43 protein-coding genes are annotated in these 57,671 nt (G+C 41.9%); 26 read left to right on the top strand and 17 right to left on the bottom strand.

All coding sequences use genetic code 11. From position 1 onward, the window contains the following. The first annotated feature begins 85 nt into the window (after positions 1–85). Positions 86–607 carry an SCP2 sterol-binding domain-containing protein gene (locus BCU91_RS17705; RefSeq protein ID WP_102532042.1) on the top strand — a complete coding sequence of 174 codons (522 nt, stop codon included), beginning with the start codon at positions 86–88 and terminating at the stop codon, positions 605–607. Positions 608–709: 102 nt separating this feature from the next. Here the strand turns inward: BCU91_RS17705 and BCU91_RS17700 are convergent, their stop codons facing one another. Beyond that, positions 710–961, bottom strand: coding sequence for a YfhL family 4Fe-4S dicluster ferredoxin (locus BCU91_RS17700; protein ID WP_055023738.1), 252 nt, complete (start codon positions 959–961; stop codon positions 710–712). Between the two features lie 468 nt (positions 962–1,429). Between BCU91_RS17700 and BCU91_RS17695 the strand changes: the two genes are divergently transcribed. Further along, positions 1,430–2,608 (top strand): threonine/serine exporter family protein, encoded by a 1,179-nt coding sequence (locus BCU91_RS17695; protein WP_102532041.1) that lies wholly within the window; start codon positions 1,430–1,432, stop codon positions 2,606–2,608. Between the two features lie 92 nt (positions 2,609–2,700). Here BCU91_RS17695 and BCU91_RS17690 read toward each other — a convergent pair whose 3' ends face one another. The 4 genes from BCU91_RS17690 to yegQ form a co-directional block, all read right to left on the bottom strand. Beyond that, positions 2,701–4,362 (bottom strand): amidohydrolase family protein, encoded by a 1,662-nt coding sequence (locus BCU91_RS17690; protein ID WP_198590497.1) that lies wholly within the window; start codon positions 4,360–4,362, stop codon positions 2,701–2,703. A gap of 113 nt (positions 4,363–4,475) precedes the next feature. Then, positions 4,476–5,459, bottom strand: coding sequence for a GTP-binding protein (locus tag BCU91_RS17685; protein ID WP_102436176.1), 984 nt, complete (start codon positions 5,457–5,459; stop codon positions 4,476–4,478). Between the two features lie 77 nt (positions 5,460–5,536). After that, on the bottom strand, positions 5,537–7,210 hold the full coding sequence (locus BCU91_RS17680) for an amidohydrolase family protein (protein WP_055023742.1): 1,674 nt from the start codon (positions 7,208–7,210) through the stop codon (positions 5,537–5,539). Positions 7,211–7,881: 671 nt separating this feature from the next. Next, positions 7,882–9,282 carry a tRNA 5-hydroxyuridine modification protein YegQ gene (gene yegQ / locus BCU91_RS17675; protein ID WP_102438026.1) on the bottom strand — a complete coding sequence of 467 codons (1,401 nt, stop codon included), beginning with the start codon at positions 9,280–9,282 and terminating at the stop codon, positions 7,882–7,884. 226 nt (positions 9,283–9,508) lie between these two features. Between yegQ and BCU91_RS17670 the strand changes: the two genes are divergently transcribed. Both BCU91_RS17670 and BCU91_RS17665 read left to right on the top strand, forming a co-directional pair. Beyond that, positions 9,509–10,351 (top strand): HDOD domain-containing protein, encoded by an 843-nt coding sequence (locus tag BCU91_RS17670; RefSeq protein ID WP_102532040.1) that lies wholly within the window; start codon positions 9,509–9,511, stop codon positions 10,349–10,351. 82 nt (positions 10,352–10,433) lie between these two features. After that, on the top strand, positions 10,434–11,927 hold the full coding sequence (locus tag BCU91_RS17665; protein ID WP_102532039.1) for a bifunctional diguanylate cyclase/phosphodiesterase: 1,494 nt from the start codon (positions 10,434–10,436) through the stop codon (positions 11,925–11,927). Between the two features lie 15 nt (positions 11,928–11,942). Here the strand turns inward: BCU91_RS17665 and BCU91_RS17660 are convergent, their stop codons facing one another. The 7 genes from BCU91_RS17660 to ettA form a co-directional block, all read right to left on the bottom strand. Beyond that, complete coding sequence (locus tag BCU91_RS17660; protein WP_102438032.1) at positions 11,943–12,377, bottom strand: thioesterase family protein; 435 nt, start codon at positions 12,375–12,377, stop codon at positions 11,943–11,945. A 179-nt stretch (positions 12,378–12,556) separates the two neighbouring features. Further along, positions 12,557–16,339, bottom strand: coding sequence for an EAL domain-containing protein (locus tag BCU91_RS17655; protein WP_102532038.1), 3,783 nt, complete (start codon positions 16,337–16,339; stop codon positions 12,557–12,559). Between the two features lie 231 nt (positions 16,340–16,570). Beyond that, positions 16,571–17,044 carry an NYN domain-containing protein gene (locus tag BCU91_RS17650; RefSeq protein ID WP_102438036.1) on the bottom strand — a complete coding sequence of 158 codons (474 nt, stop codon included), beginning with the start codon at positions 17,042–17,044 and terminating at the stop codon, positions 16,571–16,573. Positions 17,045–17,071: 27 nt separating this feature from the next. Next, complete coding sequence (locus tag BCU91_RS17645; protein ID WP_102532037.1) at positions 17,072–20,173, bottom strand: multidrug efflux RND transporter permease subunit; 3,102 nt, start codon at positions 20,171–20,173, stop codon at positions 17,072–17,074. Next, entirely contained in the window at positions 20,173–21,297 is a 1,125-nt protein-coding gene (locus BCU91_RS17640) for an efflux RND transporter periplasmic adaptor subunit (RefSeq protein WP_102532036.1), read from the bottom strand. Before BCU91_RS17640 ends, BCU91_RS17645 begins: the two co-directional genes overlap by 1 nt. Before the next feature lie 379 nt (positions 21,298–21,676). Beyond that, complete coding sequence (locus tag BCU91_RS17635) at positions 21,677–22,831, bottom strand: hypothetical protein (protein WP_102532035.1); 1,155 nt, start codon at positions 22,829–22,831, stop codon at positions 21,677–21,679. A gap of 541 nt (positions 22,832–23,372) precedes the next feature. Continuing rightward, entirely contained in the window at positions 23,373–25,040 is a 1,668-nt protein-coding gene (gene ettA, locus BCU91_RS17630) for an energy-dependent translational throttle protein EttA (RefSeq protein ID WP_102532034.1), read from the bottom strand. Between the two features lie 562 nt (positions 25,041–25,602). Here ettA and glyA point away from each other — a divergent pair. From glyA to BCU91_RS17585, 9 genes are all read left to right on the top strand, one after another. Beyond that, positions 25,603–26,859 carry a serine hydroxymethyltransferase gene (gene glyA / locus BCU91_RS17625; protein WP_102438048.1) on the top strand — a complete coding sequence of 419 codons (1,257 nt, stop codon included), beginning with the start codon at positions 25,603–25,605 and terminating at the stop codon, positions 26,857–26,859. A 156-nt stretch (positions 26,860–27,015) separates the two neighbouring features. After that, positions 27,016–27,465, top strand: coding sequence for a transcriptional regulator NrdR (gene nrdR / locus BCU91_RS17620; RefSeq protein ID WP_076543024.1), 450 nt, complete (start codon positions 27,016–27,018; stop codon positions 27,463–27,465). A 141-nt stretch (positions 27,466–27,606) separates the two neighbouring features. Further along, the gene (gene ribD / locus BCU91_RS17615; protein WP_102532033.1) at positions 27,607–28,761 is read left to right on the top strand and encodes a bifunctional diaminohydroxyphosphoribosylaminopyrimidine deaminase/5-amino-6-(5-phosphoribosylamino)uracil reductase RibD; all 1,155 of its coding nucleotides are present in this window, start codon (positions 27,607–27,609) and stop codon (positions 28,759–28,761) included. Between the two features lie 63 nt (positions 28,762–28,824). Beyond that, positions 28,825–29,481 (top strand): riboflavin synthase, encoded by a 657-nt coding sequence (locus BCU91_RS17610; protein ID WP_102438052.1) that lies wholly within the window; start codon positions 28,825–28,827, stop codon positions 29,479–29,481. Positions 29,482–29,565: 84 nt separating this feature from the next. Continuing rightward, positions 29,566–30,669: a bifunctional 3,4-dihydroxy-2-butanone-4-phosphate synthase/GTP cyclohydrolase II gene (gene ribBA / locus BCU91_RS17605; RefSeq protein ID WP_102477182.1), complete on the top strand. Its 1,104-nt coding sequence runs from the start codon at positions 29,566–29,568 to the stop codon at positions 30,667–30,669. Positions 30,670–30,790: 121 nt separating this feature from the next. Next, positions 30,791–31,270 (top strand): 6,7-dimethyl-8-ribityllumazine synthase, encoded by a 480-nt coding sequence (ribE, locus tag BCU91_RS17600; protein WP_102438136.1) that lies wholly within the window; start codon positions 30,791–30,793, stop codon positions 31,268–31,270. 14 nt (positions 31,271–31,284) lie between these two features. Further along, positions 31,285–31,689, top strand: coding sequence for a transcription antitermination factor NusB (gene nusB, locus BCU91_RS17595; RefSeq protein WP_076543020.1), 405 nt, complete (start codon positions 31,285–31,287; stop codon positions 31,687–31,689). 93 nt (positions 31,690–31,782) lie between these two features. Next, complete coding sequence (thiL, locus tag BCU91_RS17590) at positions 31,783–32,739, top strand: thiamine-phosphate kinase (protein ID WP_102438054.1); 957 nt, start codon at positions 31,783–31,785, stop codon at positions 32,737–32,739. Beyond that, positions 32,739–33,230, top strand: coding sequence for a phosphatidylglycerophosphatase A (locus BCU91_RS17585; protein WP_102438056.1), 492 nt, complete (start codon positions 32,739–32,741; stop codon positions 33,228–33,230). Before thiL ends, BCU91_RS17585 begins: the two co-directional genes overlap by 1 nt. A gap of 109 nt (positions 33,231–33,339) precedes the next feature. Here the strand turns inward: BCU91_RS17585 and recN are convergent, their stop codons facing one another. The 4 genes from recN to barA form a co-directional block, all read right to left on the bottom strand. Further along, the gene (recN, locus tag BCU91_RS17580; protein WP_102532032.1) at positions 33,340–34,998 is read right to left on the bottom strand and encodes a DNA repair protein RecN; all 1,659 of its coding nucleotides are present in this window, start codon (positions 34,996–34,998) and stop codon (positions 33,340–33,342) included. A gap of 113 nt (positions 34,999–35,111) precedes the next feature. Continuing rightward, positions 35,112–36,077, bottom strand: coding sequence for an AEC family transporter (locus BCU91_RS17575; RefSeq protein WP_102532031.1), 966 nt, complete (start codon positions 36,075–36,077; stop codon positions 35,112–35,114). A gap of 305 nt (positions 36,078–36,382) precedes the next feature. Beyond that, complete coding sequence (locus BCU91_RS17570) at positions 36,383–36,997, bottom strand: YjaG family protein (protein ID WP_076543013.1); 615 nt, start codon at positions 36,995–36,997, stop codon at positions 36,383–36,385. Next, complete coding sequence (gene barA, locus BCU91_RS17565) at positions 36,987–39,818, bottom strand: two-component sensor histidine kinase BarA (protein WP_102532030.1); 2,832 nt, start codon at positions 39,816–39,818, stop codon at positions 36,987–36,989. Before barA ends, BCU91_RS17570 begins: the two co-directional genes overlap by 11 nt. A gap of 102 nt (positions 39,819–39,920) precedes the next feature. On the opposite strand from barA, the gene rlmD reads away from it, so the two are divergent. The 13 genes from rlmD (at position 39,921) to rpoS (ending at position 54,261) form a co-directional block, all read left to right on the top strand. Beyond that, the gene (gene rlmD, locus BCU91_RS17560; RefSeq protein ID WP_102438064.1) at positions 39,921–41,264 is read left to right on the top strand and encodes a 23S rRNA (uracil(1939)-C(5))-methyltransferase RlmD; all 1,344 of its coding nucleotides are present in this window, start codon (positions 39,921–39,923) and stop codon (positions 41,262–41,264) included. Between the two features lie 215 nt (positions 41,265–41,479). Continuing rightward, positions 41,480–43,687 carry a GTP diphosphokinase gene (relA, locus tag BCU91_RS17555; protein ID WP_102438066.1) on the top strand — a complete coding sequence of 736 codons (2,208 nt, stop codon included), beginning with the start codon at positions 41,480–41,482 and terminating at the stop codon, positions 43,685–43,687. 115 nt (positions 43,688–43,802) lie between these two features. Continuing rightward, a complete protein-coding gene (mazG, locus tag BCU91_RS17550) occupies positions 43,803–44,651 on the top strand; it encodes a nucleoside triphosphate pyrophosphohydrolase (RefSeq protein ID WP_102532029.1) in 849 nt (282 codons plus the stop codon). A gap of 206 nt (positions 44,652–44,857) precedes the next feature. Further along, a complete protein-coding gene (locus BCU91_RS17545) occupies positions 44,858–46,495 on the top strand; it encodes a CTP synthase (protein ID WP_102438070.1) in 1,638 nt (545 codons plus the stop codon). Between the two features lie 252 nt (positions 46,496–46,747). Beyond that, a complete protein-coding gene (eno, locus tag BCU91_RS17540; protein WP_102438072.1) occupies positions 46,748–48,049 on the top strand; it encodes a phosphopyruvate hydratase in 1,302 nt (433 codons plus the stop codon). 90 nt (positions 48,050–48,139) lie between these two features. Further along, complete coding sequence (ftsB, locus tag BCU91_RS17535) at positions 48,140–48,442, top strand: cell division protein FtsB (RefSeq protein ID WP_102438074.1); 303 nt, start codon at positions 48,140–48,142, stop codon at positions 48,440–48,442. Between the two features lie 6 nt (positions 48,443–48,448). Further along, positions 48,449–49,165 carry a 2-C-methyl-D-erythritol 4-phosphate cytidylyltransferase gene (gene ispD / locus BCU91_RS17530; protein ID WP_102438076.1) on the top strand — a complete coding sequence of 239 codons (717 nt, stop codon included), beginning with the start codon at positions 48,449–48,451 and terminating at the stop codon, positions 49,163–49,165. Positions 49,166–49,179: 14 nt separating this feature from the next. Further along, complete coding sequence (ispF, locus tag BCU91_RS17525; RefSeq protein WP_102477224.1) at positions 49,180–49,659, top strand: 2-C-methyl-D-erythritol 2,4-cyclodiphosphate synthase; 480 nt, start codon at positions 49,180–49,182, stop codon at positions 49,657–49,659. A 94-nt stretch (positions 49,660–49,753) separates the two neighbouring features. Next, on the top strand, positions 49,754–50,872 hold the full coding sequence (gene truD / locus BCU91_RS17520; protein WP_102532028.1) for a tRNA pseudouridine(13) synthase TruD: 1,119 nt from the start codon (positions 49,754–49,756) through the stop codon (positions 50,870–50,872). A 3-nt stretch (positions 50,873–50,875) separates the two neighbouring features. Further along, positions 50,876–51,625, top strand: coding sequence for a 5'/3'-nucleotidase SurE (gene surE, locus BCU91_RS17515; protein WP_102438080.1), 750 nt, complete (start codon positions 50,876–50,878; stop codon positions 51,623–51,625). Continuing rightward, a complete protein-coding gene (locus tag BCU91_RS17510; protein WP_102438082.1) occupies positions 51,622–52,257 on the top strand; it encodes a protein-L-isoaspartate(D-aspartate) O-methyltransferase in 636 nt (211 codons plus the stop codon). Before surE ends, BCU91_RS17510 begins: the two co-directional genes overlap by 4 nt. A 41-nt stretch (positions 52,258–52,298) precedes the next feature. Continuing rightward, positions 52,299–53,204, top strand: a complete 906-nt coding sequence (locus BCU91_RS17505) for a peptidoglycan DD-metalloendopeptidase family protein (protein WP_102438084.1) — start codon at positions 52,299–52,301, stop codon at positions 53,202–53,204. A gap of 76 nt (positions 53,205–53,280) precedes the next feature. After that, the gene (gene rpoS / locus BCU91_RS17500) at positions 53,281–54,261 is read left to right on the top strand and encodes an RNA polymerase sigma factor RpoS (protein ID WP_102532027.1); all 981 of its coding nucleotides are present in this window, start codon (positions 53,281–53,283) and stop codon (positions 54,259–54,261) included. A gap of 577 nt (positions 54,262–54,838) precedes the next feature. On the opposite strand, the gene mutS is transcribed toward rpoS, so the two are convergent. Then, a complete protein-coding gene (gene mutS, locus BCU91_RS17495; protein WP_102532026.1) occupies positions 54,839–57,418 on the bottom strand; it encodes a DNA mismatch repair protein MutS in 2,580 nt (859 codons plus the stop codon). Positions 57,419–57,671 lie beyond the last annotated feature (253 nt).

The raw sequence follows: 57,671 nt of genomic DNA, 5'->3' as shown, positions 1-57,671 counted from the left end.
ACATGATTTGATTTGAAACAGGTTTCAATTGATAAAATGTGAGTAAACTAGCTTAAATTGGAATCTTGTCAGTGTAGGAGTATGAATGTCTTTCGGTTTTTCAGGAAAGGTTGCTAAAAATTTGCTTAATATCGCCCCTAAAGTCGCCACCCAGTCTCTTGCTGTTGTCCCTGAAAAGGTAAAGTTGGATATTCTGGCTAAGATGTTGTCACTTTCGTTAAGTGAACAAATTAAATTTGGTGAGTTAGATTTTCTGCAAGGTAAGTGGGTTGCTATTTGTGTGCAAGACATCGCGCTCAACTTTGAAATTAGTTACGATCAACAGTTATTATTACGTCCTTTGACGCAAGCCGATGTAACTTTTACTGCCAATGTGCCTGAGTTATTACTGGTTGCTGCGGCCAAAGAAGATCCTGACACGTTATTTTTTCAACGTAAGCTGCGTATTGAAGGCGATACCGAACTCGGCCTTGAAGTGAAAAACTTATTGCTCGGTATTGAGCTTGATACGTTACCAGCAGCGGTAAAGCTTAGCATTGAAAAGTTAGCTATCACGCTACAAACGTTACAAGTCTATGCTAATGAGCAGGCAGCCGCAACGGCGTAATATTCAGTCATAATGACTCAGATGAAGAGCGTTAGACATGGGATGAATATAAACATCAAAAAAGGCGCTAATTAGCGCCTTTTTTGTCATGTAGTTTAAGGGTTAAACCTTACCTGTAATGACTTCATATTTATATTGCAGCTCAGCTGGGGTTTCTGCGTGGCTGGGATCAGGATCAATGCAATCAATAGGGCAAACCGAAACACAGGTCGGTTTAGCATAGTGGCCTACGCATTCGGTACATAGCGCAGGATCAATTTCATAGATCTCTTCACCCATGGTGATGGCCTCATTAGGGCACTCAGGCTCACACATGTCGCAGTTAATGCAGCTATCGTCGATTAGTAATGCCATCTAGTTCATATACCTTATAAAATTCATCTGTAACAATTGCTTATGTATATTCCATATAATGGTAAAAATTACCCTGTCCCGACTTTCAATGATTCATACAGCGGATTTTCATGCACTTAACCATGAATAATGACCTGAATGAAGACAAAGACTTAATAAGCGTTGAATGACTGCGCTGATCTAATGCGTTTTAACACGCTATAAATCTTTCAATCGATGATTATATCACACAGAGATAGCCCGCCTAGGGTTAAGCGAGAAATTCACCGGCTAGCGCATGTTTTGCAGTGGAGGTTATCGCGACCACTGCTGATTCAATGAAAGGATTCATTTTTGAAGGGTTTGACCCTCTATTTCAGATTATGAAGTGAATGAGAACGCTACTATTATGTAGCAATTATCATTTAGCTACTATGATTTAACTAAGCCCTCAGAACCACTTTTTGCTGACTTATCGAGAATAAAAAAATGGAAGATAAAAGCCCAACCCAGCAACAGTATGATGATGTTTTATCATTTTCAGATCGATTACATCAATCAGGGTGCGCGCCATACTCAGTGGCGAAATATACCCAGTCTTATGCGGCTCATCACCAGATAGATATCGCCATTGATGTTACCCCAACTAAAATTGTGACCATTTTCGAGCAACCCACTCAGAAAATGGTGATGCAAACTAAAAATCCACCGTCAGTCAATTTACGCAATTTGGTGGCAACCCTAAAGGCAATACACTCAAAAGAAAACTATCAAGGGGTGCCGAGTTACTCGAATTTTACTTTAGGCATTGCCAACCTATTACTGCCGCCTTGCTATTTGATGCTGGTGGGGAGCACGTATCTTGCGGCAATGATTTCGGTTTTTTTAGGGTTAATCGCCTGGTTAGCTCAACTAATGTGCATCGGGCAGCGAGCAATGCTGGTTGAGTTCATTGTGGCGTTTATTGCCAGTTTTGTGGTGGGGATATTAGCCGCTCAATTTCCTGAGTTACCGGTGTTAGCTTTATGCATCTCATCCATTGTGCTGTTTATTCCAGGACTTACTGTCACCAATGGTTTAGCTAGTCTTGCCTTAAATGACTTTCGCTCAGGCATAGAGTTATTGGCCCAAAGTAGTTTGGTGGTAATAAAAATATTCATTGGCGTGGTGATGGGCTTAGGCTTATCAAGCTTGCTTGTCGGCCATGTAGCCGCTGCGCCATTTATTAATGAAATCCCTTTAGGTTTGCATATTCTGGCGTTAATTGGCATATCGGTTGCGATTGGACTGATTTTTAATGCCAGTTGGCAAGACATTATTATTGGCCTGCCCGCTGCTGCAGTAGGCATGTGGGGGCCACATTGGTTTACCTCTGATTGGGTTATCGGCACTTGGATTAGCACCATGATTATCACTCTTTATGGGCTGTTAGCCGGTAAAGCACGTAAAGTGCCTGCGTTAGTGTATATTATCCAAGGGGTGATCATTTTAGTGCCAGGAAGCCGGATCATCGTTGGTGCCAGTGAGTCATTCTTTGCCACTGCAATATTGCCTATCCCCAGTATTGGTATGTCAGCATTATTGATGTTTTGTTCGATTATGGCAGGGCAGATCATGGTTTATTCTATTTTCAATGACCGCTTTTTGTTTAACCATAAACGCAACTAATCGATATTAATTGAGAAAAACTAAACACATGAAAAAAGCGCCTAATGGCGCTTTTTCGTTGTCATGTTTTATCGACGTTTTTTGATTATCGATTAGACTGTCACATCGCGACGAATTGCTCTGCCAGGCTTAGCATCCATAAGCAATTGTCCCTTATCAATAATCGATTGGCCATTGACTAGTACATGCTGCATACCCACTGAAAGCTTATTGGGCTCAGTAAATGAGGCCATATCTTTAAAGCTATTGAGATCAAATACCACTATGTCAGCATCTTTACCCACTTGCATACGGCCTTTGTTACGCATTTGCGGCACAGCATCTTCGATGATATGACACGCATTGAGGCTGGTGCGCTTCATTGCCTCGACTAAATTGACTTCTTTATACTCAACCACGTATTTATTTACAAAGCGGGCAAAACACCCGACCGAGCGGGGGTGAGCAAAAGCATCGTTAGGCAATGGCCATACATCACCTTCAATCAATTTACCTTTGCTGTCCATCCACGGCATGGCATCAGAGGCAATAGCGGCGTTAGGAAACAACACCGAACGCTTCATCATGCGTAAGTCTTCTTTACTGTCGTCAGGCTTTAAGAAGTGAATAACGATCACTTCACCAGGGTTGGTTTTTCGTAGTTCATCGATTTTGGTTTGGGTCATAGGTACGCCATTGGCTTCCATGTAACTTGCATCGGGAACGCCAAAGCGGTCAATCCATTCTGGGCCAGCAAATAAGGCCGCGCCCACAGGTGTTGAGCCTGCGCCATAGGGGTAAGCTTCAGTGGTAATCGGCAAACCAGAATCAACAGCTTCTTGCACTAGGTCGGCGCAATCATCAATGTCTCGCACCGAGGTACTGTTGAGGTGACAAATATGCATATGTGCCCCAGTGGTGGCGGCTAAACTGATTAACTCTTGATAGGCTTCAAAGCTTGATCTGGGCTCCATGCCGTTGGCATAACGTACATGGGTGAAGGTCGGTACATCAAAACTTTTGGCCAGTTTAGCTAAGCCGTAATACTCTTTATGGCCATAGGCGGGAGCATAACCGCCATTAATACCAATCCCTAAACCACCTTCTTTTAAGCCTTGTTCAACATCAGACAATATCGTATTTAGCTGTGCGTCGGTGGCGAGATCATTTTGCCAATTTTTTAAACTAAAGGCATTCTGAAACCAAGTAATGGTGCCATCTGCGGGCGAAATTTCACTTTCAATTGCCATAATGCGGGCATAGGTCCAAGCTACTGAGGCGCCGTAGTTAATTGGGCGACCTTCTTTAGCTGTGTCATCATAATACTTACCAATGGGTAATAGGCCTGATTCCAACTCAAGGGCGGTGGTGACACCATCGAAGGCTTGAGCTCTGGCTGCGGGTAATTGTTGTCCATGGGCGTGAAGGTCGATAAAGCCAGGGGCAACCACAAGCCCGCTGGCATCAATGACTTTTTTACCTGTGAGCTTTTCTGTCGATATAGCGGCAATTTTGTCGTCTTTAATGCCTACATTGCGTACGGCATCTAAACCCGTTTCGGCATCAATGACACGGCCATTAGTAATCACTACATCAAACGGGCCTGTTTGATTTGGCATTAACTGTGGCTTTTGTGGACCCTTGTTAGTTTCTGCTGTGGCAGTCGATGAAAGTGTTATTGCAGCGGCGCCAATAGCCAGTTTTTTCATGGTATCGCGCTTGGTTTGATCAACTTCAGCGGTTAATTTGTCATCTTGATTTAACTCGGACATCATTTACTCCTTTCTCGCCAGTATCCTTGATTATCATGCTATTAATTATCAGCCAAGCATTTACAGCTTGTCATTAACAGCTTTAGTGGGCCGTTTACTGCATAGTCGTTTTATATTTAAACCACTAAGCTAGCTAACTTTTCACGCATTATTTTTTCGTCCATGCCACCTTTGGGGGCAATAAAGACTAAACGGGTTGCTCTTGCTTCATCGTGTTCCCACGGCTCGCCAACAGTGACATTGGCGCGTTGGCCAGTACATTGAAATATACAGCGATGATCAGGTCGATCAGATAAATTTAAAATACCTTTCATGCGGTAGGCATCGACTGAAAACTGCTGTAATAGCGGATAGAGGCTTTGTAAAGACAGCGGCTTGTCGGTTTCGAAGCTAAAAGTATCAAAGCTGTGGTTTACATGGTCATGATGGTTGCATTGGCTGTGGTCATGGTCTGCACCTTGGTGCTGACAAGTATGCTCATGGCTAAGTTTTACTAACCGCTCAGGTACATCAAATAAAATCGGTAGTGCGACGTTTCCAAACTCCATTTCAACCAGTTTGGCAAAAGGGGCTTGGGTTTGGCACCATGCTTTAACTTTTTCCAGCTGCTCAGTTGCCACTAAATCAACTTTATTAACTAACACGATATCGGCGACTTGTATTTGTTGCTCTGACAAGCTGGCCATTGAACCTTCTAAACTTAAAATATTCTCAGCATCGATAGTGGTGATAATCGCGTTCAATGGCGCGTGAGCTTGTAGTTCAGGATCTTCAAATTGCAATGCCACTTCTTTAGGTTCGGCAATACCTGAGGTTTCAACAATAATATGATCAGGGCGCTCTTCAAGTGCCAGTATGCGCATCACTGAGACCACTAAACCTTCGGCAAGATTGCAACACACACAGCCATTTTCGAGGCTAATCATATTGTCGCTTTGGGATTTTACTAGCTCTGCATCGACATTAATTGAACCAAAGTCATTTACGATAACGGCCATACGCATGCCATCGGCATTGGTTAGGATATGGTTTAACAGGGTGGTTTTCCCGGCACCTAAAAAACCCGCTAAAATGGTCACAGGAATAGGTTTTTTATTCATTGACGTTTCTCTATATGATTTACTTTTTAACGAAAAAGCTCGGTATTACCCGAGCTTTATGATTTTAGGCATAATGGTTATGCAACCACTGGATTACGAACTGCTAAGCCAGGATTTACATCTAAATGCAATTCACCATTTTCGATAATAGGTGTACCATTTACGATCACATGATGCATCCCTTCTGAGAGTGCATTAGGCGCATCAAAGGTCGCTAGCACTTTGATTTCGTCAAGTTTAAATAAGACTAAATCAGCATCTTTACCCACTTGAATACGGCCTTTGTTTTTCATTTGAGGAACACTGTTTTCTAATATTCGACACGCATTTAAGCTCGTACGCTCCATCGCTTCGAGTAGTGTAACTGCTTTGTATTCATTGAGGTATTTACTGATAAAGCGAGTAAAACAAGCAAGCGATCTTGGATGAGCAATAGCATCACTTGGTAATGGCCATACATTACCTTCGATTAATTGCCCCTTAGGGTTCATCCATGGCATTGCATCGGATGCAATGGCTGCGCCTGGAAATAATACTGAGCGGTCCATTTTATGGCGATCGGATTTACTTTCATCAGGTTTTAAAAAGTGCATTACTACCACTGTACCTGGCGCATTTGCTTGAAGCTCAGTGACTTTTTCTTGTGTTAAGGCTTTACCATTTGCTTCCATGTAGCTTGCACTTGGCACTCCCCAGCGCTCTAGCCAGTCATCACCGCGGAAAACTTCTGCGCCGATCACTGATGAACCAGCACCGTAAGGATAAGCTTCTGTTGTCACCGATAAGCCTGCATCAACCGCATCTTGAACTAAATCAGCACAATCTTCGATATCTTGCACTGAGGTACTGTTAAGGTGACAAATATGCATGTGTGCACCGGTGGTTGCCGATAAACTGATCAGTTCTTGGTAGGCTTCAAAGCTTGATTTAGGCTCTGCGCTATTTAAGTAACGCACGTGGGTATAAGTAGGCATTTCATAGCGTTTAGCTAGCTTTGCTAATTCGTAGTACTCTTTATGGCCATAACCTGGTGCATAGCCAGCGTTAATACCAATGCCCAAACCTCCCTCTTTAAGGCCTTGCTCAACATAGTTTAAAATGGATTTAAGCTCATCTTTTGTCGCAAGGGTGTTTTGCCAGTTATTTTTAGAAAATGCTTGTTGAAACCAAACAATCGTACCGTCTGCTGGTGGCATTGTGGGCTCTTTTGCCGTGATACGAGCATAAGTCCATGCAACAGAGGCGCCGTAGTTAATAGGGCGGCCCTCTTTGGCTGTGTCATCATAGAATTTAGCAATAGGTAGCAACCCCGACTCCATTTCAAGAGCGGTGGTTACACCATCAAATGCTTGTGCTCGTGCAGCCGGAAGCTGTTGACCATGCGCGTGCATATCAATAAAGCCCGGCGCAACCACTAAGCCTGTGGCATCAATGACTTTTTTGCCTTGTAATTTATCTGTTGAAATGGCGGCAATACGATTGCCTTTAAGGCCGACGTTACGAATGGCATCTAATTTAGTTTCAGGGTCAATGACCCGGCCATTTTCAATAACAATATCAAATGGGCCCTTTTCATTGGCCATTAGCTTAATTTGCTGCTCAGTGAGTTTGTCTGATGCGGCTTGCAAAACTGAGGCAAATGGAAGCGCTGCAGTACCAACAGCGCCCGCTGCAAGCTTAGTTAGCGTAGTACGCTTTGACTGGTCGACATTGTTAGTGGTTAAATCATTTAGCTTGGTATCGTCTTTCATTTTTTATCCTCATTTATTCATGTAATAAAAATAGTAAAAACTGGCAACATGTGAAACGGCAAGCACCATAAAAGCTACTTTAAACAGCTTTGCTCTAAATTTGGATAATGTAAAGCACACTTTGATACTTTTGTTGCGCAAGCGTGTCTTTGGGGGCGAATAATAAATATTTCAGGGCTTAGGGTTACGGCTTTGTTGGCTTCGGTTGCTCGTATCGCTTTGAGTTTGTTACTGATATTGCGTTAATGATAAAATTTTGCCGCTGTAAAACTTATTACTGATATTAATTAATAGCATAGATTAGAGGAACTCACATTTGAAGGATCTAACCCTTCAAGTTTTGACCAACCTTGGCCAATAATAAATAAATGATAGGTGATAACTGACTAAATGATAGGTCATGAGTTTTTATATGTAGTAGGCTGGATCTTGAGTGGGCGATAGAGTTGGGTAGGTGATAGAGTTGAGTAGGTGATAGAGTTGAGTAGGTGATAGAGTTGAGTGAAAGGTAGAGATTGAGTGAAAGGTAGAGATTGAGTCAAAGTGGTGGCTTGTATTGCATTGGCGGGTAAACACTTTCTCAACAGTCACAGTTATGGCCTAAAAGGCAATAACTGCAACAGCTGAAAACGGATAACCATCCCCTGGTTAGACTGACTTATGTAGCAGGTCTAGGTAACGGGTTCAATCGCTTGATGTGGATTGCGGCTATCTTGCCCTTGAGGCAGATTGCGCATTAAAATTGCTTTATCCAGCTCGACTTCTGCCGGCACAGCTAAGAATACAAAGTGCCCTGAACCTAACCCGGCTTCTACTGATTCACCTTTGCGATTAACTAATTCTGAAATGGTTAAGGTGATATTGCCTTGCGGGGTCATCAATTCAACACTGTCACCGACAGAGAACTTGTTCTTAACGTCAATTTCAGCTGCGCCGGCATCATTGCGTTTACCGGTAAATTCACCAACAAATTGTTGGGTATCACTGATTGAGTAGCCGTAATCATAGTTCTGGTATTCGTCATGAACGTGACGACGTAAGAAGCCTTCGGTATAACCACGATGCGCCAAGCCTTCAAGGTTATGCATTAGCGTGCGGTCAAAATCTTTACCTGCCACAGCATCCTCAATGGCTTGACGATATAACTGTGCGGTTCTCGCTACGTAATAAAAAGATTTAGTACGGCCTTCAATTTTTAATGAGTCGACACCCATTTTGGTTAAACGCTCAACGTGTTGAATGGCACGTAAATCTTTTGAGTTCATAATATAAGTACCATGCTCATCTTCATAAGCAGGCATATATTCGCCTGGGCGTCCTGGTTCTTGCAATAACACCACTTCACTTGATGGCTGACCTGCGCCCAATGTTGGCGGCGTCTCTAACTGCACACCATGTTGGTCAACAAGCCCTTGTGGGTTTACCGCAATAATGTCACCGGTTTCAGTTTGCTTGGCTTCATGGACATCGTACTTCCAACGACAAGCATTGGTGCAAGTGCCTTGGTTAGGGTCGCGCTTATTGATGTAACCAGAGAGTAAGCAACGGCCTGAGTAAGCCATACATAATGCGCCATGGACAAATACTTCTAATTCAATATCAGGGCATTGCTGACGAATTTCTTCAATTTCATCTAACGACAATTCTCGAGATAAAATAACGCGTTTAATACCTTGTTGCTGCCAAAACTTCACCGAAGCCCAGTTAATGGCATTGGCTTGTACTGATAAATGCACTACTTGATCAGGAAAGGCTTCACGTACCATCATGATAAGGCCAGGATCTGACATGATTATGGCGTCAGGTTTCATCGCCACGACAGGTTCCATATCACGAATGTAGGTTTTTAGCTTGGCATTGTGGGGCGCAATGTTGCTGACCACATATAATTTTTTATTGAGCGCATGGGCTTCCTGGATCCCCATGGCGAGGTTTTCCATTTTGAAGTCATTATTACGAACTCGAAGGCTATAACGAGGCTGACCGGCATATACAGCATCTGCACCGTAGGCAAATGCGTAGCGCATATTTTTAAGGGTTCCAGCTGGAGACAATAGCTCTGGTCTAAACATAATAACTCTCAATTTGATGAAAACTCGCACACAGCGCGGGGGCGGCATTTTACTGAAGTATGGCTGCTGAATGCAAATTTTTCCTCTGTGATTGCGGTTACAGTCAAATTTGATCATCTTTAATGGAATAAAATCCCCATAGTCGTTCTTTTTCTTTATTCAAATAAGCCACATAACTGGTACAATTGCTTACAAAGCGATAATAATAATACAACGGGCTGAATTGATGACGACTGAACACCAACTCCTAGTGGGTTTACTGAAAAAGCTTAAAGATGACGCATTGGTACTGCCAACGCTTCCTGAAGTTGCCATGAGAGTGCAAGAGGTGGTATCAAACCCTAATAGCAGCTTGAAGCAAGTGGGTGATATTATTGGCCAAGATGCGGCGATTTCGGCGCGCATTATTAAGGTGGCAAATAGTGCATTGTATAGCCGTGGTAAAAAAGCTGAAAATATCAGTGCTGCGGTTAATCGAATTGGCTTAATGCAGATTAAAACCATTGTCACTTCAGTGGCGTTAGAGCAACTTTTTATCTCAACCAATGAAATGGTATGGGAGGTGATGGATGAAGTATGGCAAACCTCCATTGAAGTGACAGCAGCGGCAGGGGCATTACTTGCAATTTATAATAAGCGCAACCCCAGTAAAAGGTTAGATGCTGAAACATTGACCTTGGCTGGCTTAGTGCACAATATTGGCGCGCTACCTGTGTTATCAGAAGCTGAAACAAGGCCTGATACCTTTACCAGTATTGAACAATTACGCGGTCTCGTACGTAAAATGCAAGGGCCAATAGGTCGAGCTATTTTAAAAACGTGGGACTTTGCCCCTGAAGTGATGGAAGTGGTTGAGCGCTGGGCTGATTTGCATTACATCTCTGAGCAGGTCACTTATTTAGACTTTATTCGCTCAGCGGCCTATTACTCTGGTGAGTTAAGAGCAGGTCCCGAGCTTGAGCAGCGGTTAGCATTATTTGCCACAAGAGGCTTACCAGTTACCCCTGAAGATTTAGAGAGTGATGAGTTTTTAGATGTTTATCATTCGATAAAACAGAGTTATCAATAAGCATAAATTCAAGCCCGATGGCTATTGAGTTAACGCTAATAAGGCTAACGCTAATAAAGCAAGATAATAGAGGCACTCGGTTGTGTTAACTGTTGAAATAATGATCATTGTGTTTATTGGCTTAGTTTTGCTGCTCGGTATTGTACTGGGTGGCTATTTTCAGCAAGGGCGCTTTATTAATGAGTTAACCCAAACCCTTGATGTCAATAGTAGCAATAAACTACCGTTAAGTTTCAAACATACCCCTCGGGCTTTTAAACCCCTTATTCGCAATCTAAATCAACTACACAAAAATAATCCTGTTAATCTTGATCGTGACAAACTAACAGGACTGTCCAATCGAGTGGGCTTTAAACGCAAAATGTTTGCCAAAATGCCAGCGACCGAAGGTATGTTGATTTTGGTCGATATTCAACAGTTTAGATTTGTGAATGACTTATTTGGCTTTGTTTTTGGCGATCAATTATTGCAAGCATTTGCAGTGAGGATTAAAGGCTTAACTACCCCCCCTGCGTTTGTATCGCGAATGAATGGTAATGAGTTTTTGCTTTTTTATCCCAATTCATTATTGAGCCAGGATTTACAGGATATGAAGCAGCATTTCCAACGACCATTTGAAATTGCTCAAACGCCAATCTGTATTAAAGTTCAACTAGGTGTATTGGAGTTAAATAAACACCATGCTGATGTCAGTTTAATGCTAAGAAGGCTGGATTTAGCCCTTAAAAAAGCTAAGCGCAGCAGTGGCTCTGTTGCTTTTTATAATCAAGATGATGATAAAGCCCAATATCGTGAATTATTAATTATCAATAGCTTACCAAAAGGTTTAAAGCAGAATCAATTGTACATGGTATATCAACCAAAGCTGGACATGAACTCTGGTGCTTGTCATCAAGTTGAAGCACTCATTCGTTGGAAACATGCTGGTCTTGGTGACATTTCTCCTTCGGAGTTTATTCCATTAGCTGAGCATACTGGCATTATCGATTTAGTTAGCCATTGGGCGCTGGATGAAGTGTTAAAACAACAGGTTAAGTGGATTAACAAAGGTTTAAATATCAAAGTGGCAGTGAATTTGTCCACCAAAGATTTAGAGAATAAACAGCTTCCGATCATCATAAGCAGTAAGTTGCTGCAATATAAAGTGCCTGCGCAAAACTTGACCATAGAAATTACTGAAAGCGCCTTGATGATTGATTTGAACAGCACCATAGAAACGCTAAATACCCTCAGAGACATCGGCGTCTCCATCGCCATTGATGATTTTGGCACCGGCCACTCTTCTCTTGCTTACCTGCGCCATCTTCCAGTGGATGAGGTAAAGATTGATAAAGCATTTTTGGACGATTTTAATTGTGATTTACAAGCTAACAAAATTGTCAAAACCAGCATAGATTTAGCTAGTAGCTTAGGGTTTAATGTCACGGTTGAAGGGGTCGAAACAAAGGCGGTATTTGATACCTTGATTGGATTTGGCGCCAATACCATCCAAGGGGATTATTTTAGTAAACCCCTTCGGCCTAGTGAGTTAGAGCATTGTTTAGCTCAGTTAACTTATCCGGTTAGCGCGACGTAATTTATTGCTAAATAGCTAATCTTGACCAAATTGTGATCGTAACTGTGCGATCAGCTCAACTGGCATCGGCGCCATTTGTCGTTGTTGATTCATACAAACCATTTCTATGGTTGCCGTCACAGCAGGCTTGTTAGCATTAGGTCGCCAAATTTCCTGTTGCCACACAGTACGATATTTACTTTCAAAATAATATCGAGTGCGAACATCAACAATATCTGCAAACTCAACCCCATCATGACAAAGCATATCGGTGCGATACACTGCAAATCCCAATTGTTGTAGCTGCCATAAGCTATTTAGTACATCGGCCCCAATAACATGCTCTCTGGCTCTTTCGAAATACTTTAAAAAGTTAGGATGATACACAACCCCAGAAAAGTCGGTGTCTTCATAATAGATTTGCACCGGAAAGTGAAATATTGGGCTATATGCTATTGTTTTTGTGCTCATTCGCTACTCAGTTAGGCTGATTTGGTTATTAAGGTAAAACGGATGCTTATTGTCACCTATTTAAACCACTTTAAACAGACTCTTGCTGTTGATATACCTCAGTTACATACTGCTCAGGCCTGCAACGATATTGCATTGTGAGTAGCTTTAAGCATCACAGTCAAACTGATGCTTAATTTTTAGCTGACCTTTTGCTGCATAGACAATGGCAGTAATTGTGTTTCCCCAGTAAGCATTTGGTAAGCGCTATCGGCGTTGACCGCTGGGCTGAAGATATAACCTTGGCCTACATGACATTGATACTGAATTAACTTTAATAATTGCAGCTCGGTTTCAATACCTTCGGCAACAATTTGCATATTCAAGTCCTTACCGAGATTAATAATGTTTTTAAGTACATTACCAGCCGCTTTGTTATCGATAAAGTTATCGATAAAGCCTTTATCAATCTTTAAGGTATCTAGCGGGAAATGGGTCAGGTAATTCAATGAAGAATAGCCTTTGCCAAAGTCATCTAAACTAATCCTGATATGCAGTTGATGCAGCTGGTTAAGTACTTTTTCAGCGACTTCCACGTTTTCAATTAATAATGATTCGGTAATCTCCAGCTCCAGTTTCTCGGCAGGAAAACCTGTTTCAACTAAAATCGCTTCAATTTGCTGGCAAATATCCGGCTGTGATAGTTGCACTGGCGAAATATTGACTGAAATATTGCCACTTAATAGCCCTTGCTGATGCCATTGATTGCCGGTTATGCAGGCTTGTCTTAATACCCAGTAGCCGATCTCAATAATTTGACCGTTACTTTCAGCTTCTGGAATAAAGCGATTAGGCGGGATCATGCCTTCTTTAGGGTGAAACCAACGCAGTAATGCTTCAAAGGAGCTGATCTCACCGCTGACTAAACAGACTTTCGGTTGATAAAATAACTCAAATTCACCATTCTCTAATGCCAGTTGCAGTTGCTGTTTGATAGTGATTTTTTCTTGCAGGGCGATGGAGAGCGCCTCATTAAAAAAGTATGCACTATTACGGCCTGCATGCTTGGCGGCATACATTGCCGTGTCGGCGTGCTTTAGCAAGGTCTTAGCATCTTGGCCATCTTCAGGGTAACAGGCGACCCCAATACTCGCTGAAGTACTGATCCAATGCTGTTGTACCTGGTAACCGCAATTAATGGTTGCTCTTATCCGTTCAACAATAGTCACTAATTGAGCCAACTCACCAGGATTTCGAATGATAATGGCAAATTCATCGCCACCTAATCGAGCTAATAAGTCATCCCTTTTTATATTGGCTTTTAAACGCTGACTGACCTGAATAATAAGCTCATCACCAATGTCATGGCCCATGGTGTCATTCACTTCTTTGAAATAATCAAGGTCGATAAAAACAATGGCTGCGTGAGTATTTTTAATGCTAATGGACGCTTCAAGTTTGCTATTAAATTGGAAGCGATTCGATAACCCCGTTAACGCATCAAAGTTCGCTCTTTTTCTAAGTTCAGTAATTTTTTGATGGCGAGTTAATAGGTATAAAAACAGTAATAAGGCACATATTATCAGCAAGCTAATAATGGCGTAATGCCACCAAGCTTGGTTTATTTTAAAAGCAAATATGGCTTGATGAGGGCTCCATAGGCCGTCGCTATTACTCCCTTGTACGATGAAGTTATATTCACCGGCACTGAGGTTAGTATATGTGGCAGTGTTGGTGTTACCGACATAGGTCCACTCTTTATCAAACCCTTGCAGCATATAGCGATACTGGTTTTTAGTGGGGGCACTGAAGTCTAATGAGGCAAAGGTAAACTGGACCATATTTTTTTGATAATCTAGGCTTAACTTAGCGAGCTGATTATTACTATTAGGGCCAATATATTCTTGGTTAGCAACAAGTGCCGAAGTAATATGCACTTGAGGCTGAAAGTCATTTCTTGTTAGCTGCTGGGTGTCAATTTTAAAGGCACCATGATTAGTGCCAATAAGTAACTCGTGGTTTCTTATTGCTATTGCACCATCTGAAAATGAACTGTCTTTTTGAGTGATGGCACTGGGGTATTGGGTGATTTTATTGGTTTTTGTATCCATGTGCGCAAATTTAGCTTGCGAGGTGATCCATAAATTTCCTTTACCATCACCCACCACGCCCTTGAGGGTATTGCTGGTAAACCCATGCTCTTTGGTGAAGTACTGGATGTTTAATTCATCACTCCATTTCTCGCCAATCTCAATTTTAGCCAGCCCTAACCCTTGAGTGGCAACCCAAATAATATTATCTTCATCTTGGTAAATTTTGACGGTGCGAATATTTTCAACCTCACTGCCTAGAGGCAAGTGTTTCACTTCATCAGTTTCAGGGTTAATTCGGAAAATAGCATTGGTTGTGGCCATCCATAATTCGCCGTTATGAATGATTTTCTTATCAAAGGCAAAGTTACCTCCAGAGCGATATGCATTATCGTAGTGCTCGAAATAGCGCTTTAAAATGCCTTTATCAGGATTGAACAGTATTAAACCCACGTCTAAATAACCGCTTATCCAAACATTGCCTTTGTTGTCAGGTATGGCGAGGTAAAACTCATTACTGGGGAATCCATGGGGGTTGTCAGGGCTATTACTAAAATGCCTTAAAGTATCATTATCAATATTATACTGTGATAAGCCATTGGCACCCGCTATCCATAAATTGTTTTGTTCATCAACAATGGTGCTATAGGGTTCATTGATCACAGCATCTGTTATTGGCGCTATGGTAATTGTTTCTGTGCCAGCGTTAATCTTATCGATACCTTTATCAGTGGCTATCCATATATTATTTTGTTTATCGGTATCAAACCAATAAACGAAATTACCTGATAACTCGGGTTTAAAAGGGTGAGGGCGATATAATCGAGAGCCTTGTTTAAAGCTTGAGTAGCGCGATACACCATTGCCAGTGCCGAACCAAATACCGTTTGAATAATCGATTAAGATGCTTGCAACGTAATCATCAGCAAGTGAATTATCATTATAATCTTGATGTTTGATATGGCTGAAGGTCATGGTATCGAGTTGTAATCTTGTGGCACCATGATCGTGCGCAATCAACAGGGTATTGTTATCTTCAGCGGTAATGTAAAAAATTTGATTTGAAGCGAGTTGCTGGGAGGAGGGATTATCCCCTTGATGTTGAAATACCTCAGTAGCCAGTGTTTCAGGGTTAAACTTGATTAAGCCACTTTGATAAGTGCCAATCCACACAAGGCCATCTTCAGCCTGATACACGGTCGATAAGCTTCCGTCAAAGATCTCTTGGGTGCGCTTATCGTTAAAATTGACTAATTCCAGTTTCTGCTTCAGCCGATTTACCTTGGCCAAGCCAAAGTCTGAGGTTACCCAAATGTTATGGTTACTATCGTAAAAAAAGCCTGCGATAGAGGTATCATATGCTTTATCCGTTTCAACTTCATAGAGGAAGTAGGGGGTAAAGGTTTGAGTGTCTATATTATAGTGACTGACACCAGAGCCGGTGCCAAACCATAGATCGTTATTATCATCTTCAAATATATCTATTATCCAACTGGAACCTAAGCCATTACTTGATGATTTCATATCATGAATAATAATCTGATTATCTGTGGTTAACTGATTTAGACCATCTTCGGTTGCTATCCATATATCACCATTTGTATCCTCGTGGATTTTAGTGACGTAATTGTTTGATATATGGTGTTTATCATTTAATGAAAATTGGAAATTGGTGAAGTTAACCCCATCATAGCGACTGGCACCCGCATCGGTACCAAACCAGATAAAGCCATTTTTTTGTTGATAAAGGGTAGTAATACTCGAAGAAGGTAGACCGTCACTGATGGTCAGGGTTTCTAATCGAAATTGTTCGCCATAGCTTTGAGGCGTAAAAAAAACAGTGACGCAGGCGCAAGTGATTAACAATACAAACTGCTTTAACGCTCCAAACATCGACTAGCCTCAATTATTATTATTTTTTATTAATGAAGTTCGCTAGTAATTCTACATAAATTTAGAAGTGATGTAATGCGGATAAACAGCACAATATGGGAAGTGAGCACTGTGACCATATAGGAAAGCCTAGTTAGTTGTTTATATTGGTATTTTAAAACATACTAGCCAGCTTATATATGTGTATATATTTGTTTACACGAAGCCGAAGAGTGATGAAAAATGTGACAGTTAAAGTAGCAAGTCATGGTTAATCGCGATATGGCTGCCAGTGACATCAAGCAGTGACTTTGCTGTTAAAGGCGCAACGCTGATCACTTGGGTATTACAGCCATATTTTTGTGCTACTTTGGCAAGCAATAAATCAAAGTCACCATCGCCAGACAATAAAATTACCTTATCGACATGCTCGGCAATATCAAGAATATCTATGGTAATTCCTACATCCCAGTCGCCTTTGGCGCTGCCATCACTGCGCTGAATATAAGGTTTGAGTTTGACTTCAAAACCTATGTGTTTTAATGCATCTTGAAACTTTCTCTGACCGTCGTCTGCAGGGGCAATGGCATAAGCAATAGCATGTTCAATGTGATATTGCTGACTCAGTAATTTATATAAAGCGCGGTAATTGAATGAGCGCCCAAAAGCTTGTTTACAGGTGTAATAAATGTTTTGTACATCAACAAAAATAGCCACTTTTTCCATTTTTACACCTGTATTAAAGTCATTAAGTTAAGGTCGTTGTTTTTGCGCCTCAATAGCATCATTGAGTTGTTGTTCAACATACCCGGGTGAATGCGTTGCCCCTGAAATGAGTCGATACATGGCAGGAATAACTAATAAGGTCACTAGAGTAGCAAATGCCATCCCAAAGAACACTACTGTACCCACAGCTATTCGACTTTCCGAGCCTGCACCTGTTGACATAATGAGTGGAATTGCGCCGATTAGAGTGGTAAAAGCAGTCATTAAAATCGGTCTTAAACGACGAGCTGAGGCGTCGATAATGGCTTGCTCTATTTCAAGGCCTTTATCTCGCAGCTGGTTGGCAAACTCAACAATCAAAATACCATTCTTAGTCACCATACCAATGAGCATTATCATGCCTATCTGGCTATAAATATTTAACCCCTGACCGGTTAAATAAAGCCCTAAGAAGCCGCCAAAGATCCCCATTGGTACGGTAAACATCACCACTAATGGGTTGATGAAACTCTCGAACTGCGCCGCCAGAACTAAATAGGCAACCAATAGCGCTAAACCAAATACGATAAATACGCTGCTCTGGTTTTCTTTAAAATCCTTCGACTCACCGGTATAGGACACATTTATATCACTGGGGAGCATCTCAATGGCTTTTTGGTCCAGAAAATCTAATGCTTCACCGAGTGTATAACCCGCGCCTAAATTCGCCTTTAAGGTTATCGATTTTTGCTTATTTAAATGGCTTAGCTTTTGCGCTGAAGCCACTTCTTCTATCTTGGTAATGGTATCAAGGGTGATAAGTTCACCGGTTTTAGTGCGCATATATATCTGACTCAAATCAGCCACGCTATTAAAACTATTTTCATCACCACGTAAGTAAACATCGTATTCTTCACCGCGTTCGATGAAGGTGGTTTCACTTTTGCCGCCCAGCATAATTTCTAAGGTGTCGGCTACTTCTGAGACACTGACGCCCAGCTCTGCAGCGCGTTGCCTATCAACACTCACCAGTAATTCGGGGGTGGTTTCTGCATAATCAAGATCAGCGCCTTCTAGAAGTGGGCTATGATCCGCTTCAAGTTGCAGTGCCTGTGCCCATTTAAATAGCTCCTGATAATTAGAACCACCTAACACAAATTGTACCGGCTCACTGGATTGGCCTCTAAAGCCAGGCAACATTGGCCGAACCATAACGTCAGCAATGCCATCAAGTGCTTTAGCGATAATGCCTAAAGATTGCTGGGCATTAATATCACGGTCTTGCCACTCTTCTAATTGGATAATCACAAAGCCGGTCTGGTCGCCTGCGCGGCCACCAAAAGCAGGCGCTTGAATACTAAATGACTTAATAACACCATCGCCTAACATGGGCAGTAGTCGCTGCTCGACAATATCCATGTTGGCCGCCATGCGGTTATAGCTGGTGCCTTCAGCGCCTTTAACAAAAGCAAACACTACACCGCGATCTTCTTGTGGTGCTAGCTGTGCTGGTACTTGGTTGAGTAACCAGCCACTACCAATCACACAAGCAATAATGATAATAGGCGCGATATAGCGGTATTTCACCGCTTTTGAAACCAGCTTACGGTATTGCTGCTCTAGGCGCTCAAAAAGGTCATCAACCCACAGATTAAATCGATTAGGTTTGACGTTAGCCTTAAGTAATTTACTACCAAGTACTGGGGTTAAGGTTAGGGCAATGAGTGATGAAAACAGCACTGATACAGCCAACATGACTGAGAATTCAGTAAATAGCAGCCCCACCATACCCTCCATAAAGGAGATAGGTAAAAATACCATGACCAGTACCGCTGTGGTTGCCATTACAGCAAAACCAACCTCACGGGCACCTTTGTACGCGGCAAGTATCGGTGGCTCACCTTTTTCGAGGTGATGAAAAATATTTTCTACTACTACAATGGCGTCATCGACCACTAAACCAATGGCGAGGATCAGTGCCATTAAGGTTAACAAGTTGATTGAAAAGCCAAAGCTATTGGCCGCAATAAAAGCAGAAATTAATGATACCGGAACCGTCACCGCAGGGATCAATGTGGCTCTCACTTGGCCAATAAAAATGTATAGCACCAGTATCACTAAAATAGCAGTGATAATAATAGTGTTATACACCTCATCAATAGAACGAGATATAAACACGGTAGAGTCATAATCTACCGCGAGGGCTGTGCCATCAGGAAGAAACTGCTGAATGTTATCAACCTCTTGATGAACCAATTTAGCGACATCTAAAGGGTTAGCATCTGATTGGGCAATAATGCCTAAACTAAGGTTAGGAACACCATTACTTTTAAAGGTTGAGTTTTCATTCTCTGCACCGATAAATACATCAGCGACGTCTTTTAGATAAATCGGACTGCCATCTTCTGCAGTACGTACAACCAAATAATCAAAATCATCTGGATTATTATAAAGTCTGGCCGTTCTCACAGTCATAACAGTGGTGTCATTACGGACCTCACCACCTGGGGTTTCAACATTTTCAGTATTTAAAGCAGAGACGATATCATTGGCTGACACGTTACGCCCGGCCATAAGTTCAGGCTTTAACTGAACGTACATGACTTTATATAATCCACCAGTGATTGAAATAGAACTCACTCCGGAAATTAAGTTAAATCTGTCCTCTAGCACCCGTTGGGAGTAATCAGTTAACTGGGTCCTATCCATCGTCGATGAGCTTAAATTGACATAGATTGCCGGCTCCCCAGAGCCATTGTCTTTAGAGACCACAGGATCGTTAGCTTCATCAGGTAAGCGTCTTTGAGCGCGTGCGACAGCATCGCGAACATCACTTACCCCTTCGGTTAAATTCCAGCCTAATAAGAAGGTTACAGTAATGCGCGACATGCCATTGCGGGTTACTGAGGTAATTTCATCAACACCACTGATCCCGGTTAATTCATCTTCAATGGTGGTGGTGATCTGGCTTTCCATAATGGTTGCCGAGGCGCCATCATAGGTGGTCATTACAGTTACCACAGGGCTTTCTACATCAGGCATTTCTCTGATTGAAAGCTTAGACAGTGATACCAGTCCAAATACCCCTAAAAGCAGGCTCAGTACGATGGCGACAACAGGGCGTTTTACCGAAACGTCAGAAAGCCACATTAACTTTTCTCCAATTCAGTGGTTAGCATTGCGCTGTCATCTTCTTTAGCGATTTTCTCAGTGGTTGAGTTGGTTTGTAAAATATCGACACTGACACCATCACGCATATTGACAAGTCCCTGAACCACCACATTGTCGCCAATTTTAAGGCCATTTGAGATCAACACTTCATTATCAATACGGGCACCAAGAATGACTTCAGTACGTTTAGCAATGTTGTTCTTTCCAATCAAATAGACAAAGCGTTTAGTACCTGAGTATTCAATAGCCTGTACAGGAATGACTGGCTCAGCAATCGCAGGAAAGTTAAGTGTCGCCGCCATCATCATTCCCGGCTTGAGTTGACTATTGGAGTTATCAAACTGCACTCTAACTCGTAAATTTAAGGTGTCTTGATTAATGCGGGAATCAATGGCGGTAATCTCGCCGCTAAAGACTTGTTCAGGCCAGGCTTTACTTTGTGCCGCTACAGGCATACCAATGGATAACATAGATAAATAATGCTCAGGCACTTGCAGGTCGAGTCTCATACTAGAAAGGTCGTCAAATGCCAGTAACTCGGTGCCGACAGCAATCATTTTACCTACACTGAAATCAACTAAGCCAGCGGTGCCAGAAAAAGGCGCATTTAATGAATGGTAATCAAGTTCTGCTTGGGCAGCGGCTAAACGCGCCTGAGCTATATCTACACTGGCTTGTTGGGCATCGATTTCAGTTTGGGTAATGGCATTACTTTTAACTAATTTTTGGAACTCTTTGAGCTTTCTTTTTTCATCAGCAAGGTAAGCCGCGGCTTCTGCTGTTGCCGCTTTGGCTTTGGCGTCGTCTAATTGAACAATGATTTGCCCAGCTTGAATATCTTGATTGGACTGAATATTAATTTGACCGATTTGCCCAGCCACTTGCGAAGAGATATACACTGATTGTTCAGCGTCGAGCTTACCAATCAAAGACAGTGATTGAGATAATTCATGTTGCTCTACAAGCCCTGTAACAACCGGAATAGATTTTTTGGCAGGGCCTTTTTGAGGCGGCGTAGCTTTATTGGCTTGTGAAAAATCACTATAGATGACTGCGGCAGCAACTAAGCTGCAAATGACAATAAGGGGAAGTAATTTTTTCATAATAGAACTCGATGACTCGTTGCTGAATTGCGGTCTATATTAATAAATAATTAGCCATATAAGCGTAAATGAATGTAAAGCAAAGAAGATAAGAGTGTAACTGAACATTCCAATAACAAGCTCATCAACAGTTCGTTGCAACTATAGGCGATTAGCCGATCATTTTGTAATAAATAGATAACATTAGCTTGGCTTATGTTGTTGGTGACTTTTGGTGTTCGACATTGTTACTGTGACAATTTGCTAGCTTATGATATTAACAACCTGCGGCTTAGTTATTCTTCTCATTAAAATAGCTCATTAAGCTAAATGCACTTAAATAAAAAAGCCACTTAGGTAATACCTAAATGGCTTTTTTTACTCGCAGCTTATAGGGCTATTAGTCGAAGTTTTTTTCATGCTCACTATTAGCGGGTTCAATACCCATAAAGTATTCATAACCTTTATCGGTTAAGCTTTTTTTGGAGGTGGCGTTCGCTTGGTTATTGGTATTAACCTGTTTAGGCTTCATTTTTATAACTTGTTTTTTACTGTCTTTGTTTGGCAAGCTGACTAGGTCATTTTGTCGAGACATATTATTGAAGTTATAGTTAAAAACGCCGTTTCCTTGAATGAACTCAACACTCGATTTATCTTGAGACTGGTATGATGCCAAAATGCCATGTTGCCCTAATGGCACCTCATGAAATAATTCTCGGCCTGTACCGATTTTTACCCCATCAATAAACCAATCAGCAGCGACATTACTCACTAAGGTGATCATGGCTGATTTTAACCCTAGCTTTTCATTAATGAGCGAATCAATTTTACTGTTATAAGAAGGCTTGAAAGCCATCTTGATCTTGTAGTTTAAATTACCACTCATGTTCATGCTGGCATCAATAACATCGTATGAAAGCAACACGCTACGATCATTTAAGAATGGATCCGTTTTAATGGTATTAGTGACAATGTAATTTTCAGAATCTTTAAGACAGTCGTTTATTGATTGGAATTTAGAACATAACGTCGAACCGTCTAAATCAACAGATTGGACTGTATCTGGTTTTGATACATCAGCGATTAGACGTTTGGTAATATCACTTTTTAAGGCGGCTAACTGCTCATCTTTATCGGTACGTTTAGTATTAATGGCATCGTACTCGGCCATAATAGTCTTGTACTCTCTACGAAGTGATTTGCCGTCAATATCATATTTGGTTTCTAACTGGTCAATTTTAAGCACCAGTTTTTCGATATCTTGGTAATAAGCATTAATGTTTGAGCGCGATAAAATTTTAGCCGGTAGTTTTGAGATAACGTGATCATACTCAGTTTTCTTACTCTTTATTTCAACACTGAGAGCATGATAATCAGATTCTTTTTTCTTATGAGTCGATAACTTGTCATTGGCAGAAATAAGTAAGCTGTCAATGTTGTATTTTTGCTCAATTTCTTCAAGTGCTTTAGTTTCACTGCTGGTAATAATTTCTAAACCAAATGAGCTGCTTGCATAAAAGCATAAAAACATAAATGTTATTCGACTATATCTCACTGATTTCTCCGTTTTTTCTTAATTTTTTTGGTGTATAGCAATTGCGCCATAACAAATGGTCAACAGTAAAACAATCCGTCAATAATTTTATATTACTGAAGTTGGTATGTCTTTACAAATAGATTGTTGTTTTTGAGTATTTTTTACAACATCGCCACAGCTCACGAAAATTAATTCATCTAGGCCATTTTTATACACTAAGGGATAAGTTGTAAATGATTTTTAAGCTGTTGTTAATTAGTAAAAATAGTCCATATGAATGATGAGTTTGGCAAGGGGCGGATAAACATGAACATAACGGCGCCGCTGCAATATGGTTTGGCGAGTTGTTAATATTTCAATTGTTTTTGGATATGAATTAATGGTGTCATTTTTATGACATTAATCAACAAAACTGCAGCTTTAACCTGTTTAGTGAATTTTTTAGTCATGAGATATAAAAATGCTCCTTTAGACTATTTACTTAAATATGGGTAAATAGTCATAAGGAGCATTTATTAACTTGCATCACCATTGATAGATATCGGCAGTGACGCGATTGTTATTTTGCAATACGTTTGTATTTCAAGCGGTGCGGCTCAATGGCTTCTGCACCTAAGTTTTCTTTCAGCCAAGTGGTATATTCACTGTAGTTACCTTCATAGAAGTTCACTTGGCCTTCATCACGGTAATCAAGAATATGGGTAGCGATTCTGTCTAGGAACCAACGGTCATGGGAAATAACCATGGCACAACCTGGGAACTCTAATAAAGCTTCCTCTAGTGCTCGCAGCGTTTCAACATCCAAGTCATTGGTTGGTTCATCGAGTAATAATACGTTGCCGCCAGCTTGCAATAATTTAGCAAGATGGACACGGTTACGCTCACCGCCTGATAAAGTGCCAATGATTTTTTGTTGATCTCCGCCGCGGAAATTAAAGCGGCCTACGTATGCACGACTCGGGATCTCAGTATTGTTGATACGCATGATATCTTGACCGTCTGAAATCTCTTGCCAAACTGTGTTCTTATCATTCATTGAATCTCGGAACTGTTCAACAGAGGCTATTTGCACTGATTCGCCGACTTCAATGCTGCCGCTATCCGGTTGCTCTGCACCTGAAATCATCTTGAATAGTGTCGATTTACCTGCACCGTTGGCGCCGATGATACCGACAATCGCGCCTTTTGGAACAGCGAAAGTTAAGTCATCAATCAATACTCGGTCACCATATGATTTGGTCAGGTTATTTACTTCAATAACCTTATCACCTAAACGTGGCCCAGGTGGAATAAATAACTCATTGGTTTCATTACGCTTTTGGTAGTCATTGGTGTTCAATTCTTCAAAGCGAGCCATACGGGCTTTGCCTTTAGATTGACGACCTTTAGCACCTTGACGTACCCATTCTAATTCTTTTTGAATGGTTTTTTGGCGGGCGCTTTCAGTGGCAGACTCTTGTTGCAGGCGGGCATCTTTTTGCTCAAGCCATGATGAATAGTTGCCTTCCCACGGTATACCTTCACCGCGGTCTAGCTCTAAAATCCAACCTGCGGCATTATCCAAGAAATATCTATCATGGGTAATCGCTACAACGGTGCCAGTGTAATCTTGTAAGAAGCGCTCAAGCCAAGCTACTGATTCAGCATCCAAGTGGTTGGTAGGTTCATCAAGGAGCAACATGTCAGGTTTTTCAAGTAACAAACGACAAATGGCCACACGGCGACGTTCACCACCAGAAAGCACTGCGATTTTTTCATCCCAATCCGGCAAGCGCAGTGCATTAGCGGCGCGCTCTAATACCATATCAAGGTTATGGGCATCTTGAGATTGAATAATGGCTTCAAGTTGACCTTGCTCTTTTGCAAGCGCATCAAAGTCAGCATCAGGTTCTGCGTAAAGTGCATACACTTCATCAAGACGGGTTAGTGCATTTTTAGCTTCACTGACTGCTTCTTCGATCGCTTCACGTACGGTTTGCGATTCATCCAGCTTTGGTTCTTGCGGTAGGTAGCCGATTTTTAAATCTTGCATCGGGCGAGCTTCACCTTCGATTTCGGTATCTAAACCGGCCATGATACGAAGTAGCGTTGATTTACCTGAGCCGTTTAAACCCAGTACACCAATCTTGGCGCCAGGGAAAAAACTAAGGGAAATATCTTTAAGGATTTGTTTTTTAGGTGGAACAATTTTGCCCACTCTAAGCATGCTGTATACAAACTGAGCCATTTTTATATCTCTTTGACTGGGGGATCGAACTAGGAATAGCACTAATTCTACTCGAATCGAGCAACAACTTAAAACCGATCTTTTTGCCGTTAGCTGTTTACGGTTTTTTTGAAGGAGACTTATGTTGCTGTAGTGGTCACTAAGCAGGGTTTCTGTCAGCTAATAAAGATGATTTTGTGAAATATTAAGCGGAGTGCTTATTGAGCCGTGACAGTCTAATTAATTTGTTGTTAACTCAAGATTATTTCATTGAATCCGCATTTTGCGGGTTAAAAAGTGATATTCGTGACTATTTTCACTGTTCGCGTTGTTATTTTTGTTGATTCATTTTTTAGAAAAGAGTTTTCTTAAAATTGTCACAAGGTTATGAAACTAAGCGTTAATTTGGATTTTTCTATGAAATACAATTGCCGAGCAACTCCATACAAGAAAATACAACTAACACAAGTGCAGTTCATGAGGAATTGCAACTAATTTCATGTTTCAAATGCTGGGATTGTGATCAATTGCGCTGTATCATACCGCGCAACCCTACTATAAGAATTAACAGCTGGAGTGAGTAATGCTGAAAAAAGCTATGAATATCGCAGATTATGATCCACAACTATTTGCAGCAATTGAAGATGAGACTCGTCGCCAAGAAGAGCACATTGAATTAATCGCATCAGAAAACTATACCAGCCCTCGTGTACTTGAAGCGCAAGGCTCACAGCTAACAAATAAGTATGCTGAAGGTTACCCAGGTAAGCGTTACTACGGTGGTTGTGAACATGTGGATATTGCTGAAGAATTAGCTATTTCTCGTGCTAAAGAATTATTTGGCGCGACATACGCAAACGTTCAGCCTCACTCTGGTTCTCAAGCAAACTCAGCAGTTTTCATGGCGCTTTTAGAAGGCGGTGATACTGTTTTAGGTATGAGCCTTGCTCACGGCGGTCACTTAACTCATGGTTCTCACGTTAGCTTTTCAGGCAAGTTATACAATGCGGTACAGTACGGCATTGATGAAGTAACAGGTAAAATTGACTACGCAGAAGTTGAGCGTTTAGCCGTTGAGCATAAACCCAAAATGATCATTGCTGGTTTTTCTGCTTACTCTGGGATCATAGATTGGGGCAAATTCCGCGAAATCGCTGATAAAGTAGGTGCTTACTTATTTGTCGATATGGCGCACGTTGCCGGTCTTGTCGCTGCAGGTATCTATCCGAATCCGCTACCTCATGCACACGTTGTGACAACCACTACCCATAAAACCCTAGCGGGCCCTCGTGGTGGTTTGATTTTATCTGCCATTAACGATGAAGCTATCTATAAAAAACTAAACTCTGCAGTATTCCCAGGTGGCCAAGGTGGCCCATTAATGCACGTTATTGCAGCCAAAGCGGTAGCATTTAAAGAAGCATTAGACCCTGAATTTACCACTTATCAAGAGCAAGTGGTTGCTAATGCGAAAGTGATGGCGAAAACCTTCATTGAGCGTGGCTACAATGTCGTTTCTGGTGGCACCGATAACCACTTATTCTTACTTGATTTAATCAACAAGGATATCACTGGTAAAGACGCAGATGCTGCGCTAGGTCATGCAAATATCACAGTTAACAAAAACTCAGTACCAAATGATCCACGTTCACCGTTTGTGACATCTGGTTTACGTATTGGCTCTCCTGCTATTACCCGCCGCGGTTTCACTGAAACTGAATCGGTAGAGTTAACTAACTGGATGTGTGATGTGTTAGATGACATCACTAACGAAGCTACTATTGAGCGCGTTAAAAACCAAGTGCTTGAATTATGCGCTAAGTTCCCAGTTTACGGTTAATGTCAACCGAGATTGATTAACATAAACAATGATCTATTTAACTAACGCGGATAATCTTTTCGATAAGGTTAACCTTGTAAAGTAAATAGGATAAACTTCAATGGTCGTAAGTACTCAGTGCTTACGGCCATTTTGTTTTTTATTTCAGGAGCGGATATGCATTGCCCATTTTGTAGCGCGACAGATACGAAAGTTATTGATTCAAGACTCGTGGCTGAAGGCCATCAAGTGCGCCGTCGCCGGGAATGTACTGAGTGTCATGAACGCTTCACCACTTTTGAAGGCGCCGAATTAGTCATGCCGCGGGTGATCAAGCAAGATGGCACTCGCCAACCATTTGATGAAGATAAGCTGCGTGGCGGCATGCTTCGGGCTGTTGAAAAACGCCCAGTTTCAATCGATCAAATTGAGCAAGCGTTAAGTAAGATTAAGTCCACTCTTAGAGCAACAGGTGAGCGTGAAATTGATTCGGCCATGATTGGTAATTTGATGATGGATCAATTGATGATCCTAGATAAAGTTGCCTATATCCGTTTTGCTTCAGTTTATCGCGCCTTTGAAGATGTTTCCCAATTCGGTGAAGCCATCGCCAAGCTGCAAAAATAATCTAGCTTATTTTTATTGCCGTCTTTAATTAATTGCAGTCTTACATTTGTTGGTATTGGCACTTTGTATTCTTGCCAATGATTAACCTTATTTAGCAGTTCTGAATTTTAATGACTGCTTTTTAGTTTCTAGAAGGTCTTTATGTCTCAGTGGTCAAAATGTGATATTGAAATGATGAGCCTTGCTATTTCATTAGCTGAAAAAGGCCGTTATACCACACGTCCAAATCCTAATGTGGGTTGTGTGATTGTCGCCAATGGCGAGATCATTGGTCAAGGTTACCATATTAAAGCGGGTGGCCCCCACGCCGAAATTCACGCCTTAAAAGATGTCGAAAATCGACAATTACAACAGCTACTCCCTCAAGCTACAGCCTATGTCACCCTTGAACCCTGCAGTCATTATGGCAAAACCCCGCCATGTGCTAAGGCATTAATTGCAGCCAAAGTGAAGCGAGTGGTGATTGCGCAAATGGATGCGAATCCGCAAGTGGCGGGTAATGGCGTTAGCATGCTTGAAGCGGCAGGTATTAAAGTTGATGTGGGTTTGCTAACAGCTGCGGCAAGCCAACTTAATATCGGCTTTATGAAACGCATGACTACGGGATTACCTGAAATCACCATTAAGCTGGCAGCCAGTTTGGATGGTAAAACCGCGCTATCGAATGGGGTATCAAAGTGGATAACCGGCCCCGAAGCCAGAGCCGATGTGCAAAAGCTGCGCGCCCGTCATTGCGCGCTAGTGACTGGCGTTGAAACTGTGTTAGCTGACGACCCCTCTTTGAATGTGCGCTACGAGCAATTGGCTAGTGTACAAAACAGCCTTGCTGAGTCTGACCTTCAACAGCCTTTAAGAGTGGTGCTTGATAGTAAAGCAAGGCTGACTGCCGACTATAAAATGTTTACTATTGAAACGCCGATTTTGCTGGTGTCTTGTGTCGACTATCCAGCAGAAGTAAAACAAGATTTTAAGTCCCATGTTAGCTTTATCACAATAGTGGCTAATAACGATGGACGAGTTGATTTGCATGCTTTATTTACACACTTAGGCCAGCATTGTAACTCAGTATTAGTCGAGGCTGGTGCCAGCGTTGCTGGTAGTGTTATTCAAAGTAAATTAGCTGATACACTTTATTTGTACCAAGCAATGAAAATATTAGGCAGTCATGGACGCAATTTGATGCAATTAGACGACTATCAAACTATGGATCAGATTCCTGATGTACAATTAACGGATTGTCGCAGAATTGGTACAGACCAACGACTGATTTTAAAGCTTAATTCGCCAGCGAATTAACTAATGCAATTTTGTCTATCGGTCGATGCTAAGCGTGGCCCAAAAGATAACAAGTGAGTAAATATGTTTACTGGGATTATTGAAGCACTAGGTACATTAAGAAAAGTTGAGCGTAAAGGCGATGATATTCGTTTGACTGTAGCCAGTGGCAAGCTCGACTTAACCGATGTAAAACTGGGTGACAGTATTGCCACTAATGGGGTGTGTTTAACCGTAGTACAATGTTTAGCAGATGGTTATGTTGCAGATATTTCTGCTGAAACCGTTGCCTTAACCGGATTTGCTAAATATAACGTCGGTCAAAAAGTAAACCTTGAAAAAGCGGTGACCCCAACGACCCGATTAGGCGGTCATATGGTTAGCGGTCATGTGGATGGTATTGCCACAGTGGAGCAGCGCCTTGTGCGTGGCCAAGCCATTGAGTTTTGGCTGGCAGCTCCCGCTGAGTTATCTCGTTATATTGCTCATAAAGGTTCGATCACCATTGATGGCGTTAGCTTAACGGTAAATGAAGTTGATCAGCACAGATTCAGATTAACCATAGTGCCTCACACTGCAGCTGAAACCACCTTATTAGCTTTACAAGCGGGTCATAGCGTCAACATCGAAGTTGACCTTATTGCACGTTATCTTGAACGCTTAATGAAAGTAGAACAAAAGCCAGCCACTGAAAGTGGTGTCACAATGGAATTGTTGGCAAGTGCTGGATTTATGCGATAACTGATTATTACTGGTAAATATTATTACCGGAGCATATTTACTCTATATCGCTGATATAGACAAAACAATATAAAGGTCTTAGCAATGGCATTACATAGTATAGAAGAGATCATCGAAGACATTCGTCAAGGTAAGATGGTTATCTTGATGGACGATGAAGACAGAGAGAACGAAGGTGATCTTATCATGGCGGCCGATAAGGTGACGCCAGAGGCCATTAATTTTATGGCGACCTTTGGCCGTGGACTGATTTGCCAAACCATGACTAAAGAGCGTTGCCAGCAACTGAACTTGCCGTTAATGGTTACCAACAATAATGCTCAGTTCTCAACAAATTTTACCGTTTCCATTGAAGCGGCAACGGGGGTCACAACGGGCATTTCAGCCCATGATCGCGCTGTAACCGTTCAAGCGGCTGTTGCTAAAGATGCTAAAGCATCAGATTTAGTTCAGCCTGGTCATATTTTTCCACTTATGGCACAAGATGGCGGGGTGTTAATTCGCGCCGGTCACACAGAAGCGGGTTGTGATTTAGCCCGTCTTGCAGGCTGCGAGCCATCTGGCGTGATAGTTGAAATTCTTAATGATGATGGCACTATGGCCCGTTGTCCAGATCTTGAAATCTTTAGTGAAAAGCACGGTATTAAAATGGGCACCATTGCCGATTTAATTGAATACCGCAACACCAAAGAAACCACGGTTGTGCGTGAAGCTGAATGTAAATTGCCAACGCGTTTTGGTGAGTTCAATATGGTGACTTTCAGAGACACCATCGATAATCAGCTACACTATGCCTTATTGAAAGGTGACGTTGAAGAAAACTGCCTAGTACGGGTACATTTACAAAATACCTTTAATGACTTATTCCACTCTGAACGCGATCAAAAACGTAGCTGGCCACTTGAAAACGCCATGGAGCGTATTGCATCAGATGGTGGTGTATTAGTACTGTTGGCGAATCACGAGCATTCAAGTGACATGCTCGCCAAGGTCAAAGCCTTTGAAGCGGAAGATAACGGTCAAGCGCCTACAGCTGCTAAATGGCAAGGAACCTCGCGCCAAGTCGGTGTTGGCTCGCAAATTCTTTCAAATTTAGGTGTGAGCAAAATGCGTTTATTAAGTTCACCCAAGCGTTATCACTCTCTGTCAGGGTTCGGTTTAGAAGTAACTGATTATATTGCAGAATAATTCACTAACTTAGTGAAGTTAACATTTATCAATAATTGCACAGGACTCAGGGCATTTGGCTGTGGTATTATACCGCCACTTTTGCCCAGAGCCGGGTGCTTTAGCTAATTTAGGTAAGATAATGATCGTAGTTGAAGGTAATATCGAAGCAAAAAATGCCAAAGTGGCGATCGTAGTATCGCGTTTCAATAGTTTTCTTGTTGAGAGTCTGCTTGATGGCGCATTAGACACACTAAAACGTTTAGGTCAGGTAAATGACGACAACATTACTGTTGTTCGTGTTCCTGGCGCTGTTGAATTACCACTTGCTGCACGTCGAATTGCAGCTAGTGGAAAGTTTGACGGTATTGTTGCACTTGGTGCAGTAATTCGTGGTGGTACTCCGCATTTTGATTTAGTTGCTGGTGAATGTAACAAGGGTCTTGCTCAAGTCGCTTTAGAGTATGATATCCCAGTTTCATTTGGCGTTTTAACCACTGATACCATCGAGCAAGCAATTGAACGCTCTGGTACTAAAGCTGGTAACAAGGGCACTGAAGCTGCACTTGGTTTACTAGAAATGGTTAACGTTCTGCAAGAATTAGAACAACAGTTAGTATAGTAGTAGGAAAAGTAATGAAGCCTTCAGAGCGCCGCAAGGCACGCCGTTTAGCTGTTCAAGCTATTTATTCATGGCAGTTAAGCAAGAACAATGTTGCTGATGTTGAACATGAATTTTTAACTGAACAAAACATTAACGGTGTTGATGTAGCTTATTTTCGTGAATTGCTATCAGGTGTAGCCACGAAAGCAACTCAACTTGATGATCTGCTAAAGCCTCATTTAGATCGTGATATTGAAGATGTATCACCCGTTGAGAAAGCCATTGTGCGTTTAGCAGCTTATGAATTAACTTATCGTAAAGATGTGCCATATAAAGTGGCCATTAACGAAGGTATCGAATTAGCGAAAGCGTTTGGTGCTGACGATAGTCATAAGTTTGTCAATGGTATGCTAGATAAGCTTGTTACTCGTAAGTAATGAATGAAAACGGTATCTTCGGATACCGTTTTTGTATGTAACGCTTTTTTCTACAAAATAATAGGTGGGCGGTTATCCGCACCAGATTATATCGTGAAAGAATTCCAACTTATCGAACAATTTTTCCGTGATAAAGGTCAGCAACGTCGAGATGTGCATTTAGGCATTGGCGATGACTGTGCATTAGTCCAACCGGCGGAAAACACATCTATTGCCATATCTTGCGACACCCTAGTCGAGAATGTCCATTTTTTACCGACAATGCCAGCTTATGAGCTTGGCTATAAATCTGTAGCGGTAAATTTATCCGATCTTGCTGCCATGGGCGCAGATCCGGCGTGGATGACGTTAGCGCTAACCTTGCCAGATGTTGATAATGAGTGGTTAGCGCAATTTAGCCAAGGGCTATTTGAAGCGGCTGAATATTACAGTGTTAGTCTGATCGGTGGTGATACCACCCGCGGGCCTCGCTGCATCAATATTACTATTCATGGTCAAGTGCCAACCGGTAAAGCATTAACCCGTAGTGGCGCGAAAATTGGTGACTGGGTGTATGTTACTGGCACTTTGGGTGACTCTGCCCTTGGGCTTGATATCCTGTTGGGCAAAAAAGAAGTCGCACATCAACATAAAGAATTTTTAATTAACCGTCACTATCATCCAACGCCTAGAATACTAGCGGGTCAAGCGCTACGCTCTTTAGCAACCAGTGCCATTGATTTATCTGACGGTTTATTTTCTGATATTCAGCACGTTTTAAAGGCATCTAATGTGGGTGCGATTATTGATGTGAATGAATTACCGCTATCGGAATCATTACAAGCATCATTGAGCCCTAATGAAGCAACTAGTTATGCGTTAACTGGTGGCGAAGATTATGAGTTGATGTTTACTGTACCAGAATCTCAACGTGGCGCTTTGGATATTGCACTGATCCACGCTGGGGTTAAATTTATTAAAGTAGGTCAAATTTGTGCCGGCGAAAAGTTACGCTTAGTGGCTGATGGCAAACCTTTTGAGCTAGAAAAAAATAGTTTTGAGCATTTCTAATGAAGTTTATTTCAACCGATCCAGCCGTTAAGAAATTAACCTTAACAAACCCTGTACACTTTTTAGCATTAGGTTTTGGCAGTGGTTTAGCCGCCAAAGCCCCGGGCACCTTTGGTACCCTTGCCGCAGTGCCGATTGTGTACTTGATGAGCTTTTTAAGCCTATCGGCTTTTATTTTTATCACGCTAATTAGCTGCCTTGTTGGTATTTATATTTGTGATAAAGCCGCTAAAGATATGGGCGTTCATGATCATGGCGCAATTGTGTGGGATGAAGTCGCAGGCTTAATGATCACCATGATTGCCGCCCCTGCTGGGGTAATTTGGTTAGTGGTTGGTTTTGCGTTATTTCGTTTTTTCGATATTTTAAAACCGTGGCCAATTCGTTGGCTCGACGCTAAAGTGCATGGCGGTTTTGGGATCATGATTGATGATGTATTAGCGGGGATTTTCTCGTTAATTTGTTTACAGTTGTTGGCTTATTATATTTAACCAATGATACTTTAATCTCTTTAAAGCTAATCCCATTAAACGTTAAGCCCACTTCATAGTGGGCTTTTTAATGGGCGATGATTAATGGATGATGCTTAAAGCTGCAAGATTATTGCAATAGCTCTCTAGCATTCGCTAAGGTATTTTCAGTTATCACATCACCCGCGAGTAGTCTTGCTAGCTCATTGACTCGCTCTTGTTTATCCAATGACTTCATATTCGTCTCAGTGCCGCCACTTTTGGTGAATTTATTCACTAGCATATGTTGGTGACCATTACCTGCAACTTGCGGTAAATGCGTCACACAGAGCACCTGAGTTGATTGACCTAAGCTGCGTAGCATTCTTCCCACAACTGCTGCAGTAGGTCCTGAAATACCTACATCCACTTCATCGAATATCAAGGTTGGTGTTGATACCTTTTTAGCGGTGATAACCTGAATACCAAGCCCAATACGTGACAATTCGCCACCAGAAGCTACTTTGGCAATGGGCTGCATCGGTTGACCGGGGTTGGTGGTAACCAAGAATTCAACTTGATCACAACCAGAAACTGATTGTAGTTCTGGGTTAAAATTCACCTCAATGCAGAATCTGCCTTTGGGCATATTTAACTCTTGAATCGATTGGGTGACTAACTTATTAAGCTCTTTAGCATAGCGGTTACGGCTATGGCTGAGTTTTTGGGCGCTAATTACGTAAGCTCTTTTGCTTTCATCTACTTGCTGCTGAATTTCATCAAGCCTTGTGGCATCGTTATTAAGCTCGCTAAGTTCAGCTTTTAAAGCTTGGTGATGCTCAAACAGTTGCTCAGAGCTCACATGGTGTTTTCTTGATAATTGCATCGCCTTTGAAATGCGCTGCTCAAGGTAAGCAAAGTGTTCAGGATCGAGTTCTATTCGGCTTAAATAGTCCTGAACTTCGCTGCTGCTTTCCTGCACTTGAATTAACGCTTCATTGAGCATTTGAGCAATATTACTTAGTTGTGGGTCAAACTCAGTTAGGTTCTCAGCTAAGCCCACGACCCGATTAAGTAAAGATTCAATATTGGCTTCATCGTCATCACACAGTAATTGCAGGCTGGATTGGCAGGTATCAATTAACTCTGTGCCGTTAGCAAGGCGTTTATGCTCTTGCTCAATCTCAATAAATTCACCGGCTTTAAGATCAAACTCATCAAGCTCTTCAACTTGATATTGCACTAGCTGTTTTCTGGCTATACGCTCTTGCTGATTTTGTTGTAATTGTTTCAGTTCATTTTCGATTAACTTACAGCGTTGATAGCTTTTGCTTACCCCATCAAGCAATAATTTATGGTTGGCGTAGCTATCAAGAAGGGTCAGTTGATGCTCGCTTTTTAACATTGCATGATGTGCGTGTTGGCCGTGAATACCGACAAATAATTGCCCTAGAGATTTAAGCTGGGCTAACGGAACTGGATTACCATTTATATAGGCACGTGAGCGGCCATCGGCATTAATTGTTCTTCTTAAGATACATTCGTCTTCGACATCAAGGTCATTGTCCTCTAGCCAGCGCTTAGCAAATGGCACATCATCTAAGCTAAAGCGGGCACTCACTTCGGCTTTGGTTGCACCTGGTCTAACGCTATTGGCATCTGAGCGATTACCAAGGCATAAGCCCAGGGCATCAATAGCAATGGATTTACCAGCACCGGTCTCACCAGTAATGCTGGTCATGCCAGCTTTAAAGTCGAGTTCTAGAAAACGTACAATTGCGAAATTATTAATGCTTAATTGGCACAGCATAATCAATCCTTGTGTGAATAACCATCAAACCACTGTATCTGCATACAGTTTACACTGTTTTTATATACAGTAAAGTACTGTATAAAAAATGGTGCTGATTTTTTATACGAGGATTAAACCAAGGCGCTTAAGATTTTTTCAATAATGGGCAAACTAATAAAGGTGGCTGTAGTGCTGATCAATGTGCACTTGGCACTTGATAAGGTATAGATTTGGTAACGCTGTGCCAGTAAGTAAACACTTGCTGCTGTCGGCAGTGCCGCCAGAATGACGCCCATAAAAACTAGCTCAGACTCCACCTTAAAATAGCTTAATAAAACATAGGCAAATAACGGCTGGACAATGAGTTTTAAACTATTCAGCAAGCTCATTTCAAGGGCGATATTATGTTTTTTAGGCCCAGCTTTTGCGCCGCGATGCATGGCTTTAGCTAACACCATGCCAATGGCAAATAAGGCGCAGGGGCTAGAGGTGTTTCCGATTAACCGAAACATCATGCTGATACTGTCAGGTAGGTTTATTTTGAGCGCTGATACCAATACCCCTAGGGCGCAACCAATAACGATGGGGTTGGTGATTAATGCGTTGAGCATAATCATAATAGGATGACGTTGTTGGGTTTTATTCACCGCAAGTTCCATGCTCACCAGTGCAAATGCGAACATGATAATGGACAGTAGACTGGCAATGGCTGCGGTGGCGATGGCTTGATTGTTATCAGGATACAAGTTCATCATTAAAGGGATCCCAATAAAGGCGGTATTACCAAAACTGGTGTTTAGGCCTCTAATTGCAGCTAGCGCGGGCTGTTTATTGTCTGCAAGGGTTGAGATGATCACTGTAATACAATATGTGCCCGCCATAGCGAGGCCAAAGGCGAATATAAATCCCCATTGCAGAATATCGTTAATGTCAGTTTCGGCCAGTGCAATAAATAAAATAGCAGGGAAGGCGATATAGTAGACGTATTTATTTAGCGCCGAGTCACTATCTTGGGGGAGTAATTTAAGTTTCTGGACACTAAAGCCAATAACCATGATGCCAAAAATAGCTATAAGTGGGGTTAGGATACTAGGCAAGCTTGATTCCTTTTTAGGACCTTGAATGACATATCAATAATGTGGGCGTTGGATATCTTACTTTAATGGCGCCAATAAGATATTAGATAAAGGTAAGGTATGAGATGAATCTAAGTTATTCAAATAAGTTAAGTTTTTAAATTAAACTAAGATAAGAAAAACTGCATAGATCTGATACGACAAGGAGGATGTAAATGTTGCCCATCAGGTTGGCATTAGAGTATAAAGCTATCTGTTAGCGGTATCTTTAATAAGGGCATGATGACAGGCCCTTATTAAAGAGTGCTATTGCTACTTTAAAAGTATCATTGCTGCAGACTGATGCCGATATTAGACACGCCAGCATCAATGATTTCTTTGCGTAATTCCTTAATGAATTCAGGTGTGATTTTTGTTGTTTCTTCAATCACATCTAATAACATTCCTTGTAAGTGCTTCTCTTCTTGCATTACAGGATGGTTAAATACGAACTCTTCTACAACATCTTCATTCATGACGTCTTCAAGTTCTTCAATGCTAATGGCTTCAATATAGTTGGCCACTGTACTTGATGATAATTTACTGACGTTGGTAATATCTTCTTCGATTTTAGCTTGTATGCCACCGAGTAAAGTCGATAACGCTACAGCAGCATCCATTGCAGGATAAACACCGTAGGCTTCAAAATCTGCAGGCTCAGGGGTATTTTCATCTAAACGCTGTAAGTGAATATCGTAATTAAACTTAAGCTTTTTATCGTATTGTGATTGCCAAAGTAAATCCAATACTGTGCTTAATACTTTAGGCTCGCCAAACTCACACACTTCGGAGAAAAGGGCGTAATTGGGCAGCATGCGCTGACATAGCGCGGTCGCAAAAAGTTGCTTTTGAGGTAATGACAGCGCTTTTAAACGCTTAAAAAAACCGGGTTTATTGCTCATAGGGAACATCCGCTGATAACTGTGATATCACTTGATTTACTGCTGATTCTACCTTAGTTAGCTCGTCAAGTAACTCAAGTATTTCAGGTTCTAAGTCTTCGATGTTGGTTTTGTGCTTTAACGCAGACTCTAATTCTTGGCAAAGTTTTTGGGTGTTGGGCACCCCACAATAACAACTCGCTCCATGAAGTTTATGCACGGTTTCCAGCATAAGCGAACTATTGCTGCTTTTTAATGCCGTTTCTATGTTGCTGACACTTTCAGGCAGTGAGTCCACCAACATTTGCAGCATCTCTAATGCTAAATCCGGTTTTTGATTGGTTTGTGCTAAGCACAGCTCCCAATTAAGGGTATGCATATCAAAGTGGGTAAATTTAGGTTTATTTATCCAGCGATCAATCACCCCTTTTAATGCCGCTTCATCAATGGGTTTTGGCAGATAACCGTCCATGCCGCTACCTAAAATTAATTCTCGCTCTTCAGCGATAGCGTGGGCTGTTACCGCAATAATAGGTGTATTGCGGTTAAGTGAGTCTTGGCGGATAAGTTTGGTTGCTGTAACCCCATCAGTGCCGGGCATTTGAATGTCCATAAAGATAACATCGAAGGCTTGTTTTTGGGCATAGCTCACGGCTTCATCACCGTTATTGACAGAGATGACATTAACCACCAACTCTTTCAGTAGGGTATCGATTAGCTTTAAGTTAGCAAGGTTGTCATCAACAGCAAGTACGCTCAAATTCTTGCGCTCATACACAGTCGCGGGTAGTGACTCGGTTAATAGCGCTGTTTGAGTGGGTGGATGAATTAAGTGGTTAGCCAACTCGTAGTCACTCACTGGCATACTGAGTAAAATATCGCTATTAGGCCTCAATGCTTGGTTTAATATTTTTTGCTGCTCGATGCAATCATGAAGCAAGACTAAACATGAGGTCTTTTCCCTCGCCATGCTTAAACAGCTTAATAACTGCTCTTTATCACTAAAGCCATGGCAGTTAAGCAGAATATAATCGTAATGCACTTTGCTTGATGAAAGCGTTGACTCTAAATGGCTAATTTGGCCAACAGTGGTTAAATGTAGCCCCCACGCTTCAAAGCGGCGATTGAGCATATCGCGGCTTAGCTCTCTTGATTCAAATAACAACAGGGTTTTATTACGTAAAGAGTCCAAATGCAGCACTTCACCAATATGAAACTGGCTTAATTCCAATGGCAGCATGAACCAAAATGTTGAGCCTTGATTTGGAATTGAGGTAAAGCCAATTTGGCCGCCCATTTGGTTAATCAAACGTTTGGTGATCACTAAGCCCAAGCCGGTACCACCAAAGCGGCGTGAAATAGACGAGTCTGCTTGGCCAAAGGCCTGGAACAGATATTCTTGCTGACTTTCATCAATACCAATACCGGTATCAATTACTTCACAGCGCAGGGTGATATTTTCATCTTTTTGGCCTACAAGATGAATTTTCAAAATAACGCTACCTTGATCGGTAAACTTAATCGCATTGCCCAATAGGTTCGTCATGATTTGTGCAACCCGCATCGCATCACCGCTGACACTTTCAGGCACGTTGTCGTCAATATCAATAATCAGTTCGATGTCTTTTTCTTGAGCGCTGCCGGCCACAATGCTGACGGTTTCAGAAATGGTTTCCCGCAGGGCGAATGGCATTTTCTCTAAGACCATTTTACCGGCTTCTAATTTGGAGAAATCCAGAATGTCATTAATGATCCCCAGTAAGTTACTGGCGCTTCGTTCAATGGTTTTTATGTAATCTAACTGACTTGAGTGCAGCGGCGTTTTAATTAACTGCCGAGAAAATCCAATCACACCGTTTAGTGGTGTTCTTAATTCATGGGACATATTTGCTAAGAACTCTGATTTAATGCGACTGGCTTCAAGGGCGCGCTTTTTGGCTAAATCAAGCTCGACGTTTTGGATTTCAATTTGTTCAAGGGTTTCCCGTAAATCGGAGGTCGCTTGGTCAATGTTTTGCTGCATTTCATCGTGATATTCTGACAATGAACTAGCCATGGCATTAATGCCGCGCTTAAGTAAATCTAGCTCGCCGATTAATTGTCCATCAAGACGGGTGTCTAACTTACCTTCACGAATTTTTGCTACTACTCTTACCATTTCAGTAATGGGGTAGTTAACATGCTTAACCAAACGGAATGTGAAAAACAGATTCAGCTGCACCCCAATTAATACAATGACAAATGCGGCAATGGCGGCACGGTGTTGCTCAAGTAAGGCATTTTCTTTATTGAGTAATATTGAGATATACCCCAATATTTGTTGCCCTTCAGCATTGGTGATAATTTTTCTTGGGCCGTTGGCGGGCGAAATTGTCACCCCTTGCGGGTTAGTTTGTTGATTAACGCCGGTATAAGACATAATCGGCACCCGTATCACCATGGTGTCGTCGATGGTTTCATACTGAGTCGAAATTAAAGACTTTAACGCTGCTGTATAGCGCATACTCTCAAAATCTTTATGGTAGTGAGATGTTACAAACAATTGATTTTCATCATCAAAAATAGCAATTGAGTGAATAAGGGCAGAGTTGTTTAATTGCGATGCTGCCAGTAAACGTTTGCTGGCTTCTCTGTCTTCAGTGACCAGTCCGAACTCGCTGGCAATGGCCAAAGGCTCGACAATACTTCTACCTTGATTGATTAAGGTCTCTTCGAGTTCATAAAAACGGTTTATGGTGAAGTAACTTCCAAGTAGAATACCCACCATGACCGTTGGCGCTAACGCAAGTACCAGTACCCAAGAGCGAAGACTGTATTTGGTCATGTTGTTAGCATTTTTCATCGTGAAGACATTATTCCTAAAGACTTTTTATCTATGATGAGGACTAGACTGCCAGAAACAGAGCCGTCTTGACTAGTCATTTATTCAATACCTGAGGCCAAAATGGCACAATTTTTTAAAGCAAAACCAAACAAAACTAAACAACTGTCGGCCAAGTTGACTTTAACGGTATCACAACTTGATCATCTCGGTGCAGGTATTGCTCAACATGACGGCAAAGTGGTATTTATTCCTGGGGCTCTGCCCGGTGAAACGGTAACCGCGCAATTAATTGAACAAAAGAAAAAGTACGCTAAAGCTAAGCTGCTTAAAATTCAAATCGCAACCGATAAAAGAGTCGCGGCGCAATGCCCTCATTATCAGCAATGTGGTGGCTGCGACTTACAACATATGAGCATTGATGCGCAGCGCGAATATAAGCAAGATGCACTACAAAATTTAATGGGTAAGTTAGCGGTCAATATTGATGACAAGATCATGACTTCAATGATAACCGGTGAGCAATGGCATTATCGTCGTCGCGCACGGCTAGCTACGTTATTTGATAAAAAGACGAAGCATTTACAATTAGGCTTTCGAGCTGCCAATAGCAATAATATCGTTGATATTAAGCAGTGCGATGTATTGGCTGTAGCATTGTCGGCATTGATTGAACCCTTCTCAAACGTGCTTAATCAGTTACAAGCTAAAATGACACTCGGTCACCTTGAACTCACTGAAGCTGAAAATGGCATATTTGCAGTACTTAGAATCACCAAAGCATTGAAAACCGATGATGAGCAGCGCCTGAAAGCGTTTGCTTTGGAGCATCAAATACAGTTGTTAGTGCAAGATAATGATGGCGAACTGCGTTCGCTAGTCAGTGACGATCATATTGAATTACCCAAATATTTGTTAGCTAACGGCCAAGTCGAATGTCGATTTAGCCCGGGAAATTTTGTGCAGGTCAATGCTGATATTAACCAGCGTATGGTCGCACAGGCCATCGAGTGGCTAGATCCACAACAAGATGAACGAATTTTGGATTTATTTTGTGGGGTAGGTAATTTTAGTTTGCCCCTTGCTACCCAAGCCGCTGATGTTATTGGTGTTGAAGGCGTACCTGAAATGGTTACGCAGGCGAAACAAAATGCTGCTGATAACAACTTAACCAACCTGAGTTTTTTTCACGCTGATTTAAGTGCGGATTTATCTCAAGCCTCTTGGCTGGGTAAAATTGATAAACTATTGCTCGATCCTGCCAGAGCGGGGGCGTATGAAAGTTTGCAATGGTTATCTAAAATGAAGCCTAAAAAAGTGGTGTATGTGTCATGTAATCCGGCAAGTTTAGCCAGAGACAGCCAAGTATTAATCGAACAAGGCTATCAGCTTAAAAAACTAACCATGTTGGATATGTTTCCACAAACTCATCATATCGAAGCGATGGCATTGTTTGAAATTAAATAACTTGCTGCGCTGGCGTGGCAAACCAGTAAAATCAACTGTTTTTACTGCCAACTCAAACAGAAATACTGTTTGAAGATGACATTTTTTAAATTGATTAATATTAATTTGACATAAATAACTGAATGCTCAAGATGAAAGCATTAGAGTAAATAACACATCAACACAGATTCAGTTATTTGTACGCGTAAAAGTCAGTACCAATAAGGAAGTTAATTATGGTCTCAGTTCGAGAAGCACATTTTAATCTAGCCGATTTTAATATCGACGAATGGGTTATGCGTTATATCGATAACGCCGAAGAAGCCCTATTGTTACGGGATCTGATCCTGTATCTAGATATGTTGCCAACGAAATCTCCCGATGTACATCGGGCCTTGCTTGAGCGCGCCCGTGAAATGGTGGAAATTCTAGCGCCATTGAATATGGATATCGAGACCTTACAAGCTTCATTATTATTTATTGCTCATGATGCCGGTATTTTATCAATTGAAACAATTGAAGAAAAATATGGCGCTAGCTTAAGCAAGCTAGTGGCAAGCGTGGTGACCATGGAGGCTATTGGCGCCTTAAAAGTCAGTCCTGACTCTCGAACCGCCGAGCCGCAAATCGATAATATTCGTAAAATGTTATTGGCCATGGTCGAAGATGTACGCGCGGTAGTGGTTAAGCTTGCTGAGCGGGTAGCGCTACTTCGTGAAGTTAAAAATGCCGATGAAGAAACCCGGGTATTGTTGGCAAGAGAAGTGGTCGATATCTACGGCCCGCTTGCCAACCGTTTAGGAATTGGGCAATTAAAGTGGGAATTAGAAGATATCTCGTTTCGCTACCTGCACCCGACAGTTTACAAAGATATTGCCAAACAGTTAGATGGTAAACGTGTCGACAGAGAAGTGTTTATCGATAAGTTTGTTACCCAGCTGCAACAGCGTCTGGATAATGACCAAATTCGCGCGAAAGTCTATGGCCGCCCGAAACACATCTATAGCATCTGGCGTAAGATGAAAGGCAAAGACTTGAAGTTTGATGAGCTGTTTGATGTGCGCGCGGTGCGTATTGTCACAGAACGCCTCCAAGATTGTTATGGTGCTTTAGGTGTCGTGCATACCCTTTGGCATCATATTCCCCGTGAGTTTGATGATTATGTGGCCAACCCTAAACCCAATGGTTACCAATCAATTCATACCGTGGTCGTTGGCCCTGAAGGTAAAACGGTAGAGATTCAAATTCGTACTGAAGCTATGCATCAGGACTCAGAACTTGGGGTCGCAGCCCATTGGAAGTACAAAGAAGGCTCTGCTGGTGGCAAGCAAAGTGGCTATGAAGAAAAAATTAATTGGCTACGTAAAATTTTGCTGTGGCAAGAAGATGTTGCTGAAACCGGAAACCTGGTTGATGAAGTCCGCAGCCAAGTATTTGAGGACAGAGTCTATGTGTTTACCCCTAATGGCGAAGTGGTTGATTTACCATTAGGCTCCACCGTGCTCGATTTTGCTTACTACATTCATTCCCATGTGGGCCATAAATGTATTGGCGCCAAAGTCGATGGCCGTATTGTGCCCTTTACTTATCAAGTTGAAACCGGTGAGCGTATTGAAATCATTACCTCAAAGCATCCTAATCCGAAGCGCGATTGGTTAAATCCAAATTTAGGCTACATCAAGTCGTCTCGCTCTCGCTCGAAAATTCAGCATTGGTTCAAGCAGCAAGACCGCGATAAAAACATGGTGGCAGGGAAAGAATTACTTGAGGCTGAACTTAACCGTGTCTCACTTCATTTAAAAGATGCCAAAGTTGCGGTTGAGCGCTTTAATATGAACTCCATGGATGACATGTTAGCGGCTATTGGTGGCGGTGATTTACGCTTAAACCAAGTGGTGAATTACATTGAAACCAGTTTACGCAAAACTGAAGTGACCGAACAAGAGATTGTTGAAGAGCTCATTAAACGCTCGAATCCGAAACCAGCCCGTAAAGGCAAAGGTCAGGTAGAAGTAAATGGTGTTGGTAATTTATTAAGCCATATTGCCAGCTGCTGTAAACCGGTACCGGGTGATGAAATTTTTGGTTATATCACCATGGGCCGCGGCGTGTCAGTGCACCGCAGTGACTGCTCACAGGTTAAAGAGCTAATGCGCGCCCATCCAGAGCGCAGTGTCGAAGTGGTGTGGGGAGAAAACTATTCTGGCGGTTATCGGATTAAAGTACGGGTGATAGCTCATGATCGCAGTGGTTTACTGCGAGATGTCACCACAGTACTGGCGGCTGAAAAGTCCAATGTGATGGCAATGAGTTCAACCTCTGATGAAAAAAACCAAACCGCTACCGTTGAGCTAGAACTTGAACTGTATAACCTCGATGGCTTGTCACGGATATTATCAAAATTAGGCCAAGTTGAAGGTGTGACCGAAGCCAGACGATTATAGTATTAAATCCCAACGGCGCACTTTAGTGTCAAAAGATAAGGTGATAAATCGAAAGGTTTGTCACCTTTATTTTAACTTATCAGCCAGTTTAGGCCATATCATTGAGAAATAGACCATGTCAGCAAATACCCTAAAGCAAGCTAACGATATTATGCAGCCTTTATTAACGATTATGGAAAAACTGCGGGATCCTGAAACGGGTTGCCCTTGGGATAAACAGCAAAGCTTCGAGACTATTGTTCCTTTTACCCTTGAAGAAGCTTATGAGGTTGCCGATGCCATCGAGCAAGCTGATTTAGATTCGCTGCCAGATGAGCTGGGTGATTTGTTGTTTCAGGTGGTGTTTTACTGTCAGCTCGGTAAAGAACAAGGCTTATTTGATTTTGCCACTGTGGTGGATAAAATTTGCGACAAATTAACCAGAAGACATCCCCATGTGTTTAGCGGCGACAACCTTGGCACTAGCGCTGAACAAGTCAAACTTGTTTGGGATGAAATTAAGCAGCAAGAAAGGCTCGCGAAAAGCCAACACTCGATACTTGATGACATTCCAGTAGCAATGCCAGCACTGAACCGAGCGATAAAAATTCAAAAGCGGGTTGCAAAGGTGGGCTTTGATTGGGCTGATTTAGCCCCTGTGGTGGCAAAGGTTCATGAAGAAATCGATGAGGTCATGGCAGAGGCGCAGCACTTAGAAGCCAATAAAGACGAATATTACCCCAAGGTGGTTGATGAAATGGGCGACTTATTATTTGCTGTTGCCAATATGGCAAGACACTTAGGGGTTGAGCCAGAGCAGGCATTAAGGCTTGCTAATCAGAAGTTTGAACGTCGCTTTAAAGGGGTAGAGCAATATGCTGCACAAAGTGGCAAGGCGTTTGAACAGCACTCACTTGAAGAGCTCGATAGCTATTGGGATCAAGTTAAAATGGCAGAGAAAAGTCAGCAGCTTAGTAAAGATTAATCTGCGCACTTGGCAAACATTAGGATGATATTGAATTCAACGCTATGAAAATTAGGGTTAAATTATGACCATGATTTAACTTTGGCTTAATATCAATTTTATGCGTTTATTGTTTGTTGTTAGCGCGCTATTTTGGTAGAATGTCGCCCCGTCCTAGTGCTTTCTTACAAGCACGTTATTTTCAATCTCACATTCTCAGGTTCAGCATGACTACAAGGTATATCTTCGTTACTGGTGGCGTTGTTTCATCACTAGGTAAAGGCATTGCAGCAGCTTCATTAGCAGCAATTTTAGAGGCGCGTGGCCTCAATGTAACCATTATGAAACTTGACCCATACATTAACGTTGACCCTGGCACCATGAGCCCGACTCAGCATGGTGAAGTATTCGTTACTGAAGATGGTGCTGAAACCGATTTAGACTTAGGTCATTACGAGCGTTTCATTCGAACCAAGATGAACCGTCGTAATAACTTCACTACCGGTCGTATCTACGAGCAAGTGCTACGTAAAGAGCGTCGTGGTGATTATTTAGGTGCCACCATTCAGGTGATCCCGCACATCACTAATGCAATTAAAGAAAAAGTACTTGAAGGCGGCGAAGGTCACGATGTTGCTATCGTAGAAATTGGCGGCACAGTAGGCGATATCGAGTCATTGCCTTTCTTAGAGTCAATTCGTCAATTAGGTGCTGAGCTAGGACGTGATCGCACATTATTCATGCATTTAACCTTAGTGCCGTTCTTAGGTGCTGCAGGTGAAATTAAAACTAAGCCAACACAACACTCTGTTAAAGAATTGCGTTCAATTGGTATCGCGCCAGACGTATTAGTTTGTCGTGGCGACCGTGCTATTCCTGCTAATGAAAAAGCGAAAATCTCGCTATTTTGTAATGTAGAAGAAAAAGCCGTTATCTCATTAAAAGATGTCGACAGTATTTATAAGATCCCAGCGTTATTGCGCTCTCAAGGTCTTGATGAGTTAGTGGTTAAACGTTTTGGTATCGATTGTAATGATGCTGATTTGTCTGAGTGGGAAAATGTTATTTATCAAGAAGCTAATCCAAATGGTGAAATTACCATTGGTATGGTGGGTAAATACATCGAACTACCAGATGCTTATAAGTCTGTGAATGAAGCACTTAAGCATGCAGGCCTTAAAAACCGCCTAACAGTGAATATTCAGTATGTTGATTCACAAACAGTAGAAGCTAAAGGCGCTGAAGTACTAGAAGGTTTAGACGGTATTTTGGTTCCTGGTGGCTTCGGTGAGCGTGGTGTTGAAGGTAAAATCTTTGCGGCGCAATATGCCCGTGAAAATAACATTCCATACTTTGGTATTTGTTTAGGTATGCAAGTGGCATTGATCGAGTTTGCTCGACACGTTGCTAAACTTGAAGGGGCTCATTCAACTGAGTTTAAACCAGAAACAGAACATCCAGTCATTGGTCTGATCACAGAATGGATCAATGAAGAAGGTAATGTTGAGCTGCGCCATGAAGCGTCAGATTTAGGTGGCACTATGCGTTTAGGCGCACAGTTATGTCATTTAGCTGAAGGTTCTAAAGCCGCTGCAGCATATAACTCTACTACTTGTGTTGAACGTCATCGTCACCGTTTTGAAGTGAACAACAACTATGTTGAGCGCTTAGAAAAAGCTGGCCTGGTATTTAGTGGTTTGTCATCAGATCGCAAATTAGTGGAAATGATTGAGCTTCCTAATCACCCTTGGTTTGTAGCAGGTCAATTCCACCCTGAATTCACTTCAACACCTCGTGATGGTCATCCATTATTTGAAGGTTTTGTTGCTGCTGCTGCGATTCATCAAAAAGGTGAAGCTGAGTAATTAAAAATAAAGCCACTGATAATCATATCAGTGGCTTTTTTTTATCTGGTCAATTTTTTATCTGCTAATTAATAGATGTGACCTAGGTAGTTGCCGCTTAACGATAATCGGTCTATGCTATGGCTTCAGTTGACCTTTTATTACCAAACTGAAAGTGAAATACCAATAATTGCGCAATTATTAATAAATTGTCGGTGTTTATTGGTATTGATTTTCTATTTTAATATTTAACTTACATATATTGAGGGAATTATGGCTAACATTATTAACGTCATTGGTCGTGAAATCATGGATTCACGCGGTAACCCAACGGTAGAAGCTGAGGTTCACCTTGCTGACGGTTCTATCGGTATGGCTGCTGCACCATCGGGTGCATCAACAGGTTCTCGTGAAGCACTTGAATTACGTGATGGCGACAAAGCACGTTACTTAGGTAAAGGTGTTCTTAAAGCTGTTGAAGCTGTAAATGGCCCAATCGCTGAAGCGTTAAAGGGTAAAGATGCACTAGCACAAGCTGAGCTTGATCAAATCATGATTGACTTAGATGGCACAGAAAACAAAGCTAAGTTTGGCGCAAACGCTATCCTAGCTGTTTCTCTTGCTGCTGCTAAAGCGGCTGCTGTTTCTAAGAAAGTACCTTTATACGCTCACATTGCTGATCTAAACGGTACTTCTGGTGTTTACTCTATGCCTCTTCCAATGATGAACATCATCAATGGTGGTGAGCACGCTGATAACTCAGTAGACATTCAAGAATTCATGATCCAGCCTGTTGGCGCAGCTAACTTCCGTGAAGGCCTTCGTATGGGCGCTGAAGTATTCCATAGCCTTGCTAAAGTTCTTAAAGCTGGTGGCCACTCGACTGCTGTTGGTGATGAAGGTGGTTTCGCGCCAAACCTTGAGTCTAACGAAGCTGCACTTGCTGCAATCAAAGTGGCTGTTGCAAACGCAGGTTACGAGCTAGGTAAAGACATTACCTTAGCGATGGATTGTGCTGCATCTGAGTTCTTTGATAAAGAAGCCAACATCTACGATCTTAAAGGTGAAGGCAAGAAATTCACCTCTGAAGAGTTTAACTACTTCCTTAAAGATTTGACTGAACAGTACCCAATCGTATCTATCGAAGACGGTCTTGACGAGTCTGACTGGGATGGTTTCGCACACCAAACTAAGCTTCTAGGTGATAAAATTCAATTAGTAGGTGACGATTTATTCGTAACTAACACTAAGATCCTTAAGCGTGGTATCGACAACGGTATTGCTAACTCAATCCTAATCAAATTTAACCAAATTGGTTCGTTAACTGAAACGTTAGCAGCAATCAAAATGGCTAAAGATGCGGGTTTCACCGTGGTTATCTCTCATCGCTCAGGTGAAACTGAAGATGCAACTATTGCAGATCTTGCTGTAGGTACTGCTGCTGGCCAAATCAAAACCGGTTCATTAAGCCGCTCTGATCGCGTTGCTAAGTACAACCAACTGCTACGTATCGAAGAAGCATTAGGCTCAAAAGCACCGTATAACGGTCTTAAAGAAGTCAAAGGCCAAGGTTAATTTTCCTTGAGCTAAAAAAAGGCCACCACTAGGTGGCCTTTTTTGTTGTACTATAGTGGGATTAATCATTAATTTCGCCACATTATACCTATGAAAAGCCTATTACTATTACTTTTGATCTTAGTCGGTTTATTACAGTATCGATTATGGCTGGGCGAAAATAATTTATCCCAATATATGAATCTGAAAAAACAGATTGCCAGCCAACAAGCCAGTAACGATAAACTCATCGCTAGAAATCAAATTTTAAAAGCGGAAATCATCGATTTAAAACGCGGCACAGAAGCGATTGAAGAACGTGCTCGAAATGAGTTAGGCATGGTAAAAGAAGGTGAAACTTTTTATCGCGTCGTTGGCAACAACCCTCGAAACAATGCTACTTTTGGTCAATAACATCCTATGAACGTTGAGAATCAATCTGTTATCGCGATTGTCCCTGCTGCCGGTATTGGTGCAAGGATGGGGGCGACTATTCCTAAACAATATTTAGCTCTAGGTGAGCAAAGCATCTTAGCCCACACCTTAGATAGCTTGATTACTCATAAAAGAATCAAGCAAGTTATCGTAGCGCTGCACCCTGAAGACACCTTTTTTGCGACTTTATCTCAAGCAAACCACCCTAAAGTGAGCACGGTTATAGGCGGTCAAGAACGTGCAGATTCTGTATTGCGTGCTTTAGTGTCGATTGACAAAGAAACCATGGAGTCTAATTGGGCATTAGTCCATGATGCCGCGAGACCTTGCTTAACCCACAGCGATATCGATAAATTACTTAATGCTAGAGTTGACTGCCCACAAGGCGCGATTCTAGCCATGCCGGTGCGAGACACCATGAAGCGCTGTGCTAACTCAACTAATCTAATTAGTGAAACAGTATCACGTGACCATCTTTGGCATGCATTAACGCCGCAACTGTTTCCCTGCAAAAGCTTGCAGCAACATTTAAGTGATGCACTTAAACAAGGCGTGCAAATTACCGATGAAGCTAGCGCCATGGAGTGGGCTGGTGTTACCCCTGGTTTAGTCACTGGCCGCGCAGACAATATTAAAGTTACTCACCCTGATGACTTGCAGTTAGCAGCGCTGTTTTTATCTCACATAAATTCTCAAAAATAACGGTTATTATGATGTTGAATATACGCATTGGTCATGGTTTTGATGTACATAAATTTGGTAGCGATAAACCGCTGATCCTTGGTGGTGTTACTGTGCCATACGAAACAGGTTTAATTGCTCACTCTGATGGTGATGTAGTGTTGCATGCAGTAAGTGACGCCATACTTGGTGCCATGGCTTTAGGTGATATAGGTAAACATTTCCCTGATACCGATGCCGAGTTTGAAGGTGCTGATAGCAGAGTATTATTGCGCCATTGTGTTTCATTGGCACAAGCTAAACAATTTAATATAGGTAACCTTGATGTCACTGTTATTGCGCAAGCGCCAAAAATGTTGCCACACATTGAAGCCATTAGACAATGTCTGGCTGAAGACCTATGTACCCATATCGATAATATTAATGTGAAAGCCACCACCACCGAAAAACTGGGCTTTACAGGCCGCAAAGAAGGCATCGCAGTTGAGTCGGTCGTCCTTATGGTGCGAGATTAACACTGATAAACGACGATATTACGTCTATTAACGTCACGTAAGCTAATTGCACTCAATAGCTGCAATTACATCATTAGCTCATTTGAGAAGAAACATGACTCCGTTATTTTATTTATTTGGTAAGCCTGATTGCACTGCAGATCTACGCACAGTAAACAGTGACTTTATCGTTAAAGAAATGCTGCCTTTTAGCCCAACTGGCGAAGGCGAGCATCATATGATCCATGTTCGTAAAGATGGCTTAAATACCACGCAAGTGGCAGAAATTTTAGCTAAGTTTGCCAAAGTGCATCAAAAAGAAGTGACATACGCAGGCCAAAAAGACCGAAACGCTGTGACAGAGCAATGGTTTGGGGTGCGTATTCCAGGGAAAGAAACCCCTGATTGGCAATCGCTGTCTGATGAGCACTTAACCATCTTATCAAGCCAACGCCATAGTAAAAAACTGCGTATTGGCGCACTGCTGGGTAATCGGTTTGAACTGATTTTACGAAATGTGTCCGATAAAGCAGTGCTTGAGCAACGGATTTTAAAAGTGGCTGAAATAGGCGTACCTAACTATTTTGGAGAGCAGCGTTTTGGCCATAAAGGTAAAAACTTAGTTTTCGGCCAGCAAATGCTCGCGGGTAAAAAAGTTAAAGATAGAAAAAAACGCAGCATGTATTTATCTGCAGTGCGCTCTAATGTGTTTAACACTGCTGTGTCGTACCGTTTAAGTAAAAATGGTATTGCGCCTATTAATGGTGATTGTGTCATGTTAGCGGGCAGTAAAAGTTTTTTTGTCGCGCAGACATGGGATGAGGCCACAATGAAGCGTTTAGCTGACAATGACATTCAATTGTCTGCGCCATTGTGGGGCAGAGGCGAACTCCCCACTCAAGGGCTTGCATCAGTAGTTGAACAAGCTGCATTAGCTGAGTTAAGCACCGATTTAACCGGGCTTGAGCAAGCGGGTTTAGAGCAAGAACGTCGACCATTATTATTAAAGCCTCAAGCGCTAAAATACCGGTTTGAAGATGATGATGTGTTAGTCATCGAGTTTATTTTACCAGCAGGTAGCTATGCGACCTCAGTATTGCGTGAGCTACTGGATTATCAAGATGTTCAAGAAGTGCAGCGACAACAAATGGTGGCAATGCAGCAGAAAGAGCAAGCGCAGCAATTTGCAAATAGCGTTACAAATGACGCAACTAAAAGCACTCTAGAAGGTTAAGTGATGATTAACATATTGGTCAGCAATGATGACGGCGTTACAGCTCCAGGGATCAAAGCCCTAGCGGCAGAGTTAACCAAAATTGCTAATGTGTTAGTCGTGGCGCCTGATAGGAATTGTTCAGCAGCCAGTAATTCTTTGACCTTGACTAATCCATTAAGAATTAATAACTTAGAAAATGGCGCTATTGCTGTCAATGGCACACCGTCAGATTGTGTCCATTTAGCCATTAGAGAATTATGTCCAGTAGAGCCTGATATTGTGGTGTCAGGCATTAATGCTGGGGCGAATATGGGTGATGATACCCTGTACTCAGGTACGGTAGCCGCAGCAATGGAAGGACGCTTTTTAGGCCTACCTGCGATAGCGGTATCATTAGTGGGCAAAGAATTACGTCATTACGATAGTGCAGCAATCTATGCCGCTAAAATAGTGCAAGGTTTACTTGAGCATCCTATTAATAACGATCAAATATTAAATGTAAATGTGCCCGATTTACCGCTAGAACAAATCAAAGGCATGAGAATTACTCGCTTAGGCTCAAGACATAAAGCTGAAGGCATGATCAAAACTCAAGATCCTGCAGGAAGAGATATATATTGGCTTGGGCCTCCGGGCAAAGAACAAGATGCTAGCGCTGATACAGACTTTGGTACAGTTGAACAAGGTTATGTTTCAATTACTCCGCTAACGGTCGACTTAACTGCGTATGATCAGCTTGCTGACTTAGAAAACTGGATTAATAAACTATGAGCCAGGTAGCTTCAACTGTTGCCCTTAATTTAGCCAAAAAACTGCATGAAGCAGGGATCCGTAATCACACTGTGTTGCAGGCGGTATCAAATACCCCAAGGGAGTTATTTCTCGATGGGGCATTAGCCCATAAAGCTTACGAGAATACCGCTTTACCTATTGGGCAAGGCCAAACTATCTCTCAGCCTTATATTGTCGCTAGAATGACGGAGTTATTACTACAACATAACCCTGCTAGAGTGCTTGAAATTGGTACTGGTTCAGGTTACCAGGCAGCGATTTTAGCGCAACTGGTACCTCAGCTTTGCACAATTGAGCGGATCAAGGCGCTACAAATTCAAGCGAGACAACGTTTAAAGCGCTTAGATTTACATAATGTGTCTTTTAAATATGGTGACGGTTGGAAAGGTTGGACCAATAAAGGCCCATTTGATGCCATTATGGTAACAGCAGCTGCAGCATCGGTACCTGAAGCATTATTGGCGCAACTGGCTGAAGACGGCGTGCTAGTGATCCCTGTTGGCGAAGACTCGCAGCAGTTATTAAAAATCACTCGTAAACAAAATGAGTTTCAATCACAAATTATCGAAGCGGTTAAGTTTGTACCGTTAATCAATGGCGACTTAGCTTAACAGTGATGCAAGGGCGATATTTCAAAAGTATGATGGAGACAATGTTGAAGTGTCGTAATTGGCCTTGGGTTACAATTTTACTGCTGTTTATTTCAGGGTGTAGCTTTCAAGCTCACAACCCTGCACCCGTTACGAGTATTTCGAGTAATGCTGGTCAAAAATTTAATAAAGGCTCTATTACCTCTGGCAGTTACAAGGTAAAACGCGGTGATACTCTTTACTCAATTTCATGGGGCGCTGGGCAAGATTTTAATAAAATCGCTCAATATAATGGCTTAAAAGCACCTTATACCATCTATCCAGGACAAACATTAAAACTCACCAAGCCACAGCGCACTAAGCCTGCAGCCAAGCCTGCACCAAAACCGGTCGCTGTAGCGAACACCAAGTCAAAGCCTGCTAATAAAACGGTTGCAAAACAAACTTCAGCACAAAAAAAGCCAGCGACAACGACAAATCAAAATAGTACAAAAAAAGAGCTTGATCACAAAGCTAAGCCTGCGTATTCTGTAAAAACTACCCAAGACAAAACGGTTCAAATAGCGAAAAAATCTGTTTCAACCTTGCCAGATAAAGTAAGTCAGTGGAACTGGCCGACAAAAGGTAAGATTGTAGGTTATTTCTCTAGTACTCAGCAGGGCAATCAAGGCATAAAAATCGCTGGTTCCAGAGGCGATATTATCAAGGCTGCAGCTGATGGAAGAGTTGTTTATGCAGGTAATGCACTTCGGGGCTATGGCAATTTGGTCATTATTAAACACAATGATGATTATTTAAGTGCTTATGCTCATGCAGATGCAATATTGGTCAAAGAAAAGCAATATGTAAATGCTGGACAGACAGTTGCGAAAATGGGTAGTACAGGGACTAATCAGGTGATGTTGCATTTTGAAATTCGTCTCCATGGTAAGTCAGTAAACCCATTAAATTATTTACCTAAACGTTAACTGTTTAGTTCACATTAAAACGGAGAATACGCGCACGAAAATAACTTAATTTTTATCCGGTTTGGGAGAGCACCATATGAGCCAGAAACAAAATACTGCGGTAGCAGAAGAGCTTATGGATTTAGCTAAACAACCACAAGAGATTGCGCTGAAGGAGGCAAAAAATGCCAAGTCAGCACAGCAATCCGACACTGACCAACAAGTTCAAGATGATCTTCAGAAGAATCTTGACGCCACTCAACTATATTTAGGTGAGATCGGTTTTTCCCCTTTGCTTAGTGCAGAAGAAGAAGTCTTCTTTTCACGTAAAGCACTCAAAGGCTGCGAGAAGTCTCGTAACCGCATGATAGAAAGTAATCTAAGATTGGTCGTAAAAATTGCCAGAAGGTATAACAACCGAGGATTAGCATTACTGGATCTTATCGAAGAAGGTAATCTAGGGCTTATTCGAGCAGTCGAAAAGTTTGATCCGGAAAGAGGGTTTCGTTTTTCAACCTACGCGACTTGGTGGATTAGACAAACCATCGAAAGAGCGATCATGAATCAAACTCGGACCATTCGTTTGCCTATTCATGTGGTTAAAGAGCTTAATGTATACTTGCGAACGGCAAGACAGCTTGCGCAAAAACTTGATCATGAGCCGACGGCAGAAGAAATCGCAGACAAATTAGATGTCTCTACTAGCGATGTCAGTCGAATGCTAAAACTAAACGAAAAAATCACCTCTGTAGATACCCCACTAGGCGGGGATAACGATAAAGCATTGTTAGATGTTATTGCAGATGATGATTCAGTTGGACCAGATTATAAAGTACAGGATGAAGACTTATCTAATTCAATTGTCGGTTGGTTAAATGAGCTAAATACTAAGCAAAGAGAAGTATTAGCACGACGTTTTGGTTTATTAGGTTATGAACCATCGACGTTAGAAAACGTAGGGGCTGAAATTGGCTTAACACGGGAACGTGTGCGTCAAATTCAAGTCGAAGCGTTAAAGCGTTTGAAAGATGTATTAGGGGCACAAGGCCTATCAGTCGAAGCGTTATTTAGAAATTAACGCCAACCTTTTAAGCGATTAATTTACGCTTAGGGTTATTTACCTTTGAGGACACGAGTTGTCCTTTTTTGTTGGCTTTTTTTTACTCACTTTTATAGAGCCTGAGCATTATGATAGTTAATGGAGCTAGGTTCTAAGTATTAGTTATGAGTACTTAATCATTATAATTGTAATGAATGAGCCGTTTTAAATAGCCCATTCAGATTTTACACTGAGCACAATTGCGCTCATCATTTACAAGTTTGATAGCCTTTTTAGTCCATAAAGCATATCAATTGCTTGTTTAGAGCAGTAATCATCAGGATTGACTTTAGGTTCTAAGTGTTAGTAAAGGGGACTAATTATTGTAATGAATGGGCCGTGATAAACAGCCCATTCAGATTTTACACTGAGCACAATTGCGCTCATCATTTACAAGTTTGATAGCCTTTTTAGTTCATAAAGCATATCAATTGCTTGTTTAGATCAGTAATCATCAGGATTGACTTTAGGTTCTAAGTGTTAGTTAAATTGTAGTGAATGGGCTGTGATAAACAGCCCATTCAGATGTTACACTGAGCACAATTGCGCTCATCACTTACAAGTTTGATAGCCTTTTTAGTTCATAAAGCATATCAAGTGCTTGTTTAGGGCTGTAATCATCAGGATTGATTTGACTGAGTTTTTCAGTCGCAGCATTCGCTTCAGCTTCAGGGATAGATAAATTTAATGCTTCTTGAATTGGCATTTGCTGGCTATTGGCCAAATCTCTACTTTCTAGCATATGCAGTTTTTGTTTAGCCGCTTTGATCACATGGGCTGGAACACCCGCTAAAGAGGCCACCTGTAAACCATAGCTCTTACTTGCCGCGCCATCTTGCACTGCATGCATAAAGGCAATAGTGTCACCATGTTCGATAGCATCTAAGTGCACATTCGCTGCTGATGGGATCTGTTCCGGCAATTGAGTCAGTTCAAAGTAATGGGTGGCAAATAGCGTTAATGCCGCCACTTTTTCGGCTAAGTATTCTGCCGCTGACCAGGCTAAAGATAAACCATCATAGGTTGAGGTGCCGCGGCCAATTTCATCCATTAACACTAAACTTTTGGCCGTTGCGTTATGTAAAATATTGGCGGTTTCAGTCATTTCTACCATGAAGGTTGAGCGCCCTGATGCTAAATCATCGGAAGCACCAATACGGGTAAATATTCTATCTATTGGACCTATCACTGCTTTTTGTGCCGGAACAAAGCTGCCGATATGTGCCATTAAGGTGATTAATGCCACTTGGCGCATGTAAGTCGATTTACCGCCCATATTAGGGCCAGTAACCACTAGCATTCTTCTTGAAGGTGCTAATTGCACCGGGTTGGCAATGAATGGACTTTGGCTGACTAGCTCAACTACCGGATGGCGACCAGCTTCAATATGAATACCAATCTCGTGAGTGATTAGCGGGCAATTATAGCCAAGGGTTTCAGCTCGTTCGGCGAAATTACTTAATACATCCAACTCTGCTGCGGACTGAGCAAATAGCTGTAACTCATGTAGTTTCGGTAGTAATAAATCAAACAGTTCTTCCCATAGTTTTTTCTCAATGGCCAACGCCTTGCCCTGACTTGAAAGTACTTTTTCTTCGTACTCTTTAAGTTCTGGGGTGATATAACGTTCAGTATTTTTTAAGGTTTGACGGCGTTGATAGCTTAACGGCACTTGATCAGATTGTAGGCGGCTGACTTCAATATAATAACCGTGCACACGGTTATAGCCGACTTTAAGGGAATTAATGCCTGTTTGCTCTTTTTCTCGCAGCTCCATTTGCACTAAATAGTCATTAGCGCCTTCACTTAAACCGCGCCACTCATCAAGCTCGGCGTTATAGCCAGTTTTAATGACTCCACCATCACGAATAAGCATGGGTGGATTATCAACAATCGCTGAGGCTAAAAGCTGTTGCTGCTCAGGGAATTCTCCTAGTTTTCGCGCCAGAGTCTTCAGTTCATCTTGCTGACAATGGCTTAAGGTTTGCTGGATTTCAGGCAGCAATTCTAATGCTTGGCGTAAACGGGCAAAATCACGTGGTCGTGCACTTCTTATGGCAAGCCTTGCCATAATGCGCTCGATATCACCTAAAGCTTTCAGTTGTTGGTGTAAGTCGGCATACAAACCGCTATCAATTAGCTCGGCAACCGCTTGTTGGCGCTGATGAATATGCTGCTGGTTTCTTAATGGTTGGTGGATCCAGCGTTGCAGCATTCGACTGCCCATAGGTGTTGCCGTCTTATCTAGCACCCAAGCAAGTGTATTGTCACGCTGGCCCGACAGGTTCAAAGTTAATTCAAGGTTGCGTCTGGTCGCAGCATCTAAAATGATAGTATCAGCTTGATTAAAAAGGGTAATGCTATTGATGTGCGGCAAAGCTGTCTTTTGGGTGTCTTTGACATATTGCATTAAGCAGCCAGCAGCTTGCAGTGATAAGCGAGCATCTGTAATGCCAAAGCCATGTAAATCTTTCGTGCCAAATTGCTCCAGCAATAGCTGTATGCTGGTATCGTAATCAAATTCCCATTCTGGGCGGCGACGAATACCTTTAATGTTTTCAATTAAATGCACATCGACTAAGTCTTCGCTGTAAAGTAGCTCTGCAGGGCTGGTGCGTTGTAATTCAGCTTCTAATGTCTCAGCGTTTTCTAATTCGACTACCACGAAACGCCCTGATGACACATCTAAAGTTGAGTAGCCGAAACCATTTTTACCTTGATAAACCGCAGCTAACAGATTGTCTTGACGCTCTTGCAGTAAGGCTTCATCAGTTAAGGTGCCAGGCGTTACTATACGGACAACTTTGCGCTCAACCGGACCTTTACTTGTAGCAGGATCGCCAATTTGTTCACAAATAGCTGCTGATTGACCAATTTGGACTAATTTAGCCAAATAGCCTTCAACAGAGTGGTAGGGAATACCTGCCATAGGGATGGCATTACCACCACTTTTGCCTCTAGCGGTCAACGAAATTCCTAAAAATTCAGAAGCAAGTTTGGCATCTTCATAAAATAATTCATAAAAATCTCCCATACGATAAAACAACAACATATCGGGATGCTGCGCTTTAAGCGTCAAATATTGGCGCATCATCGGAGTGTGCTTTTCTAAATTTGGATTTTCAATTGCTGTCATTAATTTGTTGCTCTAAATATGGCTTGGGGATCGGAAAAAAGACCAATACTAATCGGCGCTCATCTTAGCAATAATTGATTTGAATCCCAATAGAGTTACTCATTTAGCGCGGTTCTGAACTGCTATTATCGAGTTGAAAGAGTATAACTATTGGCTTATTTGTCAGATGGTTAACATATTGAAACCACTGTATACAGTAGTCTTTATATACAGTGGTGTAGAAGTTTTAATTATATTTTTACTTATAAGGTAT

The organism is Shewanella sp. 10N.286.52.B9 (genome assembly GCF_002873635.1).
GTDB lineage: Bacteria > Pseudomonadota > Gammaproteobacteria > Enterobacterales > Shewanellaceae > Shewanella.
Note: the sequence above shows the minus strand (reverse complement) of the source record. Positions and strands in the feature narration are given on the sequence as shown.

What these genes read in the sequence shown, in the direction of transcription:
- BCU91_RS17640 (WP_102532036.1), bottom strand. Translation starts at nt 21,297, where the DNA reads ATGAAAAAATTACTTCCCCTTATTGTCATTTGCAGCTTAGTTGCTGCC.
- eno (WP_102438072.1), top strand. Translation starts at nt 46,748, where the DNA reads ATGGCTAACATTATTAACGTCATTGGTCGTGAAATCATGGATTCACGC.
- ftsB (WP_102438074.1), top strand. Translation starts at nt 48,140, where the DNA reads ATGAAAAGCCTATTACTATTACTTTTGATCTTAGTCGGTTTATTACAG.
- BCU91_RS17505 (WP_102438084.1), top strand. Translation starts at nt 52,299, where the DNA reads ATGTTGAAGTGTCGTAATTGGCCTTGGGTTACAATTTTACTGCTGTTT.
- BCU91_RS17585 (WP_102438056.1), top strand. Translation starts at nt 32,739, where the DNA reads ATGAAGTTTATTTCAACCGATCCAGCCGTTAAGAAATTAACCTTAACA.
- BCU91_RS17545 (WP_102438070.1), top strand. Translation starts at nt 44,858, where the DNA reads ATGACTACAAGGTATATCTTCGTTACTGGTGGCGTTGTTTCATCACTA.
- BCU91_RS17510 (WP_102438082.1), top strand. Translation starts at nt 51,622, where the DNA reads ATGAGCCAGGTAGCTTCAACTGTTGCCCTTAATTTAGCCAAAAAACTG.
- BCU91_RS17570 (WP_076543013.1), bottom strand. Translation starts at nt 36,997, where the DNA reads ATGAGCAATAAACCCGGTTTTTTTAAGCGTTTAAAAGCGCTGTCATTA.
- BCU91_RS17660 (WP_102438032.1), bottom strand. Translation starts at nt 12,377, where the DNA reads ATGAGCACAAAAACAATAGCATATAGCCCAATATTTCACTTTCCGGTG.
- ettA (WP_102532034.1), bottom strand. Translation starts at nt 25,040, where the DNA reads ATGGCTCAGTTTGTATACAGCATGCTTAGAGTGGGCAAAATTGTTCCA.
- BCU91_RS17670 (WP_102532040.1), top strand. Translation starts at nt 9,509, where the DNA reads ATGACGACTGAACACCAACTCCTAGTGGGTTTACTGAAAAAGCTTAAA.
- ribD (WP_102532033.1), top strand. Translation starts at nt 27,607, where the DNA reads ATGTCTCAGTGGTCAAAATGTGATATTGAAATGATGAGCCTTGCTATT.
- ribE (WP_102438136.1), top strand. Translation starts at nt 30,791, where the DNA reads ATGATCGTAGTTGAAGGTAATATCGAAGCAAAAAATGCCAAAGTGGCG.
- nusB (WP_076543020.1), top strand. Translation starts at nt 31,285, where the DNA reads ATGAAGCCTTCAGAGCGCCGCAAGGCACGCCGTTTAGCTGTTCAAGCT.
- mutS (WP_102532026.1), bottom strand. Translation starts at nt 57,418, where the DNA reads ATGACAGCAATTGAAAATCCAAATTTAGAAAAGCACACTCCGATGATG.
- BCU91_RS17700 (WP_055023738.1), bottom strand. Translation starts at nt 961, where the DNA reads ATGGCATTACTAATCGACGATAGCTGCATTAACTGCGACATGTGTGAG.
- mazG (WP_102532029.1), top strand. Translation starts at nt 43,803, where the DNA reads ATGTCAGCAAATACCCTAAAGCAAGCTAACGATATTATGCAGCCTTTA.
- ribBA (WP_102477182.1), top strand. Translation starts at nt 29,566, where the DNA reads ATGGCATTACATAGTATAGAAGAGATCATCGAAGACATTCGTCAAGGT.
- BCU91_RS17680 (WP_055023742.1), bottom strand. Translation starts at nt 7,210, where the DNA reads ATGAAAGACGATACCAAGCTAAATGATTTAACCACTAACAATGTCGAC.
- BCU91_RS17645 (WP_102532037.1), bottom strand. Translation starts at nt 20,173, where the DNA reads ATGTGGCTTTCTGACGTTTCGGTAAAACGCCCTGTTGTCGCCATCGTA.
- yegQ (WP_102438026.1), bottom strand. Translation starts at nt 9,282, where the DNA reads ATGTTTAGACCAGAGCTATTGTCTCCAGCTGGAACCCTTAAAAATATG.
- nrdR (WP_076543024.1), top strand. Translation starts at nt 27,016, where the DNA reads ATGCATTGCCCATTTTGTAGCGCGACAGATACGAAAGTTATTGATTCA.
- ispD (WP_102438076.1), top strand. Translation starts at nt 48,449, where the DNA reads ATGAACGTTGAGAATCAATCTGTTATCGCGATTGTCCCTGCTGCCGGT.
- rpoS (WP_102532027.1), top strand. Translation starts at nt 53,281, where the DNA reads ATGAGCCAGAAACAAAATACTGCGGTAGCAGAAGAGCTTATGGATTTA.
- BCU91_RS17610 (WP_102438052.1), top strand. Translation starts at nt 28,825, where the DNA reads ATGTTTACTGGGATTATTGAAGCACTAGGTACATTAAGAAAAGTTGAG.
- recN (WP_102532032.1), bottom strand. Translation starts at nt 34,998, where the DNA reads ATGCTGTGCCAATTAAGCATTAATAATTTCGCAATTGTACGTTTTCTA.
- BCU91_RS17695 (WP_102532041.1), top strand. Translation starts at nt 1,430, where the DNA reads ATGGAAGATAAAAGCCCAACCCAGCAACAGTATGATGATGTTTTATCA.
- BCU91_RS17655 (WP_102532038.1), bottom strand. Translation starts at nt 16,339, where the DNA reads ATGTTTGGAGCGTTAAAGCAGTTTGTATTGTTAATCACTTGCGCCTGC.
- truD (WP_102532028.1), top strand. Translation starts at nt 49,754, where the DNA reads ATGACTCCGTTATTTTATTTATTTGGTAAGCCTGATTGCACTGCAGAT.
- relA (WP_102438066.1), top strand. Translation starts at nt 41,480, where the DNA reads ATGGTCTCAGTTCGAGAAGCACATTTTAATCTAGCCGATTTTAATATC.
- BCU91_RS17650 (WP_102438036.1), bottom strand. Translation starts at nt 17,044, where the DNA reads ATGGAAAAAGTGGCTATTTTTGTTGATGTACAAAACATTTATTACACC.
- BCU91_RS17685 (WP_102436176.1), bottom strand. Translation starts at nt 5,459, where the DNA reads ATGAATAAAAAACCTATTCCTGTGACCATTTTAGCGGGTTTTTTAGGT.
- BCU91_RS17690 (WP_198590497.1), bottom strand. Translation starts at nt 4,362, where the DNA reads ATGATGTCCGAGTTAAATCAAGATGACAAATTAACCGCTGAAGTTGAT.
- barA (WP_102532030.1), bottom strand. Translation starts at nt 39,818, where the DNA reads ATGAAAAATGCTAACAACATGACCAAATACAGTCTTCGCTCTTGGGTA.
- BCU91_RS17705 (WP_102532042.1), top strand. Translation starts at nt 86, where the DNA reads ATGTCTTTCGGTTTTTCAGGAAAGGTTGCTAAAAATTTGCTTAATATC.
- surE (WP_102438080.1), top strand. Translation starts at nt 50,876, where the DNA reads ATGATTAACATATTGGTCAGCAATGATGACGGCGTTACAGCTCCAGGG.
- rlmD (WP_102438064.1), top strand. Translation starts at nt 39,921, where the DNA reads ATGGCACAATTTTTTAAAGCAAAACCAAACAAAACTAAACAACTGTCG.
- glyA (WP_102438048.1), top strand. Translation starts at nt 25,603, where the DNA reads ATGCTGAAAAAAGCTATGAATATCGCAGATTATGATCCACAACTATTT.